Annotated in this window: 41 protein-coding genes; 22 read left to right on the forward strand and 19 right to left on the reverse strand. The window is 70.1% G+C overall.

Going from position 1 to position 49,778, the window contains the following annotated elements; genetic code table 11:
• Positions 1-43 precede the first annotated feature (43 nt).
• From ACFWFI_RS09180 to ACFWFI_RS09195, 4 genes are all read right to left on the reverse strand, one after another.
• Positions 44-634, reverse strand: coding sequence for a malonic semialdehyde reductase (locus ACFWFI_RS09180; RefSeq protein WP_387387371.1), 591 nt, complete (start codon positions 632-634; stop codon positions 44-46).
• Between the two features lie 439 nt (positions 635-1,073).
• Positions 1,074-1,331 carry an exodeoxyribonuclease VII small subunit gene (locus ACFWFI_RS09185; protein WP_387387373.1) on the reverse strand — a complete coding sequence of 86 codons (258 nt, stop codon included), beginning with the start codon at positions 1,329-1,331 and terminating at the stop codon, positions 1,074-1,076.
• A 40-nt stretch (positions 1,332-1,371) separates the two neighbouring features.
• Positions 1,372-2,583, reverse strand: a complete 1,212-nt coding sequence (gene xseA / locus ACFWFI_RS09190; protein WP_387387375.1) for an exodeoxyribonuclease VII large subunit — start codon at positions 2,581-2,583, stop codon at positions 1,372-1,374.
• 30 nt (positions 2,584-2,613) lie between these two features.
• Positions 2,614-3,963 carry an APC family permease gene (locus ACFWFI_RS09195; RefSeq protein ID WP_387387376.1) on the reverse strand — a complete coding sequence of 450 codons (1,350 nt, stop codon included), beginning with the start codon at positions 3,961-3,963 and terminating at the stop codon, positions 2,614-2,616.
• Between the two features lie 78 nt (positions 3,964-4,041).
• Here ACFWFI_RS09195 and ACFWFI_RS09200 point away from each other — a divergent pair, with 78 nt between their 5' ends.
• Positions 4,042-5,082: a 4-hydroxy-3-methylbut-2-enyl diphosphate reductase gene (locus ACFWFI_RS09200; RefSeq protein ID WP_387387378.1), complete on the forward strand. Its 1,041-nt coding sequence runs from the start codon at positions 4,042-4,044 to the stop codon at positions 5,080-5,082.
• A 95-nt stretch (positions 5,083-5,177) separates the two neighbouring features.
• A complete protein-coding gene (gene ppgK / locus ACFWFI_RS09205) occupies positions 5,178-5,915 on the forward strand; it encodes a polyphosphate--glucose phosphotransferase (RefSeq protein ID WP_387387379.1) in 738 nt (245 codons plus the stop codon).
• Between the two features lie 3 nt (positions 5,916-5,918).
• On the opposite strand, the gene ACFWFI_RS09210 is transcribed toward ppgK, so the two are convergent.
• Positions 5,919-6,527, reverse strand: coding sequence for a DUF6542 domain-containing protein (locus ACFWFI_RS09210; protein WP_387387381.1), 609 nt, complete (start codon positions 6,525-6,527; stop codon positions 5,919-5,921).
• A 230-nt stretch (positions 6,528-6,757) separates the two neighbouring features.
• Here ACFWFI_RS09210 and ychF point away from each other — a divergent pair, with 230 nt between their 5' ends.
• A complete protein-coding gene (ychF, locus tag ACFWFI_RS09215) occupies positions 6,758-7,846 on the forward strand; it encodes a redox-regulated ATPase YchF (protein WP_387387382.1) in 1,089 nt (362 codons plus the stop codon).
• A 106-nt stretch (positions 7,847-7,952) separates the two neighbouring features.
• Here ychF and ACFWFI_RS09220 read toward each other — a convergent pair whose 3' ends face one another.
• Positions 7,953-8,534: a Uma2 family endonuclease gene (locus ACFWFI_RS09220; protein WP_387387384.1), complete on the reverse strand. Its 582-nt coding sequence runs from the start codon at positions 8,532-8,534 to the stop codon at positions 7,953-7,955.
• 616 nt (positions 8,535-9,150) lie between these two features.
• Entirely contained in the window at positions 9,151-9,669 is a 519-nt protein-coding gene (locus ACFWFI_RS09225; RefSeq protein WP_387387386.1) for a hypothetical protein, read from the reverse strand.
• Between the two features lie 118 nt (positions 9,670-9,787).
• On the opposite strand from ACFWFI_RS09225, the gene ACFWFI_RS09230 reads away from it, so the two are divergent.
• A complete protein-coding gene (locus ACFWFI_RS09230; RefSeq protein ID WP_387387388.1) occupies positions 9,788-10,462 on the forward strand; it encodes a TetR/AcrR family transcriptional regulator in 675 nt (224 codons plus the stop codon).
• Between the two features lie 44 nt (positions 10,463-10,506).
• Here the strand turns inward: ACFWFI_RS09230 and ACFWFI_RS09235 are convergent, their stop codons facing one another.
• From ACFWFI_RS09235 to ACFWFI_RS09245, 3 genes are all read right to left on the reverse strand, one after another.
• Positions 10,507-11,319 carry an alpha/beta fold hydrolase gene (locus ACFWFI_RS09235; RefSeq protein ID WP_387387425.1) on the reverse strand — a complete coding sequence of 271 codons (813 nt, stop codon included), beginning with the start codon at positions 11,317-11,319 and terminating at the stop codon, positions 10,507-10,509.
• A gap of 110 nt (positions 11,320-11,429) precedes the next feature.
• Entirely contained in the window at positions 11,430-12,659 is a 1,230-nt protein-coding gene (locus tag ACFWFI_RS09240) for an LmeA family phospholipid-binding protein (RefSeq protein WP_387387390.1), read from the reverse strand.
• A gap of 69 nt (positions 12,660-12,728) precedes the next feature.
• The gene (locus ACFWFI_RS09245; protein ID WP_387387392.1) at positions 12,729-15,338 is read right to left on the reverse strand and encodes a glycosyl hydrolase family 65 protein; all 2,610 of its coding nucleotides are present in this window, start codon (positions 15,336-15,338) and stop codon (positions 12,729-12,731) included.
• Positions 15,339-15,427: 89 nt separating this feature from the next.
• Here ACFWFI_RS09245 and ACFWFI_RS09250 point away from each other — a divergent pair, with 89 nt between their 5' ends.
• Positions 15,428-15,910, forward strand: a complete 483-nt coding sequence (locus ACFWFI_RS09250; protein WP_387387393.1) for a cupin domain-containing protein — start codon at positions 15,428-15,430, stop codon at positions 15,908-15,910.
• Between the two features lie 156 nt (positions 15,911-16,066).
• Here the strand turns inward: ACFWFI_RS09250 and ACFWFI_RS09255 are convergent, their stop codons facing one another.
• The gene (locus ACFWFI_RS09255; RefSeq protein ID WP_387387394.1) at positions 16,067-17,422 is read right to left on the reverse strand and encodes a glycoside hydrolase family 18 protein; all 1,356 of its coding nucleotides are present in this window, start codon (positions 17,420-17,422) and stop codon (positions 16,067-16,069) included.
• 278 nt (positions 17,423-17,700) lie between these two features.
• Between ACFWFI_RS09255 and ACFWFI_RS09260 the strand changes: the two genes are divergently transcribed.
• The 6 genes from ACFWFI_RS09260 (at position 17,701) to ACFWFI_RS09285 (ending at position 24,573) form a co-directional block, all read left to right on the forward strand.
• A complete protein-coding gene (locus ACFWFI_RS09260; RefSeq protein ID WP_387387395.1) occupies positions 17,701-18,453 on the forward strand; it encodes a GntR family transcriptional regulator in 753 nt (250 codons plus the stop codon).
• Between the two features lie 198 nt (positions 18,454-18,651).
• Complete coding sequence (locus ACFWFI_RS09265) at positions 18,652-20,373, forward strand: purine-cytosine permease family protein (protein ID WP_387387396.1); 1,722 nt, start codon at positions 18,652-18,654, stop codon at positions 20,371-20,373.
• 212 nt (positions 20,374-20,585) lie between these two features.
• Entirely contained in the window at positions 20,586-20,768 is a 183-nt protein-coding gene (locus tag ACFWFI_RS09270; RefSeq protein WP_033298025.1) for a hypothetical protein, read from the forward strand.
• A 43-nt stretch (positions 20,769-20,811) separates the two neighbouring features.
• The gene (locus ACFWFI_RS09275; RefSeq protein ID WP_387387397.1) at positions 20,812-21,216 is read left to right on the forward strand and encodes a (deoxy)nucleoside triphosphate pyrophosphohydrolase; all 405 of its coding nucleotides are present in this window, start codon (positions 20,812-20,814) and stop codon (positions 21,214-21,216) included.
• Positions 21,217-21,365: 149 nt separating this feature from the next.
• Complete coding sequence (locus tag ACFWFI_RS09280) at positions 21,366-21,803, forward strand: ATP-binding protein (RefSeq protein ID WP_387387399.1); 438 nt, start codon at positions 21,366-21,368, stop codon at positions 21,801-21,803.
• Positions 21,804-21,996: 193 nt separating this feature from the next.
• A complete protein-coding gene (locus ACFWFI_RS09285; protein WP_387387427.1) occupies positions 21,997-24,573 on the forward strand; it encodes a SpoIIE family protein phosphatase in 2,577 nt (858 codons plus the stop codon).
• Between the two features lie 46 nt (positions 24,574-24,619).
• Here the strand turns inward: ACFWFI_RS09285 and ACFWFI_RS09290 are convergent, their stop codons facing one another.
• From ACFWFI_RS09290 to ACFWFI_RS09320, 7 genes are all read right to left on the reverse strand, one after another.
• Positions 24,620-25,333 carry a PspA/IM30 family protein gene (locus ACFWFI_RS09290; protein ID WP_387387401.1) on the reverse strand — a complete coding sequence of 238 codons (714 nt, stop codon included), beginning with the start codon at positions 25,331-25,333 and terminating at the stop codon, positions 24,620-24,622.
• Between the two features lie 67 nt (positions 25,334-25,400).
• The gene (locus ACFWFI_RS09295; RefSeq protein WP_387387428.1) at positions 25,401-27,503 is read right to left on the reverse strand and encodes a TPM domain-containing protein; all 2,103 of its coding nucleotides are present in this window, start codon (positions 27,501-27,503) and stop codon (positions 25,401-25,403) included.
• Positions 27,504-27,675: 172 nt separating this feature from the next.
• Positions 27,676-29,142, reverse strand: coding sequence for a glucoamylase family protein (locus ACFWFI_RS09300; protein WP_387387403.1), 1,467 nt, complete (start codon positions 29,140-29,142; stop codon positions 27,676-27,678).
• A gap of 150 nt (positions 29,143-29,292) precedes the next feature.
• The gene (locus ACFWFI_RS09305; protein WP_387387405.1) at positions 29,293-30,495 is read right to left on the reverse strand and encodes a glycoside hydrolase family 1 protein; all 1,203 of its coding nucleotides are present in this window, start codon (positions 30,493-30,495) and stop codon (positions 29,293-29,295) included.
• A gap of 85 nt (positions 30,496-30,580) precedes the next feature.
• Positions 30,581-31,456: a carbohydrate ABC transporter permease gene (locus tag ACFWFI_RS09310; RefSeq protein ID WP_387387406.1), complete on the reverse strand. Its 876-nt coding sequence runs from the start codon at positions 31,454-31,456 to the stop codon at positions 30,581-30,583.
• Complete coding sequence (locus ACFWFI_RS09315; protein ID WP_387387407.1) at positions 31,453-32,442, reverse strand: carbohydrate ABC transporter permease; 990 nt, start codon at positions 32,440-32,442, stop codon at positions 31,453-31,455. Before ACFWFI_RS09315 ends, ACFWFI_RS09310 begins: the two co-directional genes overlap by 4 nt.
• 2 nt (positions 32,443-32,444) lie before the next feature.
• Positions 32,445-33,692, reverse strand: coding sequence for a sugar ABC transporter substrate-binding protein (locus tag ACFWFI_RS09320; RefSeq protein WP_387387409.1), 1,248 nt, complete (start codon positions 33,690-33,692; stop codon positions 32,445-32,447).
• Positions 33,693-33,964: 272 nt separating this feature from the next.
• On the opposite strand from ACFWFI_RS09320, the gene ACFWFI_RS09325 reads away from it, so the two are divergent.
• The gene (locus ACFWFI_RS09325; protein ID WP_387387411.1) at positions 33,965-34,939 is read left to right on the forward strand and encodes an acetylxylan esterase; all 975 of its coding nucleotides are present in this window, start codon (positions 33,965-33,967) and stop codon (positions 34,937-34,939) included.
• Between the two features lie 59 nt (positions 34,940-34,998).
• Here ACFWFI_RS09325 and ACFWFI_RS09330 read toward each other — a convergent pair whose 3' ends face one another.
• Positions 34,999-36,054 carry a LacI family DNA-binding transcriptional regulator gene (locus ACFWFI_RS09330; protein WP_387387412.1) on the reverse strand — a complete coding sequence of 352 codons (1,056 nt, stop codon included), beginning with the start codon at positions 36,052-36,054 and terminating at the stop codon, positions 34,999-35,001.
• Positions 36,055-36,274: 220 nt separating this feature from the next.
• Between ACFWFI_RS09330 and ACFWFI_RS09335 the strand changes: the two genes are divergently transcribed.
• The 10 genes from ACFWFI_RS09335 to ACFWFI_RS09380 all read left to right on the forward strand — a co-directional run bounded on the left by ACFWFI_RS09335 (position 36,275) and on the right by ACFWFI_RS09380 (position 49,740).
• On the forward strand, positions 36,275-36,751 hold the full coding sequence (locus tag ACFWFI_RS09335) for a MarR family winged helix-turn-helix transcriptional regulator (protein ID WP_387387413.1): 477 nt from the start codon (positions 36,275-36,277) through the stop codon (positions 36,749-36,751).
• Complete coding sequence (locus ACFWFI_RS09340) at positions 36,748-38,184, forward strand: MFS transporter (RefSeq protein WP_387387414.1); 1,437 nt, start codon at positions 36,748-36,750, stop codon at positions 38,182-38,184. The genes ACFWFI_RS09335 and ACFWFI_RS09340 overlap by 4 nt, the downstream gene beginning before the upstream one ends.
• Positions 38,185-38,272: 88 nt before the next feature.
• Positions 38,273-38,824 carry an isochorismatase family protein gene (locus tag ACFWFI_RS09345; protein ID WP_387387415.1) on the forward strand — a complete coding sequence of 184 codons (552 nt, stop codon included), beginning with the start codon at positions 38,273-38,275 and terminating at the stop codon, positions 38,822-38,824.
• Between the two features lie 193 nt (positions 38,825-39,017).
• Positions 39,018-41,273: an ABC transporter family substrate-binding protein gene (locus ACFWFI_RS09350; RefSeq protein ID WP_387387416.1), complete on the forward strand. Its 2,256-nt coding sequence runs from the start codon at positions 39,018-39,020 to the stop codon at positions 41,271-41,273.
• A 334-nt stretch (positions 41,274-41,607) separates the two neighbouring features.
• A complete protein-coding gene (gene typA / locus ACFWFI_RS09355; RefSeq protein ID WP_387387418.1) occupies positions 41,608-43,482 on the forward strand; it encodes a translational GTPase TypA in 1,875 nt (624 codons plus the stop codon).
• 442 nt (positions 43,483-43,924) lie between these two features.
• Positions 43,925-45,550, forward strand: coding sequence for a peptide ABC transporter substrate-binding protein (locus tag ACFWFI_RS09360; RefSeq protein WP_387387419.1), 1,626 nt, complete (start codon positions 43,925-43,927; stop codon positions 45,548-45,550).
• Positions 45,551-45,671: 121 nt separating this feature from the next.
• Positions 45,672-46,601: an ABC transporter permease gene (locus ACFWFI_RS09365; protein WP_387387420.1), complete on the forward strand. Its 930-nt coding sequence runs from the start codon at positions 45,672-45,674 to the stop codon at positions 46,599-46,601.
• Positions 46,594-47,535 (forward strand): ABC transporter permease, encoded by a 942-nt coding sequence (locus tag ACFWFI_RS09370; RefSeq protein ID WP_387387421.1) that lies wholly within the window; start codon positions 46,594-46,596, stop codon positions 47,533-47,535. The genes ACFWFI_RS09365 and ACFWFI_RS09370 overlap by 8 nt, the downstream gene beginning before the upstream one ends.
• A gap of 11 nt (positions 47,536-47,546) precedes the next feature.
• On the forward strand, positions 47,547-48,605 hold the full coding sequence (locus tag ACFWFI_RS09375) for an ABC transporter ATP-binding protein (RefSeq protein WP_387387423.1): 1,059 nt from the start codon (positions 47,547-47,549) through the stop codon (positions 48,603-48,605).
• Positions 48,598-49,740: an ABC transporter ATP-binding protein gene (locus tag ACFWFI_RS09380; protein WP_387387424.1), complete on the forward strand. Its 1,143-nt coding sequence runs from the start codon at positions 48,598-48,600 to the stop codon at positions 49,738-49,740. The genes ACFWFI_RS09375 and ACFWFI_RS09380 overlap by 8 nt, the downstream gene beginning before the upstream one ends.
• Positions 49,741-49,778: the final 38 nt, after the last annotated feature.

Raw genomic sequence — 49,778 nt, forward strand, 5'->3', positions numbered from 1 at the left:
ACGCTCGGCGTCGCGGGGCTTTCTGCTGGTTCCGGGCGGGGAATCAGACGGTCGTGACGACCTCGTCGTACGACAGGCGCGGCAGACGCGGGAACCAGGCGTCCTCGCCCGGCTTGCCGATGTTGACGGCCATGAGCAGCTTGTGGTCGCCGTCCAGGAACTCCTTCTCGATGCCCGCGGCGTCGAAGCCGGTCATCGGGCCGGCGGCCAGGCCGGCGGCGCGGACGCCGATGATGAAGTAGGCGGCCTGCAGTGCGGCGTTCAGCCCGGCGGACTGCTCGCGGACCGGGCGCTCGGAGAAGAACGCGTCCTTGGCCTGCGGGAAGTGCGGCATGAGCGCCGGGAGTTCCTCGTGGAACTCGTGGTCCGCGACGAGGAGCGCGACCAGCGGGGCGGCCGCGGTCTTCGGGCGGTTGCCCTCGGCCATGTGCTTGACCAGACGCTCGCGGCCCTCGGCCGAGCGGACCAGGACGACGCGCAGCGGCGACTGGTTGAAGGCCGTGGGTCCGTACTTGACCAGGTCGTAGATCGCCTGGACCTGCTCGTCGGTCACCGGCTCGTCGGTGAACGTGTTGGCAGTGCGGGCCTCGCGGAAGAGGAGGTCCTGGGCGGCGGGGTCAAGAACGAGGGACATCTGGGGCGTTACCTTCCGGACGTATACGGGTCAAGCGATGTGATCACCGTAGCCGAGGAATAGATTAAAGTTCAACTAAATCGGTCCCGGAGTGATCCACCGCACAGACGCACCCGCAACGCCTCCGCGCTCCTCAGTCCGTGCCGCCGGCCTCCGACGGCTTTCCGGGGCGCGCGGCCTTCCGGTCCCCGAGGGACAGGGTCTTTCGTTCGGATCAGGCTGGATCAGGGAGCGGTGCCAGGGCAAGCGAGCCCGGGATGATCCGAACGACAGGCCCTGAGGGCTGTCCCGTGATCCCCGGCGGGCGCACGACGACAGCTACGGCACCTCGCCGCATTGTCGGATCGCCCGAATACGCCAGTATGAGGACGCCTCTCCGCCTTGCGATGCACCGCATCCGACGCCGCGCGCTGACCCACCGGGCATTACCGGACAGCCCTCAGCGGTCCGAGTCGCCGCCGGCTTCAGTGGGCTCCTCGGGGCGCGCCAGCGCCGCGTCCAGCCGGGCCCGCGCGCCCTCCAGCCAGTGCCGGCACACCTTCGCCAGCTCCTCGCCGCGCTCCCACAGGGCCAGCGACTCCTCCAGCGTCGTGCCGCCCGCCTCCAGGCGGCGTACGACCTCGATCAGCTCGTCCCGCGCCTGCTCGTACCCGAGCGTGCCCGTCGCGGCAGCCGTCGTCGTCCCGTCGTCCGTCATGCCGACCACCCTATGCGCGGCCTCCGACAAACCCGGCCCCTCACTCCGCGACCCGTACGGTGAACTCGCCCTCGGAGACCCGCGCCCGCAGCTCCTCGCCCGGGGCCCCGGCATCCGCGGGGGAGCGCACCACATGGCCGTCCGGCCGCTGCAGCACCGCGTATCCCCGCTCCAGCGTCGCCGCGGGCGACAGCGCCACTACCCGGGCCCGGGTGTGCGCGAGCTCCGAGTCGGCGCGGTCCAGCAGATGCCCGAGCACCCTGCGGCTCCGCCCGACCAGCGCGTCGACCTCCGCCTCCCGCTCGTCCACCATCCGCTGCGGCCGCTCCATGGAGGACCTGCCCAGCGCGTGTGCCAGCCCCCGTTCCTCCCGGTCGATCAGCCCGCGCACGGTCCGCAGCGCCCGGTCCCGGAGCTGCTGGACGCGGTCGAGCTCCTCGCCGACGTCCGGCACGACCTTCTTCGCCGCGTCCGTCGGCGTCGAAGCCCGCAGGTCGGCCACCAGGTCGAGCAGCGGAGAGTCCGGCTCGTGCCCGATGGCGGAGACCACCGGTGTGCGGCACGCGGCCACCGCCCGGATCAGGGCCTCGTCGGAGAACGGCAGCAGGTCCTCGACGCTGCCGCCGCCGCGGGCGACGACGATCACATCGACCTCCGGCAGCCCGTCCAGCTCCTGGACCGCCTGGACCACCTGATTCACGGCGTGCACGCCCTGCACCGCGGTGTTGCGCACCTCGAAGCGCACCGCGGGCCAGCGTCGCCTCGCGTTCTCCAGCACATCCCGCTCCGCCGCCGACGCCCGCCCGGAGACCAGGCCGATCAGCTGCGGCAGGAAAGGCAGCGGCTTCTTCCGGTCCAGGGCGAAGAGCCCTTCGGCCGCCAGCGACTTCTTCAGCTGCTCGAGCCGCACCAGGAGCTCGCCGATGCCGACCGGCCGTATCTCCGTGGCCCGCAGGGACAACTGCCCGCGGGGGGCGTACCACTCGGGCTTGGCGAGGACGACGACCCGCGCGCCCTCCGTCACCACATCGGCGATCCGGTCGAAGACCTGCCGGAAGCAGGTCACGCTCACCGAGATGTCGTGGGACGGGTCTCGCAGCGTCAGGAACACCACCCCGGCACCGGGCCGTCGCGACAGCTGGGTGATCTGCCCCTCCACCCAGACCGCGCCGAGCCGGTCGATCCACCCGCCGATCAGCCGTGACACGTCGCCGACGGGCAGCGGGGCTTCCGGGGACGTAGTGAGAGCCATACGGGCGAGCGTATCGGCCGGTGCCGACAATCAGGCGGCCCGCCGCCCCCACTGCACCGCGAGCACGACCAGTCCGATCCCCAGCCAGGCCAGCCCCACCAGCTGGGCGCTCGTCGTCGCCTCCAGGATCACCGCGACCAGGACGGCCGCGCCCACCACCGGCATCAGCACATGGCGCCACCAGCTCGGCGGCCCCTCCATCCGGCGCACCGCGAACCAGCCCACCACCGACGCGTGCAGCAGCACGAACGCCGTGAGCGCGCCGACGTCCACCACGGACACCAGATGGTCGAGCCCGTCGTCGCGCCGGGCCGCCCACACCGCGGCGACCAGCGTCACCACCGCGGCGCCCATGATCGCCACACGCGGCACGCCGGACTTGGCGTCGACCTGGGACAGGAGCGAGGGAAGCCGCCGCTCCCGGGCCATCGCGAACACCAGCCTGCCGGCCGCCGCCTGCCCGGCCAGCGCCGCGAAGGCCGCACCGATCGCCTTGCTGACGGCCACCAGGTCGTGCAGCCAGGTCCCGACCGAGACATCCACCGCGTCGTAGAACGCGGACCCCTGCTTCACCGGATCCGCCGCGAGCTCCGCCGAGCTCACCGGTTCCAGCAGAGCCGCCAGATACGACTGGACCACGAACAGCACGCCGGCGAGCACCAGACAGAACAGCACCGCCCGCGCCACCTTCGCGGAACCCCCCGTCACCTCCTCCGCGAACGAGGCGATCGCGTCGAAGCCCAGATAGGACAGCACGGCGACGGACACCGCCCCCAGCACCGCGGTCATCGAGAATCCCGTGTCCCCGGTGAGAGGCGTCAGCCAGCCGCGCTGGGCCCCGTCCCTGGCCAGCACCACCACCGCCGACACCACGAAGACCAGCAGCACCACGATCTCCATGGCGAGCACCGCGAAGCCCACCCGCGCCGCCGCCCGTACGCCCCAGAGGTTGAGCAGGGTCGTCACGACGACCGCGATCGCCGTCCACACCCACCGGGACACCTCGGGGACCAGTGCGTTCATCGCGATCCCGGAGAAGAGGTAGGCGACCGCCGGGATGAGCAGGTAGTCGAGCATCGCCATCCAGCCCGCGATGAACCCGGGCCCCTCCCCGAGCCCCTTGCGGGCGTACGCGAAGACGGATCCGGCGAGGGGGGCGACATGGACCATCTGGGCGTAGCTGAACGCCGTGAAGGCCATCACCACGGTCGCCACGAGGTACACCAGCGCCACGGCCCCGTCGGACTTGGCGTCCAGCGTGCCGAACACGCCGACCGGGGCCATGGGTGCGATGAACAGCAGTCCGTAGACCACCAGGTCCCGGAACCCGAGTGTGCGCCGCAGCCTTCCCTCGCCCACGCTGCTGCCGCTGCCCGCCATGAAGCCTCCGTCGCTGGATTGCGTACGCCTCAGTCTCCCGACCCCGCTGATCCGGCGCCTGTTCGGTACGGCCTTACGATGGGACGCATGACTGCAACGCCCAGCCCGTCACCCGCCACCGTCCCGAGCGGAGGCGCTTCGCGCAGCAGTGACAGCCGCCGTGTCCTGCTCGCCGCGCCCCGTGGCTACTGCGCGGGCGTGGACCGCGCCGTGATCGCCGTCGAGAAGGCCCTGGAGCAGTACGGGGCCCCGATCTACGTCCGTCACGAGATCGTGCACAACAAGTACGTCGTGCAGACGCTCGAGAAGAAGGGCGCGATCTTCGTCGACGTCACCGCCGAGGTGCCCGAGGGCTCCATCGTGATGTTCTCCGCGCACGGTGTGGCCCCGACGGTCCACGCGGAGGCCGCCGAGCGCAACCTCGCCACGATCGACGCGACCTGCCCGCTGGTCACCAAGGTCCACAAGGAAGCCGTCCGCTACGCCAAGGAGGACTACGACATCCTCCTGATCGGTCACGAGGGCCACGAGGAAGTCATCGGCACGAGCGGTGAGGCCCCCGACCACATCACGCTGGTCGACGGGCCCGAGGACGTCGCCAACGTCGAGGTCCGCGACGAGTCGAAGGTCGTCTGGCTCTCCCAGACCACGCTCTCCGTCGACGAGACGATGGAGACGGTCGGCGCGCTCAAGAACAAGTTCCCGAACCTCCTCTCCCCGCCGAGCGACGACATCTGCTACGCCACGCAGAACCGCCAGGTCGCGGTGAAGAAGCTGGCCGAGGACGCCGAGCTGGTCATCGTCGTCGGCTCGAAGAACTCCTCCAACTCGATCCGCATGGTCGAGGTCGCCCTGGACGCCGGCGCTCCGGCCGCCCACCTGGTGGACTTCGCCGACGAGATCGACGAGGCATGGCTGGAGGGCGTCACCACGGTCGGCCTCACCTCGGGCGCCTCGGTGCCCGACGTCCTCGTCGACGGAGTGCTGGAGTGGCTGGGCTTGCGGGGTTACGCGGACGTGGAGACGGTGAAGACCGCAGACGAGTCGATCACCTTCTCGCTGCCCAAGGAGCTCCGGCGCGACCTGCGCGCCGAGGCCGCCGCGCTCTCCGCGGAGTGACCGGAGCGCGCGCTCTCCGGTGGGTGACCCGGGCACGCCGCCCGGATCGCCCTTCCGGGGAGTGATCCGCGCCACCTGCCCGTACCGTGGATCGCATGGAGATCTTCGGTGTGGATATCGGCGGTTCAGGGATCAAGGGCGCGCCCGTGGACCTGGACCGCGGAGAGCTGGCGCAGGAGCGCCACAAGGTACTGACACCCCACCCGGCCACGCCCGAGAGCGTGGCCGACGGGGTGGCCGAGGTCGTCGGCCATTTCGACTGGCAGGGGCCGGTCGGCATCACTTTCCCCGGAGTCGTCACCGGTGGCATCACCAGGACCGCGGCCAACGTGGACAAGGGCTGGATCGACACGGACGCCCGGAAGCTGCTCAGTGACCGTATCGGGCAGTCCGTCACGATCCTCAACGACGCCGACGCGGCCGGTATCGCCGAGATGGCCTTCGGGGCCGGCCGTGACCGCAAGGGCACGGTCATCATGCTGACCCTCGGCACAGGCATCGGCAGCGCGGTCTTCACCGACGGGCATCTGATCCCCAACACCGAGCTCGGCCACCTTGAGCTGCACGGTCACGACGCGGAGAAGCGCGCCTCCACGAAGGCCAAGGAGGACGAGGACCTGAGCTGGCAGCACTGGGCGCACCGGGTGCAGAAGTACCTGGTCCACGTGGAGATGCTGTTCTCGCCCGAGCTCTTCATCATCGGCGGCGGTGTCAGCCGCAAGGCGGAGAAGTTCCTGCCGCTCATCGAGCACGTACGCGCCGAGATCGTCCCGGCCGAGCTGCAGAACAACGCGGGCATCGTCGGAGCGGCCATGGCGGCCGCCGGGAAGTAGTCCTTACGTGCGGGGGCGGCGGGCAGCCCGGTCGGCCCTGAGCAGGTGACGCTGCCGCTCCCGCATCTGCCGGATCTTCCGCACGGTGGCGATGAGACCCGCGACGAGTGTGCCTCCGTACAGCCAGCCGGCATGGACGGCGAGCGCGGTCACGACGGCCATCGCCTGCCCGCCGAAGCCGCCGGTGCCCCCGGCGATGGGGATCACGCCGACCGCGAAGGCGATGGGGACGATGATCGGGGCGGTCACCAGGTCGGCGGGCCGCACCCAGAAGGCGGTCAAGGCGCTGACGGGCAGGAACAGCAGCCCGTACACGATCTCCGAACCGCCGAAGAGCAGCCAGTCGACGCAGGCCAGCAGGAACATGGTCAGCGCCGCGAAGAGCCCGGCGCCGATGCCGGTCAGCCTGGGGTTGGGGAATCTGCGCAGCGCCAGAATCACGGGCGGGACGCCGCCGGGCCGGGGACCCGGCCCCGGGCCCGTCGCCGGGGCCACCGTGACCGTCACCGGATAGGCGGCTGCGGCCGTGACCTCGCCGAGGCCGCCGGGCGGGGCGGGCTGAGCCTGCGCGGGCTGCCTGCGCTGCGGGGTACGTGTCCTGTGCTGCTCCACCCCGACAACCTAGGTCGCCGGGTGCACTCTTTCGGGCGTTGGACACGCGTTTTGGCCTACCTTGGCGTTGCGTTCGATCCCGCACGGCCGAAACAGGCCCGTTCGGCCCCGGACCGGCCTCCGCCTCCGCACCCGTGACGGGCCGCCCGGCCCCGCCCGTAAACTGGAGAATCGGTCCGCTCGCCGGCCCGCCCGCACAGCCCCTCTCCTCACTTCAGGAAGTCGCCAAAGTGTCGCTCACGATCGGAATCGTCGGCCTGCCGAATGTCGGCAAGTCGACCCTGTTCAACGCCCTGACCAAGAACGACGTGCTGGCGGCCAACTACCCGTTCGCCACCATCGAGCCGAACGTCGGCGTCGTGGGCGTCCCGGACCCCCGCCTGAACAAGCTCGCCGAGATCTTCAACTCGCAGAAGCTGCTCCCCGCCACCGTCGACTTCGTCGACATCGCGGGCATCGTGCGGGGCGCGAGCGAGGGCGAGGGCCTGGGCAACAAGTTCCTCGCGAACATCCGCGAGTCCGATGCGATCTGCCAGGTCATCCGCGCCTTCAAGGACGAGAACGTCGTCCACGTCGACGGCAAGGTCTCGCCCAAGGACGACATCGAGACGATCAACACCGAGCTGATCCTGGCCGACCTCCAGTCCGTCGAGAAGGCCGTCCCGCGCCTGACGAAGGAGGCCCGCCTCCAGAAGGACAAGGTCGCGGTCCTCGCCGCCGTCGAGGAGGCCCAGAAGATCCTCGAAGCGGGCGACACGCTCTTCTCGCGGGGCATCACGGCCGGCACCGAGAAGGGCCGCCTGCTCCACGAGCTGCACCTGCTCACGACGAAGCCCTTCCTGTACGTCTTCAACGTCGACGAGGACGAGCTGGTCGACGAGGACTTCAAGAACGAGCAGCGCGCCCTGGTCGCCCCGGCAGAGGCCATCTTCCTCAACGCCAAGATCGAGTCCGAGCTGATCGAGCTCGACGACGACGAGGCCCTCGAGCTCCTCCAGTCCATGGGCCAGGAAGAGCCCGGCCTGGCCACCCTCGGCCGCGTCGGCTTCGCCACCCTGGGCCTCCAGACCTACCTCACGGCAGGCCCGAAGGAGACCCGCGCCTGGACGATCAAGAAGGGCGCGACGGCTCCGGAGGCGGCCGGTGTGATCCACACCGACTTCCAGAAGGGCTTCATCAAGGCGGAGATCATCTCCTTCGAGGACCTGGTCGAAACCGGCTCGGTCGCCGAGGCCCGCGCCAAGGGCAAGGCGCGCATGGAGGGCAAGGACTACGTGATGCAGGACGGCGACGTGGTGGAGTTCCGCTTCAACGTGTAGCGGGTTGGTTACTGCAAGCTAGCATTTCGTCAAGAATGCTGGTCAGAGGGGTCGGACTTGGGTGAGTCCGGCCCCTACCGCATTTCCGTGCTGACTCGGTGCCGGCTCAGCCGCGGCGGGGTGGAGCGAGCTTCTCCAGGTCGAGGTTGATCTCGAAGGGCACCGGACGGTTGAGCGAGCCCCTGAAGATGCCAACGGGTACATAGGTGGCGGTCGGCTCGTCAAGTTCGTAGACGTGGGCGACGGGTGCTCCGTCCTCGTCCTCGATGCGCCAGTAGTGCGGGATGCCGGCCTCTGCGTATTTGTGGAGCTTTACCGTGCGGTCCCGGTGTGCGGACTCGGGGGAGACCACCTCGACGGCGAGTCGTACTTCATCCGGTGCGAACCAGGTGCGGTCACCGTCGAAGTCGGCCGTCGTCACCAGCAGATCCGGCTCGGGCCGATTGCGTTGATCGAGTTTGATGGTCATCTCCCGTCCGACCCTTACGTCGGCCGGCGCCTGCTCCATGAGGGCCACGGTGAGCATCGTGACGAGATGGCCGTGCCACCACCGCTGCGGGGACATCATGAAGACGAGGGCTCCGTCGATCAGCTCGGTGTGGCGCGGTGCTTCCGGGAGGCGGTCCAGGTCCTCCGCGAACCAGCCTTCCGCGCGGGGCGGGCGCATCCAGTCGGGCAGTGCGGTCATGGCTCAACCGTAGCGACTCAGCGAGGTCCGGGCCACGAGGTCGACGACGGCCGAAACGAGAACCGCCCTCGTCACGCACGCGGGCCGTCTGTCCACGCCCGCGCTGCACGCTCATCAGGGACTCACCTCGTCCGAGAACTTCGAGGGGCGGGCTGGTCGGGGTGGCGCTTCGTGCCCCACACGACAACCCCCACCGAGGTGATGCCGCGCTTCCACCCGGCGAGCTCCTCCAGGCGCGCCAGGTCTCCTGGCGCGTGAAGTACACACTCTTCGCGTCCCGGCCGTGCGCATCCGACCAGGCGAGCGTTTCGTCACCGGCTCGGCTCTGTGCGTTCGTTGGCGGTCTGGCCGGTGCGCCATGGACTTCTCTGCCTCGGCACCCCCGGCCAGTCCGCAGGACACCCGTAAACAGCCGTCGGGAGCCAATGCATGCCAACGAGGAAACCCCAGGTCAGGGCCCTGGACGGAGCTCCGCCGCAGGTCAGGATCAGGCTCCAGGCATTCCGCTTCAACGTGTAGTCGCTGACCTGTGACCAGTGGCTCATCTGGCGAACATGCAGGCCAGGAGGGGTCCGGCTCTTCGGGGTCGGGCCCCTGGTCATTTCCCGGAGCGCCGTCAGGCGAGGGAGACGGCGGCCAAGGCGATGACGGAGCCGGCGAAGACAGCCGTGTTGCGCAGGTAGGTCTGGGCGCGGACCCAGGCGGGAAAGGCGTTCTCGGCAGCCTGGAGGAAGGGTGCGACGTCGACGCGCGCCAGCTCCGGATCGCCCTTGCGGCGGAAGGCGGCCTCGACGGACTTCACCGCGGTGAGGTTGCTGTGGACGATGGCTGCGTTCATCAGCAGGACCAGCGACGAGAAGATCCAGGTCAGCAACTGCGCAGACTCGGCTCCGGCGAAGTTGAGTACGGCGGTGACGATCATTGTCGCGGCGACGGTCACCGGGGCCGCCGTCTCATGGCCGCCGGCGTCGAACCGCAGTTTGTTCTCCTCCAGCACCTGCGGGCGGACGTCCTGGCGGCGCAGCTCTGCGACCGCGGCGGCTTTCGCGGAAGGGCCGTAGCGGTGGCGGACCACGGGGATGCTGACGAAGGCGGCGGCGACGAGCAACTGCATGGATGCGGCGAGGGCGTTCACGGGTTCTCCTTCGACTTGCACTTAGTTCAACTCCCTGTGGCGTGACGGTATCCCGGCACTTGAACGCCGTGCAAGAGGTTTCTTGAACTTTGTGCAACTGGCTGCGTACTGTAAGGACATGCCGCGCAACACCCTCACCCGCGACCAGATCGTCCGTGCCGCCGTCGAGCTCCTGGACAGCGAGGGCCTCGAAGGCCTGAACATGCGCGCCCTGGGCAAACGGCTCGACTCCGCCGCCACGGCCGTGTACTGGCACGTCAAGAACAAGGACAACCTCGTCCTGCTGGCCACCGACCGGGTGTGGGGTGAGCTCGTGCTGCCCGGCCTGGGCATGCCCGACTGGCGCGACGCCGCCACGGCCATGGCCGCCGACCTGTACGGGATGTTCAGCCGGCACCACTGGCTGGTGCAGGTCCTGGCCGCGCACGTCGTCTACGGCGAGAGCAAGGCCCGCCACGACGACCACCACCTCGCCGTCTACGAGTCCGCCGGCTTCAGCCCCGATCAGGCCGACCGGGCCACCGCGGCGGTTTTCACCTACGTCCTCGGCAACGCGGCCGGCGCGGCAGCCGCCTCCTCACTCACGCGCAGGCTCGGCGAGGGCCGTTCCGACGCCGAGGAGCAGTTGAACGACGCGATGGCCAAGGCCCAGGAGATCGCGATGCGGCACCCACGCCTGCGCGCCCGCTTGGGAACCTCAGCCGCGAGCGCCTACGCCGCCGCGCCCGACGACACCTTCGGGTTCGGGCTCCAGGCCCTCCTGGACGGCTTGGCGCAGCGCACCCTCGCGTGAAGCCGCACGCGGACCTCGGCCCTGGGTGACCTCCACGGCAGTTCTCAGCCGCCGGTCGCCACGCGGGTGTCGAGGAAGTTCAGGAGCGCCGCGTTGAAGGCGTCGGGCTGCTCGGCGCCCGGGAGGTGTCCTGCCTGATCGATGACGACGAGATCGGCGGACGGGATCAGGTCGTGCATGGCCTGGGCGTCGCTCACCGGCGTGTAGACGTCGTCGGCGCCGACGAGGATGAGGACGGGCACCGAGGTCCCGGCGAGGGTGTCGCGGTAGTCGGGCCGCTCGGCCCGTCCGCGCAGTGCGGCCGCGGCGCCTTCCGGGGCGGTGCCGCGCATCATGGCCAGGACGTGCTCGGCGACGTCCGGGCGGGCCGTGACGTTGTACGGGGCGATCATCTTGTCGATCACCTCGTCCGCGTAACCGCCCATGCCCTCCCTGAGGAACCGGTCGGCGAGGGCGTTGCGGAAGGCCTTGCCCTCCTCGGTCTCGGCGACCGGGGAGGTGTCGGACAGGATGAGCCCGCGCACCCGCTCCGGGTGGGTCCGCTGGAACTCCATGGTGATCTGGCCGCCCATCGAGACACCGCCGATGACGACCTGCTGCAAGCCGATCGTGTGGAGGAGCGCGGCGATGTCATCGGCGAAGTCGGAGAACAGGCTGACTCCCGGCACCACTTCACTGCCGCCGTAGCCGCGGAGGTCCGGCGTCACGACCCGGTAGCCGGCTGCCGTGAGCGCCGCGACCTGAGGGGCCCACATGGTGTGGTCGAAGGGATGGCCGTGCACGAGCACCACGGGTATGCCGTCCGAGGGGCCCTGGTCGTCGTAATGGATGTTCACGCCGTTGACCGTCGTCTTGATCACACAGGGCAATGTAACGCCGGGACCAGGGGAGGCGTGGAGCTTTTCGGTTCTGCGCCGGAGGCCGCGCGGAATCCCTGACGGATTCAGCCCGGACCCCGCCCGCGGTCTCAGGAGCTTCCCACGGACAGCTCCGAACCCGTGAGCCGCACCCGGATCCCGTCCTCCCCGACGCGGACGTCCCGCAGGCGTACGTCCCCGCGTTCGGGCTCCGGCAGTTCGAAGGCCAGGGACAGCCTGTCGGCGAGGACCGGGCGGGTGAGCCGGGACAGGGAGTCGAGGAGGTCGGGGTCCAGGCCCAGGTCGCTGAGCACCTCGGGGTTGTCCTTGGCCAGGTCGATGAGGTCGAGGCTCCGGGCCTGACGGGCGAAGTGCGGGGAGCCGGTCAGCTCTGCGAGCTTGCCGTCGTCGCTCAGGCTCTCGCGCACGGTCGTCTCCGGCACCCCCAGCCGCTGGACGATCGCCGGGACCGACAGCAGCGCCTTCGCCTTGCGGGTCTCCCGGGCGAGGTCGGCGGACGCCTTACGTGTCAGGTGCAGGCCGTCCGAGGCGCGCGGGCCGGGGCGGTACGTGGCCAGATCCCCGATGTCCAGACGCATGCCGCCGATCTCCGTGGCGATGCCCCGCTCGGCCTGTCGCCTGATCGTGGCCTCGGCGTGCACCCGCAGGTCGTGCCCGGCGACCGGCAGGGTGCCCCGGGCCTTGACCCGGTCGCTGCCGTCCCCGCTGAACGACACCTGTGAGGCGCCGAGTTCGCGGTTGAGGTCGGCGAAGGACAACAGGACGTCGCCGTCGAGCCTGGGAATGTCGGCGCCGCGTATCGACGTGAGGCCGTCGGCGTTCAGCCGGATGTCGTGCGCCGTGGCCGACACCTTCGCCAGCGACACCCGGTCGGCCGCGACGTCCGGCACGGTCACCTGCACCGAATCCAGTTTCTTGTCGGCGAGTTGGGTGAGGAAGGGGAAGCCGCCGATCTCCACCTCGGGGGCGGCTGTCAGGTCCAGCTGACTCTTGAGGGTGTCGGCTGCCTTCCGCTCGGCGAACAGCACGGCCCAGCGGTCGGCCAGGGCGAGGAAGGCGGTGAGGACGACCAGGCCCACCACCGCCTTCGCGGCCAGCGGCAGTGCTGCGAAACGGCGGCGCCGGCGCCGGGCGCCGCGGTGGTCCACGTGTGGGGTCTGCTCCCGCTCGCGCCCTGCCCTCCGCCGGGCGGTGTCCTCGCCGGGGAACTCGCCCGGAGGGGGGTCGGCGAGGGCTCCGAGCTCCTCGTAGGGGCTGCGGGGCGCTGCGGATCGGTCGTGGGGGTGGTGATGCGGATCCATGCGGTGCGGGGTGTGCATCACCTCATCCGAACACGGGAACCATCCCCGCTCACAACCCGAACCGGCAGTAAGCGATCTAATTCACGGTCAGTCCTCCTCGGTCCTCCGCTCTCCGCCGTCCGTGCGGACCGTCAGTTCGCTCACCCCCGGCGGCTTCTCCGCATCCGCGGAGCTGACCGACAGCCGGACCTGCCTGGCCACGTCGCCCGGGTGGTACGGACGCCAGGTGCGGCCGTCCAGGGAGGTCTCCAGGGTGTGGGAGGCCGGGGCGATGTCCGTCCAGCGAGGCGTGAGCGAGGCGATCCGGGTCACGTGGCGCAGGGCCACCGTCAGCGTGCCCGTCGCTCCGTCCGGTGACCACGAGGTCGACCGGCTGCCGTCCACCGCCGCCTCGGCATAGAGACCGGGGGCTTCGGAGGTGGCCGTCGCAGGGCGGCAGCGGGCCGCGTCGGACGTCGGGGTGAGGTCGGGGCGGCGGGTGGGGAGCGTGAGGGTGCCGGAGAGGCGGCGCGGGCCCGCCGGGGTGTGGACGGTGAACGGTGCCCCGTCCGTGAGCCGGACCGTTGTCGTCCGGGGGCCGACGGCGACGTCGTACGTACGGCCCCGGTAGCGCAGCCCCGTCAGCTCCACGCCCTCGCGGAGCTGCGGGGGCAGGAGCGGGTCGAGGCGTACGCCGTCCTCGCGCAGCCTGAGTCCGGTCAGACCGTGTGTGAAGACCTGGAGGAAGCCGCCCTTCCCGGTGAGGAAGTCCTCGGCGGGGAAGCCCGAGAGCGGGTCCTGGGCGCCGGACTTCTCACCCCGCGCCTCGGAGAAGAGGTTGTACGGACCACGGACGAACGGGCGTGCGGCGCGCTGGAGGTAGGTGTACGTGGCGCAGCCCGGCTCCCCGATCGTGGCGGCGTCGATCGCGTGCACCGAGTCGGTCATCGCGGGGCCGTCCGGGTCGGTGCGGGCGGCGTAGTAGTCGAGAGTCGCAGCGGCGGCGCCCTCTGCCATCGGCCACTCCAGCGGGTAGACCAGCAGAACCGTGTCGGCCTGCTTGATGGTCGAGCCGTTGTAGCCGGCGTACTGGAGGAACAGCTTCCGCTCGGCGTCGTACGGGATGCGCAGCCCGTCGGCGACCCGGGTCCAGCCGGCGGGTGCCGGGTGCCCGAGGACCGCGGCGGCGCGGGTGGCGTCGCGCAGGGCGGTGGCGGCGACCGCGTTGGTGAAGACGCCGTCCGTGACACCGTTGCTGTACTCGTCGGGGCCCGCGACGTTCTCCACCGAGTAGCTGCCGTCGGAATTCGCAGTGGCGCGCGACTGCCAGAAGTCGGCGATCCCCTTCAGCAGCGGCCAGCCCCGGTCGGCGAGCCAGGCACGGTCGCCGGTGGCCAGGTAGTACTGCCAGACGGCGAGCGCGACGTCGCCCTGGAGGTGGTTCTGGGTGAGGCAGTGCGGCGGGTCCCAGCTCTGGCACTCGGAGTCCAGGCGCCCCTTGCTCGCGCTCGTCCAGGGGAAGAACAGCCCCGCGTAGCCCAGCTTCTCGGCGTTCGCGCGGGCGGCGTCCCGGGTGCGGTAGCGGTACTCGACGACCGAGCGGGCCAGCTCGGGGCGGGTGGCGAGCAGCCCCGGATACATCCAGGTCTCGGCGTCCCAGAACACCATGCCCGCGTAGTTGTCGCTGGTCAGCCCTGCCGGGGCGATGCTGTCCGACGAGCCGGGCCGGGTGTTGGCGAGCAGGCCGTACTGCGCTGCCCGCAGCCAGGCCTGCAGGTCCGGGCTGCCCGGCGCCCTGACGTCGGACGCCCAGGCCTGACGCCAGGCCGCGGTGTTGCCGGCGAGGACCCCGGCCCAGCCGCGCCGTGCCGCGCGCTCCGCCGCCGCCGTGGCGGAGGAGAGCGGGGTCCGGGAGGTGAGAGAGGTGTCGACGCCCACGTACTTCTCGAAGGTGTACGAGCGGCCGGCCCTGACCCGGGTGGTGCGGGCGCCGTCGGTGCCCCGCTGGGCGATCGCCCCCTCCGTGCCGGTGCCGAGCGTGCGGAAGGTGCCGTCGCCGGCGACCGTGACCCGGCGCGCCCCCCGCTCGTCCAGCCGGCCCGTCACCGTCGCGGTGCCGCTCCAGTGCGGCGTCATCCGCAGGCGTACGGCGCCGGTGTGCACGTCGGAGCGGTCGGCCAGCACCTCGTAGGTCAGGTCGGTAGCGCGGCCGTCGGCCGTGGTCCACCGCAGGGAGGTGACCACGACGCCGCAGCGCAGGTGGAGGGTCTGGCGGTAGCGGGAGATTCGGCCGGCGGGGGTCGCGGAGCCGTACGTCTCGGAGCCGACGCGCACGTCGAGCGTGGTCCAGGACGGCAGCGCGGCGATCACCTCACGGCCCTCGGCCAGGCCCTTGTCCCGGGCGTACAGCCCGGAGACGAAAGCCCCGTCGTACCGTGGGGTGTAGAGGGGCCAGCCCGTCTTCTCGCCCGTGGCGGCGTATCCGGCGCCGGTGGCGGGCACCCGGTGGCCCAGGTAGCCGTTGCCGACATAGGGGTCGTATCCCTGGGCCTCGCCGAAGGTGGTGGACGTCGGTGCCCACGAGGCGTCGGAGGGAGTGCCGGTTTTGCCGCACACGGGGGCCGGGGCGGGTCCGGCGGCGTACGAGAGCGGTGGCGGAGGGGCGGTCAGCGCGCCCGCGATCAGGGGCGCGAGGAGAGAGATGCGCTTGAGGCTCACCGTACGAAGGTAGGGAACGCCACGCTGCCGGCGCGGTTCCGGCGCGCGGGACGAGCGGGCCGGTCCAGGACCGGAGGCAGGAGAGCGGCATGTCGTATCCGGAACCCGTCTACACGGACGGTGCGGGCGAGATCAACGCGCAGTACCGTCCGGCCGACACCACCCCGAATCTGCTGACACGAACCGGCGGCAGCACCCACTACCTGGCCACGACGGAATCGACGCACGGCGAATTCGGGCTGTACCGGATCAACATGGGCCCCAGGGCGGGCGGGCCGGCAGAGCACTTCCACCGGTCGATCTCCGAGTCGTTCTTCATTCTCGAAGGGACGGTGCGGATCTACAACGGCGAGCGATGGACCGACACCACGGCCGGTGACTTCCTGTATGTGCCCCAGGGCGGCCTGCACGCCTTCCGCAACGACTCGGACGAACCCGCTTCGATGCTGCTGCTCTTCACGCCAGGGGCGCCCCGCGAGGAGTACTTCGAGAAGGTGGGGCAGGTCTCCGACTGGCCGGAGAAGGAGCGGGCGGAGTTCTTCATCAAGCACGACACGTACTGGACGGGCTGACACTCCCTACGGCACGAGGCCCGTCCTGAGGGCCGCACGCGGGCGGCCGGTGGGGACACGGCCTCAACGGGTCGGATCCATTTCCCTGTCCTGCCCGCGATCCGGTCCCGGCGGTGACCGCGCGAGGCGGCTGCCCCGCGCGGCCCCACCGGCGTTCTAGCGTCGGCGCAGCCCGCGGTCGACCGCGGACATCAGCTCGCCGTCGTCCGTGTCGCCGTCCAGAGACCAGAACATCGCCCCGCCCAGACCGCGGTCGCGGATGTACGAGGTCTTGGCGCGCAGCACCTGCGGATCGTCGTACGTCCACAGGGTCGTGCCGTCGAACAGCCAGGCGTGGCCGTTGCGGGTGTCGCGGTGCACGGTGTACTGCCCGGAGTCGGCCAGTTTCCTGAGCGCCTTGTAGTCCTCGTAGCCCGCGGCGTACGTCGCGGGCGCGGGCGCCGTCGCCGGCCGGCCGAGCCCGTCGCCGCCCCCGGTGACGCCGGTCCAGCCCTGGCCGTAGAACGGCATGCCCATCACCAGCTTGCGGGCCGGGGCGCCGCGCCCGGTCCAGTCACGGACCGTCTGGTCGACGCTGAAGTCGCCCTTGGCGTACAGCGCGGACTGCTGGGCGGTCGTCGTCTCGCCGGAGACGTGGAAGTCGTAGCCCTGAAGGTTCACGAAGTCGAAGTCCCGCATGATCCGGGGCACGTCGAAGCCCGCATCGATCTTGGCGGGCGCGGTGGGGACGAAGGCGGACAGCTCGTAGTGCTTCGGCTTCGCCTTCCCTTTCCGGCTGCTCTTCGCGTAGGCGTCGAGCTGGGTACGGAACTCGTGCACCAGGGCCGTGAAGTTCCGCTTGTCCTCGGGGCGGTACACCGTGTCCGTGTCGCCGGCGGAGCCGGGCCACTCCCAGTCGAGGTCGATGCCGTCGAAGAGGCCGGCTGCGGCTCCGTCGCCCCCGCGCGCGCCGTCCTGGGGCAGGTTGCCCTTGATGTACAGGTCGATGCACGACGAGACGAGCGCCTTGCGTGAGGCGGCGGTGCGGGCCGCGTCCGAGAAGTGGGTGGACCAGCTCCAGCCGCCCAGGGAGATCATCACCTTGAGGCCGGGATGCTCGGCCTTGAGCTCGCGCAGTTGGTTGAAGTTGCCCGCGAGGGGCTGCGTGCCGGTGTCGGCGACGCCGTCGACCGATCCGGCGGCGTCCAGCGGACGGGCGTAGTCCGCCCAGGCGTCGGCCTCGCCGGGAACGTTGCCCGTGAAGCACCGGCCTTCGGCGCTGACGTTGCCGAAGGCGTAGTTGATGTGGGTGAGCTTGGCCGCGGAGCCGCTGGTGTCCAGGTCCTTGACCTGGAAGTCGCGTCCGTAGACGCCCCATTGGGTGAAGTAGCCGACGGTTCGGTACGCGCGGTCGTGGTGGCCCGTACCGCGGTCGTGGCCCGCTCCGTCCGCGGTGGCGGCGGGGGCGAGGCCGGCCAGCAGGGTCAGGGCGCAGGCGGCGGTGGTCAGTCCGGTCAGGGTTCTTCGGCGCATGGGGCTCGTTCCTGTGCGTGGTCCGGGATGGGTTCCGGGAGCGGGCCCGGAGTGTGTTCCGGGTGCTGCGGGGCAGCGGGAGCCGTGCTGTGCACAGGAAGGTATTGGTCTGGACCAAAAAGGGTCAAGGGTCCGGGGCGTACCTGGGGCGCGCCTGGGTCAGGTATGCGCTGGTGGGCGGGGAATCATCACTTCGAGTGAAACTCTGGCCCGTGCTTGCGGTACTCAACCGACGGTTGCGACGCTGTTGCTGTCTGTCAACCTGTTGGGAGTGGCCTGTGCCTTTCGGTGAGCAGCCCGCCTATCTGCGCGTGGCGAGCGATCTCAGGGAGAAGATCGTCAACGGCGCGCTGCCGCCCCATACCCGCCTGCCGTCGCAGGCCCGCATCCGTGAGGAGTACGGGGTCTCGGACACCGTGGCGCTGGAGGCGCGCAAGGTGCTGATGGCCGAAGGGCTCGTCGAGGGGCGGTCGGGCTCGGGTACGTATGTGCGCGCGCGTCCGGTTCCCCGCCGGATCGCCCGCTCCGGCTACCGGCCGGGAGCGGGAGCCAGTCCGTTCCGTCAGGAGCAGACGGCGGAAGGGGTGCGGGGGACCTGGGAGTCCCGCAGCGAGCAGGAGGGGGCGAGCGTCGAGATCGCCGAGCGGCTCGGGATCGAGCCGGGCGACCGGGTGATGCGCACGAGGTACATCTTCCGGGAGGCGGGTGAGCCGATGATGCTGTCCACGTCCTGGGAGCCCCTGGCCGTCACGGGGCGCACCCCGGTGATGCTGCCCGAGGAGGGCCCGCTGGGCGGCTGCGGTGTCGTCGACCGCATGGCGGCGATCGACCTCGTCGTGGACAACGTGGCGGAGGAGGTCGGCGCGCGCCCCGGGCTGGCGGAGGAGCTCCTGGCGCTCGGCGGTGTGCCGGGTCATGTGGTGATGGTGATCGGGCGGACGTACTACGCGTCGGGGCTGGCGGTGGAGACGGCCGATGTGGTCGTCCCCGCCGACCGCTACCGGATTGCCTACCATCTGCCGGTCAAGTGACCGCCGGAGCGCCCGGGGTGACAGGTGGGACGGCTGTGGTGACCGCTGGGAGCGACGGCTTGTCCGCCCCCTGTGATGCGGAGTTAACAGTCGCGCGCCGTACGTAACCGGCGGGCAACCGTCCGCCGTAACAAGTTGTCATGTCCAAGTCCTAACTTCCCGTTCGTCACCGCACACCGGACCGACGAACGGGAAGTCATGACGGACATCGCAACGCCCGCGACGGGCGAAGCGCCGCAACAGGAGCCGCAGGAAGGCCCCCGGGCGCCCCGACGCAGCTATGCCAAGCTCGCGGCCGACGAGAGCCGCGAGGACTATTCCCTCCGCTACGCGCCGCACTCCTTCCGGCGCTGGTCGCCCTCGATGGTCGCGGGGACGGCGCTCGGGGGCATCGCGTACCTGGCGGACTTCGCGATCGGTGCGTCGATCGTCTTCACCTACGGATTCACCAGTGGGCTCGCCTCGATCCTGGCCGCGGCGGCGATCATCTTCCTCACCGGCATCCCGATCGCCCGGGCGTGCGCGAAGTACGGCCTGGACATGGACCTGGTCACCCGAGGGGCGGGCTTCGGATACTTCGGGTCGACGCTGACCTCGCTGATCTACGCGTCCTTCACCTTCATCTTCTTCGCGCTCGAAGGCTCGATCATGGCGCAGGCCATGCACCAGGCCGTCGGACTCCCCGTCGAGGCCGGCTATCTGGTCACCACGCTGATCGTCATCCCGATCGTGTTCCGGGGCATGGGCGCGCTGGCCAAGGTGCAGGCCTGGACCCAGCCGGTCTGGATCATCGGCATGGTGCTGCCCTTCGTGGTGCTCGCCGTCGAATCCCCCGGCTCCTGGGGAGCGTTCAGCTCCTTCACGGGCACGGAGGGGGCCGCGCCGGGCTTCTCCTGGATCGCCTTCGGGCTCGGTACGGGCGTCGCGCTCTCGCTCATCGCCCAGATCGGTGAACAGGCCGACTATCTGCGCTTCATGCCGGCCAGGACCGAGGGCAACAAGCGGCGGTGGAATCTCGCCGTTCTCGCCGCGGGTCCCGGCTGGGTCGTCATCGGGGCCGCGAAGCAGCTCGGGGGCGCCTTCCTCGCCTTCGTCGCGCTGGAGGCGGTCGGCAGGACGCACGCGCTGGAGCCGATCGCGCCGCAGATCGAGGCCCTGAAGCCCTGGCTCGGCTCGTTCGCGCTTCCGGCCGCGGCCGTCTTCGTGATCGTCTCCCAGGTCAAGATCAATGTGACCAACGCCTACAGCGGTTCGCTGTCCTGGTCGAACTTCTTCTCCCGGATCACACACAGGCACCCGGGCCGGGTCTGGTACATCTTCCTCAACCTCGTCATCGCGCTGACGCTGATGGAGATGAACATGTTCGCGGCCCTGAACAAGCTGCTGGGCTTCTACTCCAACGTGGGCATCGCCTGGATCGCGGCCGTCGCCGCCGACCTGGTCATCAACAAGCGGATCGGGCTGAGCCCCCGCTACATCGAGTTCAAGCGCGCCTACCTCTACGCCGTCAATCCGGCCGGTTTCGGGGCGATGGTGATCGCGTCGACCGTCTCGATCCTCGCCTTCTTCGGGCTGTTCGGCAGGTACGCCGAGGCGTTCTCCACCTTCATCGCGGCCGGGCTCTCCCTGATCCTCTGCCCGTCGATCGCCTGGCTGACGAAGGGGAAGTACTACCTGGCCCGGCCGAACCCGGTGAACGGCCCGGACGTCGAGATCGCCGACATCACCGCCACGCACACCTGCGCGGTGTGCGAGACCGCCTACGAACTGCCCGACATCGCGGACTGTCCGGTCCGGTCGGGGCCGATCTGTTCCCTGTGCTGCTCACTGGACGCGGAGTGCGGGGACGTCTGCCGCAAGGAGCCCGGGGCAGGCCCGGTGCTGATGCCGATGCCCGTCGTGCGGACCCCGGCGGGCTGACGGGAGAGCTGTCGAGAGCGGACGCAAGAGGGGCGCATTCGGGAGAGTGCGCCCCCTTTGGTGTGGCCGGATGCGTGTCTCTTTGTGTAAACACGCATCCGCTGAGTAAAGGTCAGGCGTACGCTCGGGCATATGCGTACTGCGGTTTCCTGGGGATCCTTAGAGACGTGCACAGCAGTGGGGAGAGGGGCGGGATGCTGGGGAGGAACGCCATGACGGACAGCGGTGCCGTGCTCCCCTGGCTGGTGATCAGACAGGACGACAACGGCAACAGGTATCGCGTCGGGCGCTATGCGACGCAGGACGAGGCACAGAAGATCGCGGACGGCCTGGACCGTCACGGACACAAGCAGCTCTACTGGGTGGAGCGAACGAGCCGGAGCGCACGCCCGTAGGGAGGGCCCGGCGGGGGTGGGACCACCGGCTACGCTCCCGCCCATGAGTGATTCCGTGGTGGTGGCCGGGGCCGTCTGTGACGGCGGGCGGCTCCTGGCCGCCCGCCGCAGCGCCCCGCCGGAGCTCGCCGGGCGCTGGGAGCTGCCGGGCGGCAAGCTGGAGCCGGGAGAGAGCGGCGAGCAGGCGCTCGTGCGGGAGCTCCGGGAGGAGCTCGGCGTCGAGGCGGAGCCTCTGGAGCGCATCCCGGGGGAGTGGCCGCTGAAGCCCGGCTATGTGCTCCGGGTGTGGACGGTCCGGCTGCTGTCGGGTGAGCCCAGCCCGCTGGAGGACCACGACGAGCTGCGCTGGCTGGCCCCCGGGGAGGCGGACACCGTCGACTGGCTGGACCAGGACCGCCCCGCCGTGGACGAAGCCGTACGCCGTCTGCGGGAAGCCTCGCGGGACTGATGCGCGCCGATTGCCGTGCACCGGTCCGGCAGGGGCACATGCACCCGTACGCACCATGCGTCACCTTCTGCGATAAGTTGCGCTGAATAAGGGGTATGTGCCGATTAGGCCCTCTGAACAGGGTGCGTCCCCGCTGTCGGCCCTGGGAAGTGATCGGAGTGACCGATACCGACGGCGATTGCGCCGAGTGGAGCTTTCCGGCGTCGCCGGGTTCCGTGCGCAGCGCCAGGCACGCGGTCCGTGACGCATTGCACTACTGGGGGTTCGACGCGGCGGTGGGTGACGTCGCCGTCCTGCTCGTCAGCGAACTGGTGACCAATTCCCTGCGCCACGCCTCCGGCCCCATCGGCGTCCGGCTCGTGCGCCCGCATCCCGATGGCGGCGGCTCCGGGGGCAGGGCCGATGGGCAGGGCCTGCTGGTGGAAGTCTCCGATCCGGTTCCGGATCCGCCCACCGAACGTACTGCCGGGCCCGAGGACGAGGGCGGTCGTGGACTGCAGCTCGTGGCTGGTTCCGCGCGCCGCTGGGGGACCCGGCGCGGAAATGGTGGCAAGACCGTGTGGTTCGAGCTCGCTCTGCCTGGTTAGGAGTGGGGAGGGACGCACAGCGATCACCGGAGGTCGGGCAGAACCTGGCTGAAAGGGACTGAGACCGTGCTGTGATCGTGAACGCCGTGCCGGTGAGGCCCGTAGTGCTGAATACTGCGGGCAGGACCGGTCCGGTGTGTGAGCTGGAGGGGACGGTCGCGTGAGCGAGATACCTGGGACGGCGGGCGACGTCATGTGGCAGAGCAGCCCGCCTGGCTCGATCTATGACTACATCAGGGTCGCATCGTTCTCGATCGGGCCCGACGGCCTGATCGAGCAGTGGAGCCGGCGGGCCGCGGGTCTCTTCGGCATGGCATCCGAAGAGGTGGTGGGCAAGGACCCGGTCGAGGCCTTCATGCCCGCCGAGCTGCGCCCGGATGCCCACAGGCGGGTCGGCGAGATCCTGGACGGCAAGGAGTGGACGGGCCTCGTCCCGTTCCGGATCCCGGGCGAGGACACGGTCCGCGGGCTTGCCGAGATCTACGTCATGCCGACCGAGACGGAGACCGGTCAGCGCGCCGCGCTCTGCATAGTCGTCGACGTCAGAGCGCTACGGCGCATAGAGACGGACCTGGCCGCCTCGCAGGCGATTTTCGGTCAATCTCCCTTCGGTTTCGTCCTCTTCGGTACCGACTTCACCGTCGTACGGGCCAACAAGCGGTTCGCCACCGTCTTCGGGGGCGAGGCCGACGACCACCGCGGCCGCACGGTGGACGACTATCTGGGCCGCCCTGAGGCCGAACGGCTCTCCAGCACGCTTCAGCGCGTCCTGGAAACCGGCGACGCGGTCACCGACCTCCAGCTCGTCGGTACACCGCCCGGCTCCATGGGCCGCCGTCACTGGTCCATGAATCTCTACCGGGTGCACAGCGGCTCCGGGCGCCCCATCGGCATCGCGGGACTCGCCACCGACGTCACGCAGCGGCACATCGCCGCCCGGGAGGCGGCCAGTGCCCGCCGTAATCTCGCCCTGCTCAACGAGGCCAGCGCGCGCATCGGCAACAGCCTCGACCTGGAGACCACCGCCCGGGAACTGCTCGACGTCGCCGTGCCCGGCTTCTGCGACCTCGCCTCCGTCGACCTGTTCCAAGGACTGCTCACCGGCGAGGAGGCCTCGCCCGGCAGCTGGGGCAGGCACCACCAGGAATCCGGCAGCGGCACGGCGGAGCTGCGCCGGGTGGCCCACGCCAGCGCCGTGTCCGACGCCCTCCCGGGAGTCATCCCGGGCGCCCGGACCGGCGGGGAGGCGGACGGGGACACGGGGCCACCCGCGCTCGGCTCGGTGCACCGCTACCCGTTCCACTCGCCCTGTGCCGTCGCCCTGCGCACCGGCCGCGTCGAGGACGTGCCCGGCGACGAACGCGGCTTCGTCCACTCGACCCTCGCCGTGCCGATGGTCGCGCACGACGTCGTCGTCGGCCTCGTCCAGTTCTCCCGCACCAAGGGCAGCGAGCCCTTCGGCGAGCGGGACCGGGGCCTGGCCACCGAGCTCGCGGCACGCGCCGCCGTCTGCATCGACAACGCACGCCTCTACCGCCGGGAGCACGAGCGGGCGCTCATCCTCCAGCGCAGTCTGCTCCCCCCGGGCGACCCGGAGGCGGCGGGCCTGGACATCGCCTGTCGCTACCTTCCGGGCAACACGGCCACCGAGGTCGGCGGCGACTGGTTCGACGTGATCGAACTCCCCGGTCACCGCACGGCCCTGGTCGTCGGCGATGTGATGGGCCGTGGACTGCGGGCCGCCGTCGCCATGGGTGAGCTGCGCACCGCCGTACGCACGCTGGCACTCCTGGACCTGGAACCCGCCGAGGTGCTCTCCGCCCTGGACGAGGTCGCCCGGGGCCTCGGTACCCCGGGCGGCGGCGAGCGGAGCGGCGGCTTCGGCGCGGGCGGCGGCGCCCAGTGGCCCTCGCGGGCCGCCCACAAGTCACGCGAGGCCGACCTCTCCGAGGTCTATCTGGCGACCTGCGTCTACGCGGTCTACGACCCGGTCACCCGGCGGTGCACCTTCGCCAACGCCGGCCACCTCCCCCCTGTGGTGGCCGAGCCGGGCGAGCCCGCCCTGCTGCTCGACGTACCGCCGGGCATGCCGCTCGGCGTCGGCGGCGAGCCCTTCGAGGAGGTCGAGGTGGAGCTCAAGGAGGGCTCCCTCCTCTCCCTCTACACCGACGGGCTCGTCGAGTCCCGCGACCATCCGCTCGACGAGGGCCTCGAGGCCTTCCGGCAGGCCCTCACCGAACCGTCGCAGCAGCTCGAAGAGGTCTGCGACCACGTGCTGACGAGCCTCGACACCCGGCACGGCGAGGACGACATCGCCCTGCTGATGGCCCGTATCCAAGGTCTCGCCCCGGACGCGGTGGGCGACTGGCGGCTTCCGCGTGAGCTCCGTTCGGTCGGCCGCGCCCGTGAGCTGGCCCGCGCGCAGCTCACCGCCTGGGACCTGGACGACCTGGTGGACACCACCGAGCTGCTGGTCAGCGAACTCGTCACCAACGCCCTGCGCTACGGCGAGGGTGAGATCAGGCTCAGGCTGCTCCGCGACCGCACGCTCGTCTGCGAGGTGTGGGACGCGGGGCTCGTCCAGCCACGGCGCCGGCGCGCACGCGACACCGACGAGGGCGGCCGCGGGCTGCAGCTCGTGGGGCTGCTCAGCGCGGCCTGGGGTTCGCGGCGCACCCCGCGGGGCAAGACGGTGTGGTTCGAGCTGGCGCTGCCCGACGGAGAGCCGGCCCCCGAACTCTCCGTGGAGCAGTTGCTGAGCATGTACTGACGGGACGTACGGAAGAGGCACCGGCCCCTCCCGGGGCGTCCTCCGGTCACGAGGCGGACTTCAGGGCGGCGAGCCGGGTCTCGATCTCCGCGCTGTCCCCGAGGCTGTCCAGCTGCTCGAACTGGGCGTCCAGGGACGACGCGGCGAGTTCCTGCTTGCCCACCGCCTTCGCCTCCTCGCGCCGCACCTTGTCCTCGAAGCGGCCGAGCTCGCTCGTCGGGTCCATGACGTCGATGCTCTTGACGGCGTCCATCATCCGGTTCTGCGCCTGCGCGGACGCGGCACGCGCGACCAGTTCGTCGCGCTTGGACTTCAGCTGGGTCAGCTTGTTCTTCATCTGGTCCAGGCCCGACTTCAGCTTGTCCACCACCACCGTCTGGGAGGCGATGGTCGGCTCGGCCGTCTTCGCCTCCTGTTCCGACTGGAGCTGCCGCCCCAGCGCCACCTTGGCGAGGTTGTCGAACTTGTCGGCGTCCACGCCCGACCCCCCGGCCCGCAGCTCGTCGGCCTTCCTGCTGGCGGCGAGCGCCTTCTGGCCCCACTCCCTGGCCGCGTCGACATCCTCCCGGTGGTCCTCCTCCAGCAGCCGGAGGTTGCCGATGGTGGCGGCCACCGCCTGTTCGGCCTCCGCGATGTTGGCGGTGTAGTCGCGGATCAGCTGGTCCAGCATCTTCTGCGGATCCTCCGCCTGGTCGATCAGGGCGTTGATGTTGGCCCGCGCCAGCTGAGTGACGCGGCCGAGAATGGTCTGCTTGGTCATGGCACCTCTCCTTGTGCGAAATCGTCGTACGCATGCCGGTGTCCTGCGCGGTGCGCCCGTGCCGGCGTCAGAAACGGCCTCCGCCGCCCCGTCGGCCACGGGTCCCGCCGCCGCCGAAGCTGCCCGGACCGCCACCGAAACCGCCCCCCGAGCCGCCGAATCCGCCGCCGAACCCTCCTCCCCCCAGCCCTCCGCCCCGCCCGCCGCCGAGCAGTCCGCCGAGGATGATGCCGCCCAGCACGGCGCCGCCCGCCCCGCCCCCGCCGCGCGGACCGCCGAAGCCGTTCCGGTCGCGATAGCCGCGTACGTCCTGCTCGGCCAGGCTCCGCGCCTGCGCGGCCAGCGCGTCCGCCTGCTGCGCCTCGGCCAGGGCGCCCTGGGGGTCGTTCCCCGCCGACAGCTCGCCGGCCCTCTCCCACCGCCGCTGGGCCTCCGCGAGCCGGGTGCGTGCCTGGCTGCCGACCGCACCGCGGTTGGTGGTGATGTAGTCCGCCGCCGCGCCGATGGCCGCCCGGGCGGTGAGCATCGCCTGGTCGAGCAGCGAGCGCGCCCGTCGGCCGCCCTGCTCCTGCTCACGGGCTCCGGCCAGCGCCTCGTCCAGCGCCGCGTCGGCCTCCTCCACCCTGCGCAGCGCGTCGACGGGGTCGTACGGGCCGGAGGCGAGCTCGCCCCTCACGTCGCCGACCACGGCCTCGGCACGGGCCACCCGGCCACGGAGATCCGCTGTCGGCACCCCCTCCGGAGTGCCGTCGAGCAGACCTCTGGCGTCGGCCAGGTCCGTCTCCGTCTCGGTGAGCGCGCCCGGCAGCCTGTCCGCGGCCTCGGCCAGTTCTCCGGCCCGCCGGTCGACCCCCTCCACAAGGGTGGACACCTGCTTGATCGCTCCTTCGGCCGCCCGCACGTACACCGCGGCCCGGGCGTTGTCGCCGCCGTCCACGGCCTGACGCGCCTGGTCGAGGGCGGAGGCGGTGAAGGCCAGCCGGTCCTTGGCCTGTTCGATGTCCTCGGCCGCGGGAGCTGCCGCCGACTCGGCGTACCGGTCCCGCATCGCGCCGAGGGCCGTCTCCGAGGCGGAGACGCGTGCGACCAGATCGCGGGACGTGGTCTCGGCGGTGGTCACGGCCTGAGGGGCGGTCTGTTCGAGGGCGCGCAGCCGGTCGAAGTCCTCGGACATGGCGTCCAGGCGTCCGTTGGCGTCCGTGCAGCGGCTGATGATCTCGTCGAGCATGCGGCGCCGCGTCGCGTCGTCCTCGGGGACGGCGTCGTCCAGCTGCTGCCTCAGCCGGAAGGCAGCGGTCAGCTCGGTCTTGGCGTGCTGGACGGCCTCGGCGAACGGAGCCGCGGCCTCCTCACCGAACTGGGCCGTGGCGAAGCCCAGTTCCTCCTCGCTGGTGCGCACGGCGTCGTCCGTGTCGACCAGATCCCCCTTCGCCCGCGCGTCGAGTTCCGGCAGCGGGACCGGTGGCTCGGCCGCTCCGGCCTCGCTGCCCCAGCCGCCCGCCGCAGCCGGAGTCGTCCGGGTCCTCGCGCGCCGCCTGCGGCGGCTGAAGGCGAAGGCGGCGGCCGCCCCCGCGACGACGAGCACTGCCAAGGGCACGATCAGGTTCGCCGAGGCGCCGGTGCCGGCGCCGCTCCCGGGGTCCGCGGCGCCCGGGGTGATGGCGGGGGCCGTGACGGGGTCACCGGCGAGCACCGCGGCATAGCCGTCGGCGGCGCCGATCGCGGCTCCCGCCCAGTCGTTCTGCCGGAGAGCCGGCTCGATCGCCGTGTTCGCCACGTCCTGGAGCTGTCCGTCGGTGAGGCGCGACCCCTGGTCGACGGAGTAGGCGTACTGCCGGTCGTGCGTGGCCACGGCCAGCAGCACGTCCTCCTGGCCGAGGCCGTTGCGGTTCGCGGTCTCGTCGGTCCAGGTCTGGGCGTCGCGGCCGGAGAAGTCACGGACGTACGCCACGAACAGCTGCACCCGCTGCTCTTCGAACAGGTGGTCGAGAGAGGCTTCGACCTGTGGCTCGCGGTCGCCCAGCGCCCCCACCTTGTCGGTGATCTGCCCCTCACGGGAAAGGGTGACGGGGTCCTCGGCGCGGGCGTCCGGGGCGCCCGGCAGGGTCATCCAGAGCACCGCTGTCAGGGCGGCGAAGAGGATCCTGCCGGGTATGGAAAGCCGGGACATCCCGGTGCGGCTCGCAGGCGGCGTCACATTTGGGAGGCTATGTCCGCCCACTGCTGCCCGCGACCCGGCGCGTTCCATGCCGGTCGGCGGCAGGCCGCCACCGAGCCGGGTGGGTCCGCGCCGGGCCGGGCGAGGGCCGCCCCGGGCCGGTCCGGCGCAGCCCTCCGGCAGCTCAGATGCTGAAGCGTTCTCCGGCGAGCAACGGGCGCACCCGCGAGCGGAAGCCGCCCGTCCGGAACGGCCGCTGCAGCAGGCCGGGCCTCAGGGCCTGAGCCAGCGCCGCGGCGATCATGCCCTGGTCGAGTGCCAGCATGAAGTCGCTGACGCGCCCGGTGCCGACGTCGACCGAGTCCCGGAAGCCGTAGCCCTCGTGGTACGCGCCGAAGTCGCGGTCCAGGGCCCGGAGGTTGGCCAGCGCCTCCCGGCGGGCGTACGGCAGCGCGAGGAAGGAGGCGTGCGGGGTGACCACGCCATGGGTGAAGGCCGACGGGTCCGGCAGCGGCGCGCCGTCCGTGGTGTACGTGCGGTCGGTGTTGGAGGCGTAGCCGTCGACCTGCATGCCGAGGGCGTCGACGCCGTACTCCTGGTAGCCGCCCTCGGGGATGTTCGCGGGGGAGAAGCCCCAGTACCCGTACTCCGCCTCCCGCAGCCCGTGCTCGATCTGGCTGCGGACGTAGCGCTGGTGGTTGCGGCCCCAGGACCTCGGTGACCACTCGGGCTCGGGGACGAACAGCGGCACCATCAGTGCCTCGAACATCGAGCCGCCCCAGGTGGGGACGATCTTCCGCCCGCCGTGGGTGTAGTGCCCCTGCCAGACGCGTACACCGTCCATCACGGCGTACGCGCCCTGCGGGTGCTGCTCCTGCTCGTGCTCGGGGAGCATCGTGCGCAGCAGGTGCCAGTAGTGCTCGGTGGGCAGCGAGCCGTCCGCGATGCCCAGGTAACTGGCCATCCGGGGCTCGGTGTTGAGGGCGCCGTAATGGTGGGCGGTGGGTTCCTCCGTGTCGGTCCAGAAGCCGCCGCGCAGCTGTCCGGGGCCGGCCACGGGGTCGGACGGGTCGTACGGCGTGTAGTAGTACGACCAGTCGGCGGCCGAGAGGATCCGCTCGATGCGGGGGCGGAGCGACGGCGCGGCGTCGGCGGCGATCCGCAGCCCGGTGACCAGCCAGGCGTTGTCCACCGAGGAGAGGAACGGGCGGACCGGGTCCCCGGTGCCGGGCCACTCGGTCAGTACGGACCCGTCGTGGGCGTCGTACCAGTTGAGCCAGAAGCCGTGGTGGCGTTCCAGCTTCTCGACGGCGGACACGGTCCGCTCCAGCGTGCGGAGCATCGCGGCCTCGCCGGTCACGCCGAGCCCCGCGGCGGCCACCGCGGACCAGAGGCCGCAGCCGATGTTGGTGGGCGAGGTCTGGCGGGAGACGACGGGTTCGGCACCGCTGACGTCGATCTTGTCGGCGGTGAGACCGAAGCCGGTCGTCATCGCCTCGATCGAGCGGTACGTGTCACGGAACCAGGCCAGTAGCTGCTCGGAGTCGGAGCGGCCCGCCGGTGCGGCGGTGGCGTGGGGAGCGGCGAGGGCTCCGAGGGACAGGGCGGCGGCCCCGGTCCCGGCAGCGGTGAGAAATGTGCGACGGTCCATCGGAAACCTCTCAAAGGAGTGTCATCGACTGCCACGTTGGCCATGCCCGGGAGCGTCCGGGCATGACGGCACGGGAGCCGCCGCCGGTCAGGTGGCGACGGCTCCCGTACCGGAGGGAGCCGCCAGGCGGTCCCTGTTCCGGGGCCGGTCTCAGCCGGCGGTGCGGGGCAGCTCGCGGGAGCGGCCGAGGGAGCCCAGCCACTCGGCGGAGGGGCGGGCGGTCCGCTCGAACGTCTCCCAGTTCACGCCGATCAGACCGAAGGTCGGCGTGAAGGAACCCCACTCGTAGTTGTCCAGGGCGCTCCAGGCCAGGTAGCCCTGGACGTTCAGCCCGTCCTCGATCGCGGAGGCGACCTCGTTCAGCGCGCCCGCGTAGTAGTCGACGCGGCGGGTGTCGTCGGAGGTGGCGATGCCGTTCTCCGTGACGATCAGCGGCATGTCGGCGCCGATGACCTCGGCGGTGTGGCGCAGGGCGTGCCCCACGGCGGCCGGGTAGTACTCCCACTGCGTCAGCGTCCGCTCGACGTCACCGGACGCGGGGATCGGGCCGTCGGGGCCGATCTCCGTACGGGTGTAGGACTGCACGCCGATCCAGTCGTCGCCGCGTGCGGCCTCGATGAAGACGTCCTCGCGCGGCCCGCGGTAGGCGGCGGTGACGTCCTCGGCGCCCGGGCGTGCCTGGTAGACCTGGTTGGCGATGGTCCAGCCGACCTGGATCCCGGCGTCGAGCGCCCGGACCTCCTTCACGGCGGCGTGGTGCGCGGCGATGACCGCCTCGGTCGTCTCGTCGTCGGGGGTGGGCAGTCCGGCGGGCGGGAAGCCGATGTCGCCGCGCTTCGCCTGACCGGCCATGACGGCGATCATGTTCGGCTCGTTGATCGTGCAGACGTGGCTGACGCCTTCGGAGATCACCGGTGCGCAGGCCGCGACGTAGCGGGCGAAGAGCTCGGTGGCTCCGTCCGCCGTCCAGCCGCCCCGTGCCTCGAACCACTGCGGCACGGTGAAGTGGTGCAGGGTGACCATCGGGCGCAGGCCGCGGGCGATCGCGCCCTCGACCATGCGCCGGTAGTGGGCAAGTTCGGCCCGGGAGAACTGCCCCTCGAGGGGCTCGATACGCGCCCACTCGATCGAGAAGCGGTAGTCGGTGAAGCCGAGGGACGCCAGCAGGTCCATGTCCTCGCGCCAGCGGTGGTAGCTGTCGCAGGCGTCCAGGCTGGGCTCCTGGATGTGGGTGCCGGTGGAGTGCTCCTTGACCCACCAGTCGCTGTCGGTGTTGTTGCCCTCGATCTGGTGGGCTGCGGTGGAGGCGCCCCACAGGAAGCCTTCGGGGAACGGAACCGGGGTGTGCGTCATCGCGGAATGTCTTTCCTGTGCGTGAAGGGGTGCGGCCGCTTGGTGGGGTGCGGCCTCGTGGATGTGCGGAGGGCGGCCGGGCGGGCTACTTCATGCCCGCCGTGGCGATGCCCTGGGTGAAGTGCCGCTGCAGGGCGATGAAGAGGATCAGCACCGGGAGCACGACCAGGAAGGCTCCGGCCATCAGCATGCCGTTGGAGCCGCCCGCCTTGTTCGGATCGGTGGCGAACGTGGCCAGGGCGACCGGGAGCGTGTACTTGTCCGGGTCGTTGGTCGCGATCAGCGGCCAGACGAAGTTGTTCCAGGAGCCGAGGAAGGTGAAGATCGATAGCGTCGCGAGGGCGGGCTTCACCAGCGGCATGACGATCCGCCAGAAGATGTACCACTCGCCGGCGCCGTCCATCCGGGCCGCTTCCAGCAGCTCGTCCGGGATCGACTGCATGAACTGCCGCATCAGGAAGACGCCGAACGCCCCGGCCGCGAAGGGCAGCACCAGACCGGCGTACGAGTCGATCAGCTTCAGCTTGCTCATCAGCACGAACAGCGGCAGCAGCATCAGGTTCCCGGGCACCATCAGGGCACCCAGGACCACACCGAAGATCTTGTCGCGGCCGACGAACCTCAGCTTGGCCAGGGCGTAGCCGAGCATCGAGCAGAACACCAGGTTCGAGACGGTGACCAGCACCGCCACGATCACGGAGTTCATGAAGTAGAGCGGCAGATCCAGCTTGTCCAGCAGCTCCCGGAAGTTGTCCAGGGTCCACTCGGTGGGGATCCACACCGGCGGACTGGCCGAGAGCTCGCTCGTCGTCTTGAACGACGAGAGAGCCATCCAGAGGAACGGCGCCGACATGATCAGCAGGCCCAGCGAGAGCAGGACGTAGACCAGGGGACGCCTGGAGTTCCGGGACTTGCCGGTGGGCGCCGTCCGCACGGCACGGGGTGCTTCGCCGACGGTCATTTCGTGTTGTCCTTCAGCAGTCGGAGCTGCAGCACCGTGATGCCCATGATCACCACGAAGAGGACGTACGCCATGGCGCTCGCGTAGCCCATGTGGAAGAAGTTGAAGCCCTCGCGGTACATGTTCAGCGACACGGTGAGCGTGGAGTCCGAGGGTCCGCCCTGCGTCATCACGAAGGGCTCCTCGAAGACGTTGAGGTAGCCGATGGTCGTGATCACCGTGGCGTAGAGCAGCGTGGGCCGCAGCAGCGGCACCGTGATGCCCCGGAACTCCTGCCACAGCCCGGCGCCGTCGAGCCGCGCGGCCTCCCGGACCTCGGTCGGGATGGCCTGCAGACCCGCGATGAAGAGCACCATGACCGTACCCACGTTGCGCCAGACCGCCATCGCGATCATGGAGGGCATGGCCAGGGTCTCGGAACCGAGGAAGTCCGGCGCGGTGAGGCCCACTTCGGAGAAGAGGCCCGCGACGAGCCCGTCACTCGGGTCCAGGACGAACCGCCACACCACGGCGACCGCCACGATCGTGGTGACCACCGGGGCGTAGAAGCCGACCCGGAAGAAGGTCCGGGCCCGGTCGATGCCGTTGTTCAGCAGGACGGCGACGACCAGCCCGAGAGCGATCGTCAGCGGGACGCCCACCACGACGAAGTACGCCGTGTTGAAGAGCGACTTGAGGAACTTCTCGTCGCCGAACAGCTCGACGTAGTTCTCGAAGCCGATGAAGTTCGCTTCCCAGGGACGTGTGACGTTGCGCAGCCCGAAGTCCGTGAAGCTCATCAGCAGCGTGGCGAGGATGGGGAACGCCATGAAGACGGTGAACAGGACGAGGAAGGGGGTGGAGAACAGCCAGCCCGCCGCGTTCTGCACGCCCATCCTCGAGCGTTTCCCGCGCCCCGCCGCGTCCCGGCCGGCCCCGGGCGGGGGAGCCCCGGGGCCGTCCTTCACCTTGGCCGGCTGCGCGGCCGTTGAGGTCGTGGTGCCCATGGCTACTGCTTCACGAGGCCTTTGATCTCGGACTGCGCGGTCTTCAGCGCGTCCTCGGCGGAAGCCTTGCCCTGCGTCACCTTCGCGATCGCCTGGTCGGCCTTGTCGGTGATCTCCGTCAGCTTCGCCGTGGACGGCGAGGACTTGGCGGTGTCCATCTGCTTCCTGAAGACCTGGAGGTTCGCGTCGTCGGCGAGCTTGCCGGAGTCCCAGGCCGCGGTGTTCGCGGGGAGGTCCTTCGTGCGCTCGTACCAGTCGGCCTGGCCCTCGGTGTCCGTGAGGTACTTGATGAACTCCGCGGCGGCGGCCTTGTGCTCACTGTCCTTGGAGACCACCAGCGAGGATCCGCCCGCCATGGACACGGAGGACTTGCCCACCGGGACGGGAGCCACCGCCCACTTGCCCTCGATCTGCGGCTGGCCCTCGTTCAGCAGGGTCACGTGCCACGGGCCGCCGAAGAACATGGGGACACGGCCGTTGCCGAAGTCCTTCACGACGTCGTAGCCCGGCTGCACCGACTTGTTGGCGAGGCCCTTGTCGAAGTACGCGCCGTACTCCTTCAGCGCACTGACGGCCTCGGGGCTGTCGATGACGGCCTCGCCCTTGTCGTCGAGGATCGCGCCGCCGGCGGAGTAGAGGAAGGGGTAGAAGTTCTGCACCGTGTCGAGGCCGCTGGGCTGGATGGAAAGGCCCCACTTGGTGCCGGCCTTCTCCTGGTACGCGTTCGCCAGGTCCCGCATCTCCTGCCAGTCGGCGGGCGCCTTGTCGACGCCTGCCTTCTTCGCCAGGTCGGTGCGGTAGTAGAGGACCCGGGTGTCGACGTACCACGGCACGCCGTACGCGGTGCCGTCCACCTCGCCCTGCTCCCAGCCGGCGGGGAAGAAGTCCTTCTTGTCGAAGGTCTTCGTGTCGACCGGCTCCAGGACGCCGAGCTCGGCGAACTCTCCCATGTAGCTGCCGCCCATCTGCGCCACGTCCGGCATGGTGCCGGCCGCGGCGGCGGAGACGAGCTTCTGGTGGGCGACGTCCCAGCCGACCGGGGTCACCTTGACGGTGACGTTGGGGTTGGCCTTCTCGTACACCTCGGCCACCTCCGCGAGCTTCTCGCCCTCGGCACCCATGGCCCAGACGGTCAGCGTCTGCTTCGCGTCCGCGGCGACGTCGTCACCGCCGGAGCTGCCGCAGGCGGAGACGCCGAGGGCGAGTGCCACGGTTATGGCGGCGGAGGCGGTTCTGGCGGTGCGGGACATGGAGGGCTCCTCCTTGAGCAATCCGAATGTATGCGCTGCCTGTAAGCGCATACATAACTCTGCGGCAGTCGTTCGGGAATCCGCAAGAGGGTGCTGGGTCACACTCGTGCAACGTGCTCGACACCTGGAGGTCCGACCGTGGCACCGTAAGCACGCCGTTTGCGGATTTGAAGTGGATGTGACCGATTCCGCTTTGTTTGACGGAATTGCAGGGCTCCTGGGGCAGCGAATCCCCCGTGATCCGCAGAACGGGAGGTCTTACTGTCCTGCTCATGACTTCGTTCGCGCACGACTTCCCGTTCGACCCCGCCTACGGCCGGACCCTCGACGACCTGCTGCGCATACCGGCACCCTCGGCCCCCGAGGACTTCGCGGCGTTCTGGAAGGCGCGTCACGACGAGGCCCGCGCGGTCGACACCGCCCCCGAGGCCGGTCCGGCCGAGGAGGAGCGCGACGGGGTCCGGCTGCACGGAGTCACCTTCACCTCGGTGGGCGGCGTGCGCCTCGGTGGCTGGCTCGCGCTGCCCGTCGAAGGCCCGGCGGAGCGCGGATTCGTCATCGGGCACGGCTACGGAGGCCGCCAGGAGGCCGGGCCCGACGTGCCGTTGCCGATGCCCCGGTCGGCGGCGATCCTGCCCTGCGTGCGCGGTATGGGCTCCCGCGGTCTGCTGCCCGGCGTCCCGGGCGACGCCGCGGGGCACGTGCTGCACGGTGTCGAGTCGCGCGACACCTATGTCATCGGCGACTGCGTGGCCGACCTGTGGTGCGCTGCCTCGGCGCTCCAGGAGCTGCTGCCCCAGCTCGCCGGCCCCGGTCGTCTCGGGTATCTCGGGGAGAGCTTCGGCGGCGGACTCGGAGCCCTCGCGCTGCCCTGGGACGATCGGTTCGGGGCCGCGCAGCTCACCGTCCCCACCTTCGGCAACCATCCGCTGCGGCTCACCCTGCCCTGTGCCGGCAGCGGGGAGTCGGTACGCGCCCACCACCGAGAGCACCCCGAGGTGACGGAGGTGCTGCGGTACTTCGACGCGGCGACGGCCGCCGCGTCGCTGGAGCTGCCCACACTCGTCGCCGCGGCGCTGTTCGACCCCGCGGTGCCGCCGCCGGGGCAGTTCGCCGTGCACAACGCGCTGCCCGGTCCCCGGGAGCTGATGGTGCTGCGGGCAGGCCACTTCGCGTACGAAGGGCTCGCGGAGGAGAGTGCCGAGCTCGCCGGGCGGCGCGAACAGTTCTTCGGGGCGTGGCTCTGAGGTGTGCGCCCGTCGTCCTGGGGCGTCCGAGGTCGCCCGGGCGACCTGCGCGCCTCGAATCAGCCGCAGCCGCAGCTCGCCCGGCGGGCCAGGGAGACGGGCAGTTCCAGTGACACCGGCTCCCGGCTCGGGTCGGCCAGGCGTTGCACCAGCAATTCCACCGCCTGCTCGCCCAGCTGCCGGATCGGCTGTCGTACGGTCGTCAGCGACGGGCGCACGATCCGGCTCAGCGGGATCCCGTCGAAGCCGGTCACGGCGATGTCCTCGGGCACCCGCACCCCGCGCCGCTCCAGCGCGCGCAGCGCCCCCACAGCCATCTGGTCGTTGGCGAAGACCATGGCCTCCGGCCGCTCCGTACCCCGGTCGAGCAGCGTCTCGGCGGCCCGCGCGCCCTCGGCCCGCGTCATCATCCCGGTGCGCAGGTCCGGTGCGTCCGGGACCGGCAGCCCGGCGTCGCGGCAAGCCTCCCGGAAGCCGCGGAACCGCGCCTCGGCGTCGGGCGAGTCCGGATCGCCCCCGACGAAGGCGAGGCGGCGCAGCCCGTGGTCCTCGATCAGATGGCGGGCCAGCTCGCGCTCGCCGGCGGCGTTCGCGACGACGAGGTGGTCGAGGTGGTCGATCTCGCGCGGTCCGGCGAGCATCACCACCGGCAGCCGGCGCGATATGACCTCAAGGTCCTCGGTCGGCACGGTCTGCGCCAGCACGGCGAAGCCGTCCACCCGCCCCGCGACCTTCGCGACGAGGCTCTCGGGCCCGCCCTGCAGCGACGCGGCGATCAGGAGTGCGTAGCCGTGGCGGCGGGCCGCCCGCTCCATGCCGCGGATGATCTGGTCGGAGTACAGCATCGCGGCGTCGTCGGCCCCGCTGTCGGTCTCCGCGTCGGCCTCGGCGTCCGGATCGGCGTAGTCGGGGAAGCAGAGTCCCAGCACTCCGGTGGTACGGCTGGCCAGCCCCCGGGCGTTCCCGCTCGGCACGTAGCCGAGCTCACGTGCCGCCTCCAGCACCCGCTCGCGCGTCTGGGCGCGCACGGAGTCCGGGTTGCGGTAGACCCGGGAGACCGTGGCGATCGAGACGCCCGACCGCTCGGCGACGTCGTACACCGTAGGGGCGCTCACTCGACCGACCGTCCGCTTCTTCTTCGTACGCAGCACCCGCTGCTGCGGGTGGCGGCCCTCTTCTGAAAGCGCATTCACCCTAGATCGCGTGCCCGGCGGCGGGCAACAGCGGCCCTGCCCCGCGTGCCGTCCGCGGAGTCGCGCCCCTCCTCATCGGCCTTTGCCGAACAATAGACAGGTTGCCTTGCAAGATGCCCTGTCCATCTTTACCGTGGAGGACATGTCCGGAACCTCCGAGAACCCTGAGAACGCGTCGACGCGGCGCCCCGCCGATCCGACCGCCGAGCACGTGGCGACGGATCTCGCGGCCGTGGTCGGCCTGCTCCTCAGGCGGTTGCGGAGTTCGTCGGCGGACAGCCTGCTCACCCCCTCCCAGCGCTCGGTCCTCGCCAGACTCCAGGACGGCGGACCGGCCACCACGGCAGCCCTGGCCCGGGCCGAGCTCGTGCGGCCCCAGTCGATGCGGCTGACGCTCGGCGCGCTGGAGAGCCAGGGGTTCGTCGCCCGCGCCCCCGATCCGGCGGACGGCCGCAAGTCGGTCGTGTCGGTCACCGAGGAGGGCAGCACCGTCCTGGCCGGGGTGCGGGCAGCCAAGCGGAGCTGGCTGGCGGACGCGATCGCCGCCGAGCTGGACGGCGCGGAGCGACGTACGCTCGCCGAGGCCGTCGAGCTCATCGGCCGTCTGGTCGACAAGTGACCCGTTACGGGACGGACCTGACCCCCGGCACGCCGGAGGCGGAAGCCCGGCCCGCCGTAGCCGTGGAACCCGCTCCCGCCCCGGGGTTCGGTGCGCGGCTCACCGCGCCGCTGCTGATGGGCTCCCTGCTCAACCCGCTCAACACCACGATGATCTCCACCGCTCTGGTGGCCATCGGACACTCCTTCGGCATCGGGGCCGCCGACACCGCCTGGCTCATCTCGGTCCTCTACCTCGCCAGCGCCGTCGCCCAGCCGGTTCTCGGCAAGCTCGCCGACACCCTCGGCCCGCGCCGGGTCTTCCTGGCCGGCCTCGTCGTCGTCATCGCGTCCGGGCTGGTCGGCGCGTTCGCCCCCGGGTTCGGCACGCTGATCGTCTCCAGGCTGCTGCTCGGCATCGGTACGTCGGCCGCCTACCCGGCCGCCATGGCCGTCCTGCGCGACGAGTCGCGGCGCCTGGGCCGCCCCACCCCGCGCCCCGTGCTCGCCAGGCTCAGCTTCGCCGCCCTGGGCAGCGCGGCCGTCGGCCCGGCACTCGGCGGGCTGCTCGTGTCGGTCGTCGGCTGGCGCGGCATCTTCGCCGTCAACGTCCCGATCGCGCTGCTGGCCCTCGGTGCGGCACTGCTCTGGGTCCCGGCCGACCCGCCGCGCGAGCGGGCCGCCGACGGGAGCGCGCCGAAGCTCTCCCTGGACCCGCTGGGCATAGGCCTGTTCACCGCCGCGCTGACGGTGCTGGTCTTCTTCCTGCTCGACCTCGCCCACCCGCAGTGGTGGCTGCTCGCCCCCTTCGCCGTACTGACGGCCGTCCTGGTCCGGTGGCAGCTGCGCACCCCGCAGCCGTTCATAGACATCCGGATGCTCGCGGGCAACGGCCCCCTGCTGCGTACGTACGTACGCCACGGGCTCAGCTATCTGCTGATCTACTGCGTCATGTACGGCTACACGCAGTGGCTGGAGGAGGCCCGCGGCTTCTCGTCGGGGCACACCGGGCTGCTCATGCTGCCGATGTCCGTCACCGCGCTCGTCTGCTCGCTGCTCGGGGCCCGCACGAAGGGCCTGCGCGGCCCGCTGGCCGTGGCCAGTCTTCTGCTCACCGCCGGCGCCGGAATCCTGGTCTTCCTCTCCGGCGACACCCCGCTCGCCGTCCTCCTCCTCGCCGGAGCGTGCTTCGGTGCCCCGCAGGGACTGATCGGCACGAGCAACCAGGCTGCCGTCCAGGCCTACGCGTCCCCCGAGAGCATCGGTGCCGCCGCCGGGCTCCAGCGCACCGCCCAGTACATCGGGGCCATCACCGCGTCCAGCCTGATCGCCCTCGCCTACGCCGACGCGGCGAGCGACACGGGACTGCACCTCATGGCGGCGGTCTCCGTCGTCCTGGCCGTCCTCCTGGCCGTCCTGACCCTCACCGACCGCGCCCTGCGCGGACGCACCTGACCGTTCCCGACCGAGCCCGAACCCGACCCGTTCCGACCGCGCCCCCGCGCGCACGCACCTGATCCTCAGTACCTCAAGGAGTACGCACATGACCGCCACCGTCCTGGACCCCCGGACCGCACTCGTCGTCGTCGACCTGCAGAAGGGCATCGTCGCCCTCCCGACGGCCCACCCGACCGACGGCGTCGTCGCCAATTCGGTGGTCCTCGCCGACGCCTTCCGCGCCAGGGACCTCCCGGTCTTCCTGGTCCGTGTGACGGGCGGCGCCCCCGGCCGCAACGAAGGCCGCGCCCCGTCCGGCAAGCCCGCCGCGGACTGGGCCGACATCGTGCCCGAGCTCGGCCCGCGCGACAGCGACATCGTCGTCACCAAGCAGCAGTGGGGTGCCTTCCACGGCACGGCGCTCGACCTCGAACTGCGGCGCCGCGGCATCACCCAGGTCGTGCTCACCGGCGTCGCCACCAGCATCGGCGTCGAGTCCACCGCCCGCGCCGCACACGAGCACGGCTACCACGTCACCATCGCCACGGACGCGGTCACCGACATGGACGGCGACGCCCACCGCAACAGCCTCGAGAAGATCTTCCCGAGGCTCGGCGAGACCGACACCACCGCGGCGATCGTCAAGCTCCTCGGCTGACCGCCGCCGGGCCGGCACCGGGGCCGCTCGGGTGACTTCCGCGGCCCCACCGGCCGTGTCTGCCTCCCCTCGCGCGTACACGTGCGTTCAGTGGATCAGCGAATCAGTCTGATCAACTGCAAATGCCACCAGTACGAATCATCCGGTCCATTCCGGTACGGGGTGGACCGGGCCGGCCCCGGAGGTATCAGCCATGGCCCACGTCGGCGTCCCACGCGGGACGGCCCGAAAGCGCCGCTCGGTCGCGCTCCTGGCGACAGGTGTGCTCACGATCCCGGTGCTGGCGGGCTGCACCTCGGACAGCGAGGGCCCCACCCCGGTGGCCGTCCCGCAGGACATCGCCCCGGCCGCCCGGGACCGGGTGACCGACGGCTCCACCCTCACCTGGGCGGTCGACGCGGTCCCCGCCACCCTCAATGCCTTCCAGGCCGACGCCGACAGTGCGACCACGCGGATCACCGGCGCCCTGCTGCCCTCGCTCTTCCCCATGGACGCCAAGGGGGAGCCCAGGCTCAACCCCGACTACCTGGAGTCGGCGAAGGTCATCGAGCAGGAGCCCAAGCAGGTCGTCCTCTACAAGCTCAACCAGCAGGCCGTGTGGAGCGACGGCCGGGAGATCGGGGCTCCCGACTTCGTCGCCCAGTGGCGCGCGCTGAGCGGTAAGGACTCCGCCTTCTGGACGGCCCGCAACGCGGGCTACGAGCGGATCGAGAAGATCGAACGCGGCAAGGACGATCTGCAGGTGCGGGTCACGTTCTCGAAGCCGTACGCCGACTGGCGCTCGCTGTTCTCGCCGCTGTACCCGAAGGAGGTGACGGGGTCCCCCGGCACCTTCAACGACGGCGCCCGGGCCACCCTCAAGAACACCGCAGGACCGTTCCGGCTGCGCAGCGTGAACAAGCCCAAGGGGACGGTCGTCCTCGACCGGAACCCGCGCTGGTGGGGCAACGAGGCCAAGCTCGAATCCCTGGTTTTCCGCGCCGTCGAGCCCGGCGACCTTACCGACGCGCTGACCGAGGGCACGGTGGACGTCGCCGACATCGACCCGGCGACCGCGAACAGCATCGCCCTCGCGGCCCGCTACCGCGGCGGGAACGGCCAGCAGCCCGCCCACGGCCCGGGAGCGGACATCACCCCGGCCGCCGCCCTGCGCTCCTGGGCCCTGGCCCACGGTTCGGACGAGGAGGCCGCCGAGACCGCCCAGGCCGCCCGCGAGAAGAACCGGGAAGCCGTCGCGGTGTACGCCGCCGAGCAGAAGTCGCTGCGCGGTTTCGCCGTCCGCAAGTCCCTGGAGCCGGCCTACACGCAGCTCGCGCTGAACGGCGAGTCCGGGCCCCTCTCCGACGACCGGGTGCGCCGCGCCATCGCCCGGACCCTGAACCGGCAGGAGCTCGCCGACGCGGTCCTGAAGCCGCTCGGCCTGCCCGCGAAGCCGCCCGGCAGCCACCTGGCCCTGGCCGGGCAGCCCGGCTACAAGGACGGCAGCGGCGCACTCGGCGAGCAGGACACCAAGGAGGCGCAGGCGCTGCTGGCCGACGCGGGATGGACCCCGGGCGGAGCCGTCCGCAAGACCGAGGACACCAAGGCCGGCAGCGAGGCTGAGAAGAAGGCCGAAGGCAAGAAGCCGGCCGAGGAGAAGGAAGCGGCCGAGGAGAAGGCGACCGAGAAGAAGGACGAGAAGGCCGAGAAGGCGGAGAAGGCCGAGAAGGACGACAAGACCTCGCGCGACGAGGGGACGTACACCGTCGGCGACGACAAGCCGGGCGACCGCTCCGCCGGCGGCTCCGAGGTCACCGCCCAGGACAAGCAGCCCGGCGGCGCCGCGGGCGCCTACGCCCCGGCGGGGACGGCGGCCCCGGCCCCCGCCTCGGTCAAGGACCGCCTCGGCAAGGGCGGCAAGCCGCTGAGCCTCCGCTTCGTCCTGCCATCGGGCCCCGGATCGCAGTCGCTGCGCACCGTCGGGGAGAAGATCGTCGAGATGCTGGACTCGATCGGCATCAGCACGCAGGTCACCAAGGTCGACGACGACAGCTACTTCAAGGACCACATCGCCTCCGGCGACTACGACATGGCGCTGTACTCCTGGCCCGCCACCGCCTACCCGGCGACCGACGGCCGTCCGATCTTCGCCAAGCCGGAGCCCGCCACCGACGGCTCGCTGCTCGTCGCGCAGAACTACACACGGGTCGGCTCCGACCACATCGACCAGCTCTTCGACCGGGCGGTCGCCGAACTCGACGCCAAGGCGTCGAGGGACCTGCTGAAGCAGGCCGACGCCCGGATCTGGGCCGCCGCAGGATCGATTCCGCTGTATCAGAGGCCACAGCTGGTCGCCGTCGACAAGAAGCTGGCGAACATCGGTGCCTTCGGCTTCGCCGCACCTCGCTACGAGGACATCGGATTCACCGGGCGCCAAGCGGCAGGTTCCCCCGCGAATCGGAAGAAGTAGCAGGTCAAGGCCACATTCGAAGCTCAGATACAGCTCAATTCCCTTGCCCGCCGGAGTCCCCGGCGGGCAAGGTGGTGTCCGCCCTGACCCGGGCTGCTCGTCTTCTCACACCCCTTGCCGTCCGGCCTCTCACCGGCTGGATGATGACGTAATACCGGCTGAATATCGGCTGAATTGTGGCTGTAGTCCTGTCCGGGGGATCGGGCCGGGAAGCCCCGGACCCGTCGGGCCCGTACCATTGGACTAGCCGTGGCGTGCCGCCCGGCGGGCGTACGAGGACTCGAGACCGACTGAGACGCCTGATCCCACGATCCGAGAGAAGCGCAAGCCACCCATGCCCACGCGCCACGACATCCGTAACGTAGCCATCGTCGCCCACGTCGACCACGGCAAGACCACGCTGGTCGACGCCATGCTCAAGCAGGCCGGCGCGTTCGCCGCCCACGCCGCCGAGAACCTCGACGAACGCATGATGGACTCGAACGACCTGGAGCGTGAGAAGGGCATCACGATCCTCGCCAAGAACACGGCGGTGAAGTATCACCCCAAGGACGGCGGGGACCCGATCACGATCAACATCATCGACACCCCCGGCCACGCCGACTTCGGTGGCGAGGTCGAGCGCGGTCTGTCGATGGTGGACGCGGTCGTCCTGCTGGTCGACGCCTCCGAGGGCCCGCTCCCGCAGACCCGCTTCGTGCTGCGCAAGGCGCTCGACGCCAAGCTGCCGGTCATCCTCTGCATCAACAAGACGGACCGGCCGGACTCCCGCATCGCCGAGGTCATCGACGAGACCTACGACCTCTTCCTCGACCTGGACGCCGACGAGGACCAGATCGAGTTCCCGATCGTCTACGCGTGCGCCCGTGACGGCGTCGCCTCGCTGACCAAGCCCGAGGACGGCACCGTCCCGCCGGACAGCGACAGCCTGGAGCCGTTCTTCACGACGATCCTCTCCACGGTCCCCGCGCCGGAGTACGACGAGGCCGCCCCGCTGCAGGCCCACGTCACCAACCTTGACGCCGACAACTTCCTCGGCCGTATCGCGCTGTGCCGTGTCGAGCAGGGCGAGCTGCGCAAGGGCCAGACCGTCACGTGGATCAAGCGCGACGGCACGATGTCCAACGTCCGCATCACCGAGCTGCTGATGACCGAGGCGCTCACCCGCAAGCCGGCCGAGATGGCCGGTCCGGGCGACATCTGCGCCATCGCCGGTATCCCGGACATCATGATCGGCGAGACCCTGGCCGACCCCGAGAACCCGATCGCGCTGCCGCTCATCACGGTCGACGAGCCGGCCATCTCGATGACCATCGGCGCGAACACCTCGCCGCTGGTCGGCAAGGGCGGCAAGGGCCACAAGGTCACGGCCCGCCAGATCAAGGACCGCCTCGACCGCGAGCTGGTCGGTAACGTGTCGCTCCGCGTCCTGGACACCGAGCGTCCCGACGCCTGGGAGGTCCAGGGCCGCGGTGAGCTCGCGCTGGCCATCCTCGTCGAGCAGATGCGCCGTGAGGGCTTCGAGCTGACGGTCGGCAAGCCCGAGGTCGTCACCAAGCAGATCGACGGCAAGACCCACGAGCCGATCGAGCGCATGACCATCGACTCGCCCGAGGAGCACCTCGGCGCCATCACGCAGCTGATGGCGACCCGCAAGGGCCGCATGGAGACGATGACGAACCACGGTTCGGGCTGGGTCCGCATGGAGTGGATCGTGCCCTCCCGCGGCCTCATCGGCTTCCGCACGGAGTTCCTGACCCAGACCCGCGGTACGGGCATCGCGCACTCCATCTTCGAGGGCCACGAGCCGTGGTTCGGCGACCTGCGCACCCGTCACAACGGCTCGCTGGTCGCGGACCGTTCGGGCACGGTGACGCCGTTCGCGATGGTCAACCTCCAGGAGCGCGGTGTCATCTTCACCGAGGCCGGCACCGAGGTCTACGAGGGCATGATCATCGGCGAGAACTCCCGCGCCGACGACATGGACGTGAACATCACCAAGGAGAAGAAGCTCACCAACATGCGTGCGGCTTCCGCCGACACCACGGAGAACGTGGTGCCGGCCCGCAAGCTCTCGCTGGAGCAGTCCCTGGAGTTCTGCCGCGACGACGAGTGCATCGAGGTGACCCCGGAGACCGTGCGTATCCGCAAGGTCGTCCTGGACCAGAAGCAGCGTGGCCGCACGGCCTCGCGCGCGAAGAACGGCTGACCTGACCGCGACCGTCCGCTCCGGCCGACGAACCGTCAGAACGAGCCATTGACATGAGGCCCGGACCCCCGCAGACACTGTGGGGGTCCGGGCCTTTCGTCAACTCATTTTCCTGACCGACGTGTCCGTATATCGTGCGTCGCTCTCCGGAACATGTGTTAACGGTCCGTTTCGGGGGTGTCTGTCTGGGATCACTTTGTCCGGATTTCGGGCAACCATGGCTTCTCGATGTTGTCAAACCGAGACCCTTTAAGTGTGGTTTACAGCCCGGCGTTCCTTAATAGTTGGCTCCATTGAGCTCGGGTCAATGGGTCGACGCACTGTGGGGAGTGCGGACTCACGAGCACACTCGGGGCACTGCAAACGATCGCCGTCAGGGGTGTCGGTGGATCTCTCCAGTGCCCCTCTTGAAGTCAAAAGTGGACTCATGAGGAGGAAACCCATGCGCGGTGCCAAGAGCGCCAAGTGGGTCGCGGGAGCGGCAATCATCGCCCTGGCCGCGACTGCCTGTGGCGGGGGCGACAGTGACGACAACAGCAAGGCGTCGACGGAGAAGGGCAAGCCCGCGGGCTACGTCTCCATCGACGTCGGCGAGCCGCAGAAGCCGCTGATCCCGGCCGACACCAACGAGTCGCTCGGCAGCTACGTCATCCAGTCGATCTTCACCCAGCTGCTCGACTTCGATGCGGACGGCAAGATCGTCTACACGAACGCCGAGTCCGTCGAGACGACCGACTCCAAGACGTGGACCGTCAAGCTCAAGTCCGGCTGGAAGTTCCACGACGGCACCCCCGTCACGTCCGAGTCGTACATCAAGGCGTGGAACTGGTACGCCAACGTCAAGAACGCCCAGCAGAACGCGTTCTGGTTCGAGGACATCAAGGGCTACGCGGACGTCCACCCGGAGAAGGGTGACCCGAAGGCCACGGAGATGTCCGGTCTGAAGGCTGTCGACGACACCACCTTCACGATCGAGCTGAACGAGGCCGTCCCGTACTTCGAGTACAAGCTCGGCTACGCGACCTTCGCGCCGCTGCCGGAGGTGTTCTACAAGGACACCAAGGCGTTCGGTCAGGCTCCGGTCGGCAACGGTCCCTACATCTTCGAGAAGTGGGACCACAAGAAGCTCATCCAGGTCAAGGCCAACCCTGACTACCAGGGCCCGAACAAGGCCAAGAACAAGGGTGTCCTCTTCAAGAACTACGCGACCGTCGAGGCCGCGTACCAGGACCTCCTCTCCGGCAACCTGGACATGATCCGCCAGGTCGGCCCGAAGGACCTGCCGAAGTACAAGACGGACCTCGGTGACCGCGCGATCGACGAGCCGTACGCGGCCATCCAGTCGCTCGTCCCGACCTTCTACTCGAAGACCTTCAAGGACATCGACCCGAAGGTCCTCCAGGGTCTGTCGATGGCCATCGACCGGGACACGATCACCAAGACCGTGCTCAACGGCACCCGCAAGCCCGCCACCAGCTTCACGCCTCCGGGCGTCGCCGGTAACCAGGACCTGGGCACCGACGTGTTCAAGTTCGACCCGGCCAAGGCGAAGCAGCTCGTCACCGAGGGCGGCGGCGTTCCGGAGAACAAGATCTGGATCCAGTACAACGCCGATGGCGGCCACAAGGAGTGGGTGACCGCGGTCTGCGAGTCCATCCGCAACTCGACCGGGGTCGACTGTGTCCCGGACGCCAAGCCGGACTTCCAGACCGACCTGGAAGCGCGTGACAACGACCAGGTCAAGTCGATGTACCGCGGTGGCTGGGTGGCCGACTACCCGCTGAACGTCAACTTCATGCGGGAGCTGTACGGCACCACCGCCGAGGCCAACAACGGCCGGTTCTCCGACAAGGAGGTCGACGCGGCCTTCAAGAAGGGCGACAACGCCAAGACCCTGGACGAGTCGATCAAGGCTTACCAGGAGGCCGAGAAGCTCGTCCTGACGAAGATGCCGGCGATCCCGCTCTGGGAGTACAAGACCAACGGTGGCTACTCCAAGGCCGTCGACAACGTGACCATCGACTTCCACGGTGACTACAACATCACCGAAGTCACGGTCGCCAAGTAGCACACGCCTGAGGGCCCCCACTCGGCCATCAGCCGCCCACACCAGGCAGTAGGTCCCGGGGGGCCGCTCTCCGTATCCGGAGGGCGGCCCCTGGGCTGCTTTATCCCTATCGGAGGCAAACATGGGGCGTTACGTCGCGCGGCGACTGCTCCAGATGATCCCGGTCTTCCTCGGATCAACCTTGCTGGTCTTCGCCATGATGTACGCGCTGCCCGGCGACCCCGTGCGCGCACTCGCCGGCGAACAGGCAGTCGACCCGACGCAGATCGCGGAAATGAAGAAGGAGCTCGGGCTCGACCTGCCGCTCTGGCACCAGTACTGGAACTACCTCGTGAACCTGTTCCAGGGTGACTTCGGCACACAGATCGCCAGTGGGCGACCGGTGGCCGACATCATTTCGGAAGCATTCCCGATCACGGTCCGGCTGGCCCTGTTTGCCTTCATCTTCACGGTCGTCGTCGGTATCTCCATGGGCATCTTCGCGGGTCTGAAGGCCGACACCCTTCGCGACCGCGGTCTGCTCGTCCTGACGCTCCTGCTCATCTCGGTCCCCTCGTTCGTGCTGGGCTTCCTCGGCCAGTACTTCTTCGCCTTCCAGCTCGGCTGGGTCGAACCCAACGTGAGCCTCGAGGCGAACGCGAGTGAGCTGATCCTGCCCGCTGTCGTCCTCGGATCCCTGTCGCTCGCGTACGTCGCGCGACTGACCCGCACCTCGGTCGCGGAGAACCTGCGCTCCGACTACATGCGTACCGCCGTGGCCAAGGGGCTGCCGCGCCGTCGCATCATCGGCGTCCACCTGATGCGCAACTCGTTGATCCCCGTGGTCACCTTCCTCGGCACCGACCTCGGTGCCCTGCTGGGCGGCGCCGTCGTCACCGAGGGCATCTTCAACATCAAGGGTGTCGGCTACAACGTCTTCGACGCGCTCCGGCACCGCGAAGGCGCCACCGTCGTCGGCATCGTGACGCTGATCGTCATCGTCTATCTCGTCGCCAGCCTGGTCGTCGACCTGCTTTACGCGGTCCTGGACCCGAGGATCCGTTATGCCTGAGACGCTCAAGGAAACCACCGCGGAGACGCCCGAGGCCGTGGCCGCCCCCGCTGCCGTCGCACCGGTCGGCAAGCCCCGCAGCCTGTGGTCGGACGCCTGGCACGACCTGCGGCGCAGCCCGCTGTTCGTCGTCTCGGCCGTCCTGATCGTCTTCCTGCTGATCATGGCGATATTCCCCGGCCTGTTCACCGGCGCCGACCCGCGCTACGCGGACCTGGCCCACCACTACCTGCAGAAGCCCAAGTGGGGGAACTTCTTCCAGGAGGACTGGTTCGGGTACGACATCCAGGGGCGCTCGATCTACGCGCGTGTCGTCTACGGCGCCCGTGCCTCGATCACCGTCGCCGTCGTCGTCACCGCCCTCGTCACGATCCTGGGCACCGTGGTCGGCATGCTCGCCGGCTACTTCGGCGGCTGGATCGACACGATCCTGTCCCGGGTCACCGACATCTTCTTCGGCGTCCCGTTCATCCTCGGCGCGATGGTCGTCCTGACCTCGTTCGAGGAGCGCAAGATCTGGGTCGTCATCCTGGCTCTGGCCTTCCTCGGCTGGACCCAGATCGCCCGTGTCGCACGCGGCTCCGTCCTGACGATCAAGCAGGCCGACTACGTGATGGCGGCCAAGGCGCTCGGCGCCTCGACCACCCGCATCCTGCTCCGGCACATCCTGCCCAACGCGATCGCCCCGGTGATCGTCGTCGCGACCATCGCGCTCGGCGGCTACATCTCGGCCGAGGCCACCCTGTCCTTCCTGGGCATCGGCCTCGCCGAACCGACCGTGTCGTGGGGTGTCGACATCTCCTCCGGCCAGGAGCAGCTGCGTAACGCCGCGTTCGTTCTGATCATCCCGTCGGTCATGGTGTCGATCACCGTTCTGGCGTTCATCATGCTCGGCGATGCGGTACGCAACGCCCTCGATCCCAAGCTGCGCTGAGGGAGGCGTACATGACCATCATCGACAAGACGGCGGATGTTCCTGCTCCGCGTGGTTCGAACGACGAGAGCGGCCCGCTGCTCGAAGTCCGCGATCTGCACGTGGAGTTCCACACCCGCGACGGCGTCGCAAAGGCCGTCAACGGAGTCAACTACAGCGTCAGCGCGGGCGAGACCCTCGCCGTGCTCGGCGAGTCCGGCTCCGGCAAGTCCGTGACCGCTCAGGCGATCATGGGCATCCTGGACATGCCCCCCGGCCGCATCCCCAAGGGCGAGATCTTCTTCCGCGGCCAGGACATGCTCAAGATGTCCAACGAGGAGCGCCGGCAGATCCGCGGCCAGAAGATCGCCATGATCTTCCAGGACGCGCTCTCCTCGCTGAACCCGGTTCTCTCCGTGGGCTATCAGCTCGGCGAGATGTTCCGCGTGCACCAGGGCCTCTCCAAGAAGGAGGCCAAGGCCAAGGCCATCGCGCTGATGGACCGCGTGCGCATCCCGGCGGCCAAGGAGCGGGTCAACGACTACCCGCACATGTTCTCCGGCGGTATGCGCCAGCGCATCATGATCGCGATGGCGCTGGCCCTGGAGCCCGACCTGATCATCGCGGACGAGCCCACCACGGCGCTCGACGTGACCGTCCAGGCACAGGTCATGGACCTGCTCGCGGAGCTCCAGCGCGACTTCAACATGGGCCTGATCCTGATCACGCACGACCTCGGTGTCGTCGCCGACGTCGCCGACAAGATCGCCGTGATGTACGCGGGCCGGATCGTCGAGACCGCTCCGGTCCACGAGATCTACAAGCGCCCGGCGCACCCGTACACCAAGGGTCTGCTGGAGTCGATCCCGCGCCTGGACCAGAAGGGCCAGGAGCTCTACGCGATCAAGGGCCTGCCGCCCAACCTGCTGCACGTGCCGTCCGGCTGCGCCTTCAACCCGCGCTGCACGATGGCGCAGGACATCTGCCGTACGGACATCCCGGCGCTGCGCCCGGTGACCGAGCAGGACGGTACCGAGCTGGTCGGCCGCGGCAGCGCCTGCCACTTCTGGAAGGAGACGATCCATGGCTGAGCTCGACAAGGAGTCCGTGGACGCCACCCCGAACGTCACCGAAGTGGCGACGGTCAACGCGGCCACCGAGTCGGAGGCCGTCGCCGCCCTGGACGCACCGGTCTCGCAGGGCGAGCCGATCCTCCAGGTGCGCAACCTGGTCAAGCACTTCCCGCTGACCCAGGGCATCCTGTTCAAGAAGCAGGTCGGCGCGGTCAAGGCCGTGGACGGGATCTCGTTCGATCTCTACCAGGGCGAGACGCTCGGCATCGTGGGCGAGTCCGGCTGTGGCAAGTCCACGGTCGCCAAGCTCCTCATGACGCTGGAGCGGGCCACCGCCGGTGAGGTCTTCTACAAGGGCCAGGACATCACCAAGCTGTCCGGCCGTGCGCTGAAGGCCGTGCGCCGCAACATCCAGATGGTGTTCCAGGACCCGTACACCTCGCTGAACCCGCGTATGACGGTCGGCGACATCATCGGGGAGACCTTCGAGATCCACCCCGAGGCGGCCCCGAAGGGCGAGCGGCGCCGGAGGGTGCAGGACCTCCTGGACGTCGTCGGTCTGAACCCGGAGTACATCAACCGGTATCCGCACCAGTTCTCGGGCGGTCAGCGTCAGCGCATCGGGATCGCCCGGGGCCTCGCGCTCAACCCCGAGATCATCATCTGCGACGAGCCGGTCTCCGCGCTCGACGTGTCGGTGCAGGCACAGGTCATCAACCTGATGGAGAAGCTCCAGGACGAGTTCAACCTCTCCTACCTCTTCATCGCGCACGACCTGTCGATCGTCCGGCACATCTCGGACCGGGTCGGCGTCATGTACCTCGGCAAGATGGCCGAGATCGGTACGGACCAGCAGATCTACGACCACCCGACGCACCCCTACACCCAGGCGCTGCTGTCGGCGGTCCCCGTCCCGGACCCCGACGCCCGCGAGGGCCGCGAGCGGATCATCCTCTCGGGTGACGTCCCGTCGCCGGCGAACCCGCCGTCGGGCTGCCGCTTCCGCACCCGGTGCTGGAAGGCCCAGGACAAGTGCGCCACCGAGGTGCCGCTGCTGGCGATCCCCGAGCGCTTCAAGGCCTCGGACACGCCCGCCGCGCACGAGTCGGCCTGCCACTTCGCCGAGGAGAAGGACGTCGTCCACGCGGCGTAGCGCTCGGTAAGACCGACCAGGACGCCCGGCCCCCGAGG

The organism is Streptomyces sp. NPDC060209 (assembly GCF_042728155.1).
Taxonomy (GTDB): domain Bacteria; phylum Actinomycetota; class Actinomycetes; order Streptomycetales; family Streptomycetaceae; genus Streptomyces.

Coding starts and splice junctions, on each gene's coding strand:
- ACFWFI_RS09180 (WP_387387371.1), bottom strand. CDS start 634: ATGTCCCTCGTTCTTGACCCCGCCGCCCAGGACCTCCTCTTCCGCGAG.
- ACFWFI_RS09185 (WP_387387373.1), bottom strand. CDS start 1,331: ATGACGGACGACGGGACGACGACGGCTGCCGCGACGGGCACGCTCGGG.
- xseA (WP_387387375.1), bottom strand. CDS start 2,583: ATGGCTCTCACTACGTCCCCGGAAGCCCCGCTGCCCGTCGGCGACGTG.
- ACFWFI_RS09195 (WP_387387376.1), bottom strand. CDS start 3,963: ATGGCGGGCAGCGGCAGCAGCGTGGGCGAGGGAAGGCTGCGGCGCACA.
- ACFWFI_RS09200 (WP_387387378.1), top strand. CDS start 4,042: ATGGGACGCATGACTGCAACGCCCAGCCCGTCACCCGCCACCGTCCCG.
- ppgK (WP_387387379.1), top strand. CDS start 5,178: ATGGAGATCTTCGGTGTGGATATCGGCGGTTCAGGGATCAAGGGCGCG.
- ACFWFI_RS09220 (WP_387387384.1), bottom strand. CDS start 8,534: ATGACCGCACTGCCCGACTGGATGCGCCCGCCCCGCGCGGAAGGCTGG.
- ACFWFI_RS09230 (WP_387387388.1), top strand. CDS start 9,788: ATGCCGCGCAACACCCTCACCCGCGACCAGATCGTCCGTGCCGCCGTC.
- ACFWFI_RS09240 (WP_387387390.1), bottom strand. CDS start 12,659: ATGCACACCCCGCACCGCATGGATCCGCATCACCACCCCCACGACCGA.
- ACFWFI_RS09250 (WP_387387393.1), top strand. CDS start 15,428: ATGTCGTATCCGGAACCCGTCTACACGGACGGTGCGGGCGAGATCAAC.
- ACFWFI_RS09255 (WP_387387394.1), bottom strand. CDS start 17,422: ATGCGCCGAAGAACCCTGACCGGACTGACCACCGCCGCCTGCGCCCTG.
- ACFWFI_RS09265 (WP_387387396.1), top strand. CDS start 18,652: ATGACGGACATCGCAACGCCCGCGACGGGCGAAGCGCCGCAACAGGAG.
- ACFWFI_RS09270 (WP_033298025.1), top strand. CDS start 20,586: ATGACGGACAGCGGTGCCGTGCTCCCCTGGCTGGTGATCAGACAGGAC.
- ACFWFI_RS09275 (WP_387387397.1), top strand. CDS start 20,812: ATGAGTGATTCCGTGGTGGTGGCCGGGGCCGTCTGTGACGGCGGGCGG.
- ACFWFI_RS09285 (WP_387387427.1), top strand. CDS start 21,997: ATGTGGCAGAGCAGCCCGCCTGGCTCGATCTATGACTACATCAGGGTC.
- ACFWFI_RS09290 (WP_387387401.1), bottom strand. CDS start 25,333: ATGACCAAGCAGACCATTCTCGGCCGCGTCACTCAGCTGGCGCGGGCC.
- ACFWFI_RS09295 (WP_387387428.1), bottom strand. CDS start 27,503: ATGTCCCGGCTTTCCATACCCGGCAGGATCCTCTTCGCCGCCCTGACA.
- ACFWFI_RS09300 (WP_387387403.1), bottom strand. CDS start 29,142: ATGGACCGTCGCACATTTCTCACCGCTGCCGGGACCGGGGCCGCCGCC.
- ACFWFI_RS09305 (WP_387387405.1), bottom strand. CDS start 30,495: ATGACGCACACCCCGGTTCCGTTCCCCGAAGGCTTCCTGTGGGGCGCC.
- ACFWFI_RS09310 (WP_387387406.1), bottom strand. CDS start 31,456: ATGACCGTCGGCGAAGCACCCCGTGCCGTGCGGACGGCGCCCACCGGC.
- ACFWFI_RS09315 (WP_387387407.1), bottom strand. CDS start 32,442: ATGGGCACCACGACCTCAACGGCCGCGCAGCCGGCCAAGGTGAAGGAC.
- ACFWFI_RS09320 (WP_387387409.1), bottom strand. CDS start 33,692: ATGTCCCGCACCGCCAGAACCGCCTCCGCCGCCATAACCGTGGCACTC.
- ACFWFI_RS09325 (WP_387387411.1), top strand. CDS start 33,965: ATGACTTCGTTCGCGCACGACTTCCCGTTCGACCCCGCCTACGGCCGG.
- ACFWFI_RS09335 (WP_387387413.1), top strand. CDS start 36,275: ATGTCCGGAACCTCCGAGAACCCTGAGAACGCGTCGACGCGGCGCCCC.
- ACFWFI_RS09345 (WP_387387415.1), top strand. CDS start 38,273: ATGACCGCCACCGTCCTGGACCCCCGGACCGCACTCGTCGTCGTCGAC.
- ACFWFI_RS09350 (WP_387387416.1), top strand. CDS start 39,018: ATGGCCCACGTCGGCGTCCCACGCGGGACGGCCCGAAAGCGCCGCTCG.
- typA (WP_387387418.1), top strand. CDS start 41,608: ATGCCCACGCGCCACGACATCCGTAACGTAGCCATCGTCGCCCACGTC.
- ACFWFI_RS09360 (WP_387387419.1), top strand. CDS start 43,925: ATGCGCGGTGCCAAGAGCGCCAAGTGGGTCGCGGGAGCGGCAATCATC.
- ACFWFI_RS09365 (WP_387387420.1), top strand. CDS start 45,672: ATGGGGCGTTACGTCGCGCGGCGACTGCTCCAGATGATCCCGGTCTTC.
- ACFWFI_RS09370 (WP_387387421.1), top strand. CDS start 46,594: ATGCCTGAGACGCTCAAGGAAACCACCGCGGAGACGCCCGAGGCCGTG.
- ACFWFI_RS09375 (WP_387387423.1), top strand. CDS start 47,547: ATGACCATCATCGACAAGACGGCGGATGTTCCTGCTCCGCGTGGTTCG.
- ACFWFI_RS09380 (WP_387387424.1), top strand. CDS start 48,598: ATGGCTGAGCTCGACAAGGAGTCCGTGGACGCCACCCCGAACGTCACC.